Origin of the sequence: Oceanobacillus locisalsi, from assembly GCF_042675985.1 — a bacterium.
GTDB lineage: Bacteria > Bacillota > Bacilli > Bacillales > Amphibacillaceae > Oceanobacillus > Oceanobacillus locisalsi.
This window is the reverse complement of record NZ_JBHTKK010000003.1, coordinates 173,014-218,886: the sequence shown is the minus strand read 5'-3', so window position 1 is coordinate 218,886 and position 45,873 is coordinate 173,014. Positions and strand designations below refer to the sequence as shown.

The window sequence follows — 45,873 nt, the reverse complement described above, 5'->3', positions numbered from 1 at the left end:
TATCCGGCGTAAAATGATTCATTAATCACTTTATCAGATTATTTTGTATTGCATTCGCTGTAGAACGCTATATGAGCGAAGGAAAAACATGGAGACTCCTAGTCGGCTAAGACCGGTCACGTCCTGTTGCAACGTCTGCACTAGTACGTCCTGGGACTGCGGTTACTCGCCCCATCAAAAACCGTTGTACGTCGGAAAGCGGAATGTTTTTCCGTAGCGGTCATTACCCTCTAAATTTAGTTGATTTTGATGAGGAGCTCTGATGAAGCCAAATAAGTTGGCTGTGAATAGTAACATCTGTTATTCAACTTTCGTACTTTAAAAAGTAGCTTCCTTTCCATACATCTGTTGCTGAAGCCGTGCCCATGGAGACTAAGAACGCAACGTCCTGGAGTTGGGGCTGTGCTTACTCGCCCCATCAAAAACCGTTGTATGTCGGAAAGCGGAGGGCTTGGCCGGAGTGGAAGCTAAACACCATATCTTGTTCAAAAATAAAAGAATGATTAAACGAAAAGCAAGCATGATAATAGAGTTCGTGTTTATTCTGGAACAGTTAGGTTAACTTGTCCTAAGGTGTGAAAGTTGAGTTTATTAGAAAAATGCATGTGTCTGATAGAATTATATCACCATTTCCTGCTGATAAGATATTTTTGAAGAGAAACTTTTCTTCTTTCTTAAATAAGGTAGTTGGGAATTCTTGACGCTTTAGGTTGTAAGAAGTACAATAATAGATGTTATTGGCTGTACTATGAAAATAAATATTTACTCGTTTTTGTAAAGGCTTTATTTTTGTAGTATACATATTATGGGATTACGTTTCAAAAGGGGGGTAAACATGGCAGATCAACGCGATTTCTTCATTAGAAGATTACACTCGTTACTGGGAGTAGTACCGATTGGTATTTTCTTAGTACAACATTTATTTATCAACCACCTTGCTGTGTATGGAGAAGAAACATTTAACACAGCGGCTGGCTTTATGCATGAATTACCATTTGTATTGCTGATAGAGACATTAGTAATCTATCTACCAATCTTATTCCATGCGGTTCTAGGTATTTATATTGTACTCACATCAAAATACAGTACACGCCGCTACGGATTTTTCCGTAATTGGATGTTCGCATTCCAGCGCTTCACCGGTATTTTTCTTGTTATTTTCATCGCATGGCATGTGTGGGAAACACGCGTTCAGGTTGGTTTAGGGAATGTCGATGTAAACTATAGTCTGATGGAAGGTATTTTGACGAGCACACCAATGTTTATATTTTATTTACTTGGTGTCATTTCGGCTGTATTCCATTTTGCAAATGGTTTATGGAGTTTCCTGGTTACATGGGGAATTACACAAACACCAAAATCACAGCGTATCTCAACGTATGTGTGCCTGATTGTTTTTCTAGCAGTCAGCTATCTAGGGGTAAGATCATTACTGACATTCGCATATGGTGTTTAAATAGTAATGAAATGAAAGAAGGAGTGAGTTAACGAATGAGTAAAAAAGTTGCTGTAGTCGGCGGCGGTTTAGCCGGTTTGATGGCTACAATCAAAGCTGCTGAGGCAGGAGTAAATGTAGATCTATTTTCCATCGTACCTGTAAAACGTTCTCACTCTGTATGTGCACAAGGCGGTATTAATGGAGCTGTAAATACAAAAGGAGAAGGAGACTCTCCGGATCTGCATTTTGACGATACAGTTTATGGCGGAGATTTTCTCGCTAATCAACCGCAAGTAAAAGCAATGTGTGATGCTGCACCAGGTATTATACATATGTTTGATCGTATGGGTGTTATGTTTAACCGCACACCGGAAGGACTATTGGATTTCCGGCGTTTTGGCGGTACGCAGATGCACCGTACAGCATATGCAGGGGCAACAACAGGACAGCAGTTATTGTATGCATTAGATGAGCAGGTTCGCCGCTATGAAGTGGAAGGACTTGTTACGAAATATGAAGGCTGGGAATTCCTTGAAGTTGTTATCGATGAGAACGGTGTAGGAAAAGGAATTGTGGCGCAAGATGTAAAAACGCATGAAATTAAGGCATTTCGTTCCGATGCAACCATTTTTGCTACAGGAGGACCTGGCATCATTTTTGGTAAATCAACCAACTCTATGATTAACACAGGTTCAGCGGCAAGTAAACTTTACTTGCAGGGAGCAAAATATGCAAACGGGGAATTTATCCAAATTCATCCGACTGCTATCCCTGGTGATGATAAGCTCCGGTTAATGAGTGAATCAGCTCGTGGAGAAGGCGGCCGTATCTGGACGTATAAAGACGGCGAACCGTGGTATTTCCTTGAAGAAAAATATCCGGCATATGGTAACCTTGTCCCTCGTGATATTGCAACACGGGAAATTTTTGATGTGTGTGTCAATCAAAAACTTGGCATTAATGGAGAAAACATGGTTTATCTTGATTTATCTCATAAAGACCCGAAAGAACTAGATGTAAAACTAGGCGGAATTATTGAAATTTACGAGAAGTTTGTCGGGGAAGATCCGCGTAAAGTGCCAATGAAAATTTTCCCTGCAGTTCATTATTCTATGGGCGGTCTATGGGTTGACCAAAAGCAGATGACAAGTATTCCCGGAATCTTTGCTGCCGGTGAGTGTGACTATTCACAACACGGCGGAAATCGTCTCGGTGCAAATTCTTTATTATCAGCAATTTACGGAGGTACTGTGGCTGGACCAAGTGCAATTGAATATATTGACAGCTTGGACGTGCATGTGGAAGAACTTCCGGATGAACTCTATCAATCTCGTGAAGAAGCAGAACAAAAAGATTTTGATAAACTGATGAATTTACAAGGTACCGAGAATGCATACCAAATTCATAAAGAACTTGGTGATTGGATGACGGACTATGTAACCGTTGTTCGTGATAATGATAAATTATTGAAAACGGATGCGAAAATTGTCGAATTGATGGAACGCTGGGAAAATATCAATATCAATGATACTTCCCGCTGGCATAACCAAGGCGTTATGTTTACACGTCAATTAAAGCATATGCTTCAATTAGCCCGTGTTATTACGAATGGCGCGTACAATCGAAATGAAAGCCGGGGAGCCCACTACAAACCGGAATTTCCGGATCGTAATGATGAAGACTGGTTAAAGACTACCATCGCGGAATATGACGCGCAAAACGATAAACCGGTATTTAGTTATGAAGATGTGGATGTTTCTCTGATTCCTCCTCGTAAACGGGATTATACAACTAAACACTAGAAAGGAGTAAACAAAATGGCTGAACAAAGTAAAGTTACTTTTATTATAACAAGACAAGACGGCCCGGATACTGCTCCTTATGAGGAAACGTTTGAGATACCATATAGACAGAATATGAATGTTATTTCTGCCTTAATGGAAATCCGGCAAAACCCAGTAAATAAGAATGGGGAACAAACTTCGCCAGTTATGTGGGATATGAACTGCTTAGAAGAAGTGTGCGGTGCATGTTCGATGGTAATTAATGGTACTGCAAGACAATCTTGTGCAGCGCTGGTTGACCAGCTGGAGCAGCCGATTCGACTTGAACCAATGGCAACCTTCCCGGTTGTCCGTGACCTTATCGTAGATCGGGAGAGCATGTTTGACGCATTAAAACAGGTGAAAGCTTGGATTCCGATTGATGGAACACATGATTTAGGTCCTGGACCACGCATGCCAGAAAATAAACGTCAATGGGCATATGAATTATCAAAATGTATGACATGCGGCGTTTGCTTGGAAGCTTGTCCAAATGTGAATGACAATTCAAACTTTATTGGTCCTGCTGCTATTTCCCAAGCGCGTTTATTTAACGCTCATCCAACTGGAGAAATGAATGCAAGTGATCGTTTGAATGGTCTAATGGAAGAGGGCGGCATTGAGGGTTGCGGAAACTCTCAAAACTGTGTGGAAGTTTGTCCAAAAGGAATTCCTTTGACAACATCTATTGCAGCGATGAACCGTGCTACCAATATTCAAGCTTTTAAAAACTTCTTTGGAAGCGACGCAGCTCTTTAATAGAGAAAGAGAAAAACCCTGACCAGATCCAGGTGAGGGTTTTTCTCAAATGAATAATGTAAGCGTTTTATATTAGTTGATTTCTGCAATAAAATGAGATAGAGGGAGGAAAAGGGCGTATGAGTCGTATTCCTTACATTGAGGATTTTTCAACGTGGGAAAAAGAATTTACTTTCTATATTCCCGTATCAGTGCGATTTTCCGAAACAGATATGTATGGTCATGTGAATAATGTGTCCCCATTTATTTACTTTGAAGAAGCTCGTATTGCTTATTTAAATAAAATAGGCTTTTTGTCAAAGGATATGCGTCAAAAAGATGGAATCATTGTTGCTGATTTACAATGTAATTACCTGAAGGAACTATATTTTGGTGATCATATACGGGTTTATGTGAAAACAGCATCTGTTGGCAATACTTCTTTTGATATCCATTATAAAGTGGTTAGAGAAGAGGAAGTCATACTGACAGCCCGGGGCAGGCTAGTGTATATTGATACAGAAAAGAAAGAACCGCAAAAACTGTCCGAAGCTTTAAAAAAGAAATTAATAGAGACGTAGTGTGTTAAAAACTTAGAAGCGCGTGTTATTCCCATTTGCCATGTGATTACATTTTATAAGTCTATAAATTACACTCCCCAGGTAAAATAGAAAGAAAAAGTCATCCTTTATGCAGGATGACTTTTATCATGGGGAGCCGCCTGTAATATTTCCGCGTGCGAGCAACTGCTCCTGTTGAATAAAATGTTTTATTATATCGGTATAGTTTATTTATAAGCCTGCTTGTTCCGCAGCATACGTTGCATGTTCATTACTGAAACCTTCAAATACAAGTTGTTCAATCAAACCACTTTTCGAAAAGCTGGAATAAGCTAAATAGTCTTCTGCTGTTAAAACAGCTTGTTCCTGCCAATCAACGTGCAGTTGACTTACCGCTTGAGAAGCGTGTTCATTGCTGAAACCTTCAAATACGAGTTGTTCAATCAAACCGCTTTCGGAAAAACTGGAATAAGCTAAATAATCTTCGGCTGTTAAGACAGCTTGTTCTTGCCAATCAACATCCAGTTGATTCACTGCATTGGCAGCTTCTTCATGAGTAAATCCTTCAAATTCCAATTGCTCAATCAGACCGGTTTCGGAAAAAGAAGAATAATTTATGTAATCTCTGGCTGTACTTACAGCATTTTGTTGTGACAGTGTTTCTTCCGCTTCTTCCACTTCGATGATATCTTCTTCCTCTTCACTGAGTTCTTCCATTTCATCAAACGTTTCTATTTCAGCATCTTCTTCTGCTTCATCAAGTGTTTCTGTTTCAGTAACATCTTCCTCAACCTCTTCAACTTCTTGTTCTTCAGCAGATTCTTCTTCCAATCCATCAAGTTCTTCTGCTTCAACTATATCTTCTTCGTCTTTTTCTTCTGATTCGGCAGGTTCTTTTTCCGCTTCTTCTTCCTCTTCTAATTCGACAGGTTCTTCTTCTGCTTCTTCCGACTCATCCGTTTTAACAGGTTCTTCCTCGACTTCTTCTGCTTCTTCATCCCTTATTTCTTCTTGCTCCGATTCTTCTGCTGCCTCATCTTCCTCTCCGCAGCTGCTTAAAATTGCAGCAGCTGTGATAAGTGCAATCAGTAACAACTGCCATTTCTTAAGAAGAGATATTTTTCCTTTTTCCTAATTTCATCCTTAACAGTATGAAAACAAAAAAGCCTGAGCTCCTTTTCCCGAAACTCAGACTTACAGAGCACCTTCATATATTGTAGATGATACCTGTGAGGAATGACGATAAAGCATACAATGAAATGGCAAGAACCGTTCCCGGTAACCTTACCTTCCAATGCATATATTGGCAGGAGATCAAAATAATAATCAAATAAAATAAGAATATAAATGTATTTTGATCTCGAATAGCATCTTGATTTATCGTTTTCTCTTATCTTTGTGATTATAGTTTTAATTCGCCCATGCGAAGCAATTCAACTACAGCCTGTGAACGGCCTTTTACCCCCAGTTTTTGCATCGCGTTTGAAATATGGTTCCTCACAGTTTTTTCTGAGATGAATAGCTCTTGGGCAATTTCTTTTGTTGTTTTATCTTGTACTAATAGTTCAAACACTTCTTTCTCGCGTTTGGTCAGCAGCTGCTTCGGTTTATACCCATTATCCTTCAAATGTTACCCCCTCCTTGCTTTATAGAACTGCATCGTGAAGGGAAATTATTTAGTCGATATAGCTTATGAAGGGTGAAAGAAAAGAGTGCGTATATTTTTGAAGGGATTTTGCCAGCTTTGCTTTAAAAAAGTTTTCAAGAAGGTATTTTTAGGTTACTATGTATTACAAGTATATAAAGTGAAAAATGAGTTAGGCAGGGGTTATGCCCGCTGCTTAAGAGATGGATAAAGGGAACGATCGCGACAATGTGGTTGACATATTGCCGGCCGAAATGAAGCGGAATGGGTCGTTACTGGCCGCCTCGCTCCTGTTTAAATGCAAGCTTTCTATTCTTGAAACGGGAAGTTTTACAGACGGCTATATCCCGTTGAAATTATTTCACAACAAATGCTAAACGTTTAGTGTTAAAATAATCAGAAGTGGATTTTACATTTAGGGGGTACTGGATTGGAAAAAAATCAAGAAATCGAAGCAGTTCATAAAATGGAAAAACAATTACGATATATTTCCGGTATGATTAAACAAAATGGACGAAAAATATTACATCATTATCCAATAACGTCTCCGCAGTTTATTGCATTGCAATGGCTTTTGGAGGAAGGAGATCTGACAGTTGGTGAGTTATCCAACCGAATCAGCCATGCGTTCAGCACGACGACAGACTTGGTGGATCGGCTGGAGAAAAATGAATTGGTAGAACGTGTCCGTGATACAAATGACCGTCGTGTGGTGCGAATCCATCTGCTGGAAAAAGGGAAGCATATTATCGAAGAAGTTATTCAAAAACGGCAGGAATATTTACAGGATGTTTTATCCCCGTTTTCAGATGAGCAAAAAGACACGTTAAATGAATTATTAAGCTTTTTGCATGATGAAATGAAGCAGGTAAATGAAAAGTAAAGAAATAAAAGGGAGAGAGAACGTTGAAAAAGCCGATTGGTGTCATTGACTCCGGTGTAGGCGGTTTGACAGTTGTTCATGAATTAATGAGGCAACTGCCAAAAGAACCACTTATTTACTTAGGAGATACAGAAAGATGTCCATATGGACCAAGGACGGAAGAAGAAGTCAAACAATTCACTTGGGAAATGGTTCATTTTTTGCTGAAAAAAAACATAAAAATGCTTGTAATAGCGTGCAATACAGCAACTGCATTTGCAATAAACGATTTGCATGAAAAATTGGATATTCCTGTTATCGGTGTAATCAAACCCGGTGCAAGAGCTGCAATTAAGTCGACGGAAAATGATTACATCGGCATTATTGGGACAGAAGGAACTATACGCAGTGAAGCTTACAACGATGCACTTCGTCAAATTAAGTCGGAAATTGAAGTACTTTCTTTAGCTTGTCCGGCATTTGCGCCTATGGTGGAAAAAGGTCTGCTGGAGGGACCGGAAGCCAGAAGGGTGGTAGAAAAGTCATTAGTGCCTATTTCAAAGCATGATAAAATGGATACATTAATTCTGGGCTGTACACATTATCCCTTGTTAAAAGATACCATCCAAGAGGTTGTTGGCGAGGATATAAAAGTTATTTCTTCCAGTGAAGAAACTGCGAGAGAGACAAGCACGACGTTAGATATTCATCAAATTGCGGATGATGATGACCAGTCGCCGCTGCATCAATTTTATGCAACGGGAGATTTGGAGATTTTTATTGATATTACACAAAGAATTTTTAAAGATAGTCAATTTGAGGTGCTTACGATTAAACATGCTGATCTGTAAAGCGTACAATGACAGCAAATGTATCTATCAATAAACCGTAAAAAAACGCCTGAGCTGTAGTGAAATATATTTACAACTCAGGCGTTTTTACGATCATTCTGGACGCCCGATGATTCAATTATATAACAGTCTTCTGTTTGCGTGACAGATTCCATGGACATTTTTTCGATGAGTTACAAAGAAAAAGTTACTCTGCCGCTGATAGAAATGTGATGGATATCTCTTTTGTTCCATTTTTGTTTTGCAAAACTATCTAATTTATGGTCTATTTCTGCGGGCAAGCTCGTATGATGAATAGTACAAACCATCTTGGGAGGTAGTTGCATGGGTAAAATAATCATCCGATTAATTGTGGCGTTTGGAATATTAGTCTTGTTAGCAGGTTGCTTTAAAGGAGAACAGTCATCAAAAGAGGTGGACCCTCCGCAAAATGCAGAAGCAGTGAATGGGGAAGAAGCAGCGGATGAAGAGGCGACGGACGAAGAAGATGCTGCAGCTGCTCCTGAAGAGGATACCGTTTCCAGAGAGCTCTATTTAATTGATTCAAATGGCATGGTTGCTTCACAAATGATAGATCTTCCTGTTCCAGAAGAAAATCAAGTAGCGCAGCAGGTGGTTGAATATATGGTGAAAGGCGGACCGGTAACACCGATGCTGCCAAATGGATTCCAGGCTGTACTTTCGGAAGATACAGAAGTCCTGGGGATTGACTTGCAAGAGGACGGCACGATTGTCGTAGATTTATCCGGAGACTTTTCAGAGTATGAAGCATCCTCAGAGCTTCCTATTTTAGAAGCTGTTACGCATACGTTAACCCAATTTGACAATGTTCATAAAGTCAAACTTCGGGTAGATGGTGTCGATTTAAAAGAAATGCCTGTGAATGGGACACCAATCAATAATGGATATACGCGGGCGAATGGAATTAACCTTACAAACAATGATACATTGGACTATTTTAACAGCAGCCCGGTAACCATGTATTATCCGGCGGAACAGGAAAATAATCGTTATTATGTTCCTGTTACACAGTATGTAGAGATGGAAGATGAAAAGGATATAACGGGCGTTATTAATGAGCTGATTAATGGTCCTGGTTATCAAAATCAAGTAGTCAATGTATTTAGTCCGGAGGCTGCTTTAACAGAAGATCCGGTTATAGAAGAAGGTGTAGCGAATCTGACATTTAACGAAGGGATTCTGATGGATGCAGAGCAGCATATTATTTCCGATGAAGTCATGGAGACTGTTGTAAGGACTTTAACAGAGCGTCCGGAGATTGATGCGGTGAATGTACAGGTTGAAAATGTGGATGAAGTCTTTAATGAAAATGGAGAGCCTTATTCTGCGCCGGTATCTGCGCAATTATTTACTCCAAGTGAAGAACTGTAACCATCTATACCAAGGTATCCGGAGAGTGATTTCACTGCTCTTCGGGTGCTTTTTTATTTAGACGGGATATTTGCTTGTCCTTCTTTCTACAGCATTCTCATGTTTCTTTTTTAGAAAATATGATAAGCTATGTAATGTGAAATAAGGAGGAAAACAGATGGAAAGACATGATAATAGAACAGCAAATGAGTTACGGACAATCGCCATTACGACCGGTTATATCACCCATCCGGAAGGGTCGGTGCTAATGGAAATGGGGCAGACGAAGGTTATTTGCAACGCAAGTATTGAAGATAGAGTGCCGCCGTTTATGAGAGGTCAGGGAAAGGGCTGGATTACAGCGGAATATGCGATGCTTCCCCGTGCTACAGAGCAGCGTAATATCCGGGAATCTTCCAAAGGAAAAGTAAGCGGAAGAACCATGGAGATTCAACGATTGATCGGCCGTGCATTACGTTCTGTCGTTGACCTTTCAAAAATTGGAGAACGGACAATTTGGATTGATTGTGATGTTATTCAAGCAGATGGCGGAACAAGAACAGCATCCATCACAGGTGCGTACATAGCTATGGTAACCGCACTCCATCAACTTGTCGAAAATAAAGTGATTAAAGAACTGCCGGTATCCGATTTCTTAGCAGCCATTTCTGTCGGCGTATTACCGGATGGTCAAGAAGTACTTGATTTAAATTATATGGAAGATAGTACGGCTGACGTTGATATGAATATTGTTATGACAGGGAAAGGCGAATTTGTTGAATTGCAGGGAACAGGAGAGGAAGCCACCTTTAGTGCAAAGCAATTGCAAGCAATGTTACAATTGGGTGAACAAGGTATTCAAGCATTGATTGATAAGCAGAAAGAAATGCTGGGCTCGATTACTGATTTAGTGAATTAAAACGGATTTTATTGGAGGATAAACAGTGAAAAAAATTATCATTGCAACCAAAAATAAAGGGAAAGCGAAAGAATTCAGAGCATTTTTTGATCCTTATGATATTGAGGCTGTTTCTTTACTGGATTTGGAAGAAGAAATTCCAGATATTGAAGAAACCGGGGAAAGTTTTGTAGAAAATGCAGCTATCAAAGCAGAACAGATTGCCAATCATTTTCAACAACCGGCGCTCGCAGATGATTCCGGCCTTATTATCGACAGCTTGGAAGGGAGACCTGGTATCTATTCGGCAAGGTATGCCGGGGAACCTACAGATGACCAGGCTAATATAGATAAGATTTTGGAGGAAATGAAAGAAGTTCCTGAAAATGAACGCACCGCCCGTTTTATTTGTGTTTTGGCCATTGCCCGCCCTGGTGAAGAAACCATGTTTGTGACAGGTTATTGTGAAGGACATATTCAGTTAACACAAAGCGGGGAAAATGGTTTTGGTTATGATCCTGTATTTGTACCAGAAGGATATGAACAAACAATGGCAGAACTTGATCCAGATGAGAAGAATCAAATAAGCCACCGGAAAATGGCAATAAATCAATTAGAAAGTAAAATAGACTTGCTGTAAAATTGAACTGCATTCCACAGGTTTCTGCGGACAGGCGCCAGTGTAAAGAATGGAGAGGAGGAGTATAATGACAAGCGTATTGATTGCGAGTGACAGTCATGGTTTAACGAAAGAATTGGAAGAAATTACGGAAAAGCATACTGCAGATTTATACATCCACTGTGGTGATTCTGAGCTGGACTTCGATGCCGGGCAACTGAGTGCTTTTTATAAAGTAGCCGGAAATTGTGATTTTGACTCGCTCTATCCGGAACAGGAAATCATCAATTTAAATGGCCTTCGATTTTTTGTAACACATGGACATCACCATCAAGTGAAAAGAAGTTTAACCAATTTATCTTATGCAGCTGAAGAACATGGAGCAAATGTGGTATGTTTTGGACATACGCATATTGCCGGCGCTGAAAAGATAGGGAATCAATTATTTATTAATCCGGGCAGTATCCGCATGCCTCGTAACCGTGTTGAGAAAACGTATGCGATATTGAGCTGGGAAAAAGAAAGTGATATCCAGGTTGACTTTTATACTTTAGAAGATGGAAAAATAGAAGATATGACATATCAAACTTCATTATAAAAGCAGGCTCCCCACCAAAATCTATGGTGCTACTATCAAAAATGCAGCATTTATTAACCATAGATTTTGGTGAAGAGCCTAAAAATAGAAAAGAAGTATATTCTAAAAAAGAGAATTGAAACTGCTATTCTCCAGTTTTAACCATAGATAATTAAAATTGGAAAATAAAATTTAAAAATCTGTTGACAAATACTTCTCTCGCACATATAATATTATTTGTCCGTTAAAAACGGTGTACATAAGATAAGGCGTAAGCATACAGTCATTGCGGGTGTAGTTTAATGGTAAAACCTCAGCCTTCCAAGCTGATGACGAGGGTTCGATTCCCTTCACCCGCTCCATTCAAGTCCCAGTAGCTCAGCAGGATAGAGCAATAGCCTTCTAAGCTATGGGTCGCAGGTTCGAATCCTGCCTGGGACATCATTAAGAAGTCGTACAGCGCTATGCGTTGTAGGGCTTTTCTTTTTGTACTAAATACAACTATACGAACGGATTCCCTAATTATCATACTTACTTTTCGTTCAATCATCCGTCTATTTTTTGAATAGGATAGGCTGTATAGCGACCGCTCCGGCCAAGCCCTCCACTTTCCGACGTACAATGGTCCGCCGCAGCGGTAGCCTTACATTTCACCTTCTCATCTATAACGACAGCTGTTATGGAGAAACAACCAACCCCTGTTCCTATGATAAGGAAATTACTTTTAAAGCGCGTAAGTTGAGCCATTACAATTACAAAATAAGCAGATAGGGTGTTCTGACAGTTAAAAGATTCTTTCATAATATAAAGTTTAAAGAATGCAGGATATGGGTATAACAGATTTGATAAACATTTTTAGTAATCTAGAAGGGAGGTGAGCAAATGAAAGATAGCACAAAAGTAATCTTATTTCCTAATACGAAAAAGCAACTGGAAGAAGAAGGTTTACATGCGCTGCAGGAAAAAAGGTATAAAGAGGCGCTGGAAAAACTGAATTGCCTTATTGACTATCATGAAGGAAGCCATGAAATATATATCGGTAAAATAATGTGCTTAATGGAATTAGGAAAATATAAAGAAGCCGAACAGCTCAGTGAACATTTACTAGCCAGAAAAGATGCTCATTACTATCATTACTTCCATATCTATTTAACCATTCTGTTTCAAACAAGTCAGTACCAGCATTTGATGGATCTGTTAGAAATTGAGTTTGAACATAATATGATTCCAGATATGCTGCAGGAACCTTTTGAACAACTGTATGAAATGAGCGGAAATATGAAAATTGGAATTGATGAAGATAATGCCAGAAGTTTTCAGAAGGAACTGAAGGATGCTGTACAGCAGGACGATTATATGAAACAATGGAACTTGGTTGATCATCTCAGGCGATTACATGCGGAACCGGAAGCGGAAAATTTCAAACTGCTTGAAAACCCCGGCATTCATCCTGTTATTAAAACAGCAGTATTAAAGTGGCTCAGAGATGCCGGTGTAGATAGATCAGTCCATATACATAAGTTTGAGACGAATATGATTATGCAGCCATCTAAACTGACCAAGATATCGAATGAAAAAAGTTACATAATGATAATGGAGGAATTGGAAGAAAAAGTAAAAGACAATCCTACTTTATACAATCTGATTGGACAACTTGTCTACCGTTATTTTTATGTGTCCTATCCGTTCACACCTGACAAAAAGGATGTACATGCTTTTACAGAGGCAGTTCATACGCTTGGACAAACCTATTTGCAAATGGGTGTACAGCAAGAGGATTTGCATAGTGAGGCCGCATCCTGGGTGGAATCTATAAAAATTTGTAACTCTCTTTATTTAAGTATTATTGATGAATAGCTAAATGCTTGAAACACGAAAGATATGTGTTATAATGAGGTGGTTGTAAATTAGGGAAAAAATGAATTAATCAAATGAATAATGAAATGTAAATGATAGATTTGATTTTGGAGGGAATAATAATGACAACAAAATGGGAAAAACAAGAAGATAACAAAGGAGTATTAACGTTTGAAGTTTCTGCTGAAGAATTTGATCAAGCGTTAGACCAGGCATTTAAAAAAGTATCAAAGGACGTCCAAATTCCTGGATTCCGTAAAGGAAAAATACCTCGCAGTATTTTCGAAAAACGCTTTGGGGTAGAATCTCTTTATCAAGACGCAGTAGATATCGTACTTCCGGGCGCTTATTCTGCAGCCGTTGATGAAGCAAACATTTTCCCGATTGCGCAACCGTCTGTTGATATTGAACAGATTGAAAAAGGACAGCCGCTTGTTTTCACTGCTGAAGTAGAGGTGAAACCAGAAGCGAAACTTGGTGAATATAAAGGACTGGAAGTTGAAGAACAATCTGTAGAAGTAACAGATGAAGAAGTAGAACAAGAAATCGAAAATCTTCGTGAACGCCATGCGGAATTAGTGGTTAAAGAAGATGAAGCAATTGAAAACGGCGATACAGCTGTTATTGATTTTGAAGGATTCAAAGATGGCGTGCCATTCGAAGGCGGCAAAGATGAAAATCATTCATTAGAAATTGGTTCCGGACAATTTATTCCTGGATTTGAAGAGCAGCTAATCGGTAAAAAAGCCGGCGATGAAACAGAAGTTAAAATTACTTTCCCTGAAGAGTACCATGCAGAGGACTTAGCCGGTCAAGAAGCTGTATTTGAAGTAAAAATTCATGAAGTAAAATCGAAAGAACTTCCTGAACTGGATGATGAATTTGCGAAAGATGCAGATGAAGATGTAGAAACACTTGATGAATTAAAAACGAAAAAACGTGAAGAGCTTGAAGCAAATAAACAACAACAAGCTGAAAACGAAAAACGTGAAGCGTTGGTTCAACAAGTAACAGAAGACGTGGAAGTAGAAGTTCCAGAAGCAATGGTAGATTCAGAAGTGGATCAAATGTATCGTGAGTTTGAACAACAGCTTCAAATGCAAGGAATGACTATGGAAATGTATAGCCAGTTCTCCGGACAAGATGAGAATGCATTGAAAGAACAAATGCGTGAGGACGCTGAAAAGCGCGTGAAAACAAACCTTGCTTTAGAAGCAATTGTTGAAGCGGAAAATCTGGAAGCTAGTCAAGAAGACATTGATGCTGAACTTGAAAAAATGAGTTCTACGTACGGTATTGAAAAAGATCAGCTTGTACAAATGCTCGGCGGTTCCACAGAAATGTTGGAAAAAGACTTAAAAACACGTGCTGCGATTGATTTCTTAGAAGAACACAGCAAAACAAAATAAATCATCATCAAGGAATAAATGAAAAAAAGAGGATAAAAAGACAAGGTGCGCTAAACGACGTGCCTTGTCTTTCCTGTTAGTAAGGGTAATGTCGAAAAACAGTTTTTTTTGACGAAACAAGAAAGAGAATTTCTCTCTTGTTCTTTATACAGGAATCCATCAAGGTATTCGCTTTTTGAACTTGAAAAAGATATTCAAAACACGCTGTATAGACATAATGGCAAATAGTTGACATTTAAAAGAAATAATGCATACTGGAATGACAGACTTATTATATAACTGATCTGTAAGACTGTATAAAGTATATTGTTTTGTGTTTCCATATGTATCTGATATGATGAGTTATAAAGCTGACTGCTGACCTGTCATCACTCATGAGAAAGCGGGTGGAGTTATTTCAAGGATGAATGTCTGAATGATTGTTTCCAATGCTTTTTTGCGACAGGAACAAGAAAAGATTCAAAAGTTAGCGGCAGGCTCAGACATTAATATATGTAACAAAAGTGTTGAGAAAGTCTCAGAGATTGTTTAGGAAGGCGGCGAAAAGTAATGTTTAAATTTAATGAAGAAAAAGGACAGCTAAAATGTTCTTTTTGTGGCAAAAGTCAAGAACAGGTACGTAAGCTGGTAGCTGGTCCAGGCGTTTATATATGTGATGAATGTATTGAATTATGTACAGAAATTGTAGAAGAGGAGCTTGGCACAGAGGAAGGCATGGAAATGAACGAAATTCCAAAGCCGCAAGAAATCTGTGATACCCTGGATGATTATGTTATTGGACAGGATAAAGCGAAAAAGAACCTCTCTGTAGCAGTGTATAATCACTACAAACGTGTGAACTCCGGTATGAATAACGGAGATGTCGAAATATCGAAAAGTAATATTGCGATGATTGGGCCTACGGGCAGTGGTAAAACGCTTTTAGCTCAAACATTGGCAAGAATTATTAATGTACCATTTGCAATGGCGGATGCGACATCGTTAACAGAAGCAGGTTATGTAGGGGAAGATGTTGAAAATATTCTTCTGAAATTGATTCAATCTGCAGATTATGATGTGGAGAAAGCTGAAAAAGGCATTATCTATATTGATGAAATTGATAAAGTGGCCAGAAAATCAGAAAACCCGTCTATCACAAGAGACGTTTCCGGTGAAGGTGTACAGCAGGCTCTTTTGAAAATTCTTGAAGGCACGGTAGCAAGCGTTCCTCCTCAAGGCGGAAGAAAACATCCGCATCAAGAATTTATTCAAATCGATACAACCAATATCCTCTTTATCGTCGGCGGAGCATTTGACGGAATCGATCAAGTGGTAAAACGCCGTATCGGTAAGAAAGTGATTGGTTTCGGAGCCAACGATGAACAGGAAGAAATGACTACTGCAGAACTGTTAACGAAAGTTCTTCCAGAAGATTTACTTCGCTATGGTCTTATTCCTGAATTTATCGGACGTGTTCCGGTAATTGGCAGCCTTACACCATTGGATGAAGAGGCGCTTATCGACATTCTTACCAAGCCAAAAAATGCATTGGTCAAGCAATATCAAAAGCTATTTGAAATCGACAATGTCGAGCTGGATTTTGAAAAAGAGGCACTTAATGAAATTGCTAAAAAAGCAATTGAACGAAAAACAGGTGCCAGGGGATTACGTTCTATCATTGAAGGAATTATTGTAGACGTAATGTTCGACCTTCCTTCTAGGGAAGATGTAGAAAAATGCATCATTACCAAAGATACAGTAATCCAGGAGAATGGCAGTCCTAAACTTATTTTCCGGGATGGCACGATTCAAGAAGGAAATGAAAAGTTTCCAAAAGAAAGTGCTTAAAAGAAACGTAAAAATAAAAGGGTAGGTGGTAAAATGCAGGTTCTGGTTGGAATCTGCATTTTTCCGCTTTATTAAATCTTGCTTGTCTTTGTTATCTGTCTATTTGTTCAAACGAAAAGAAGATATACAGTGTTTACTTTTTGATAAAAATTTTTTACACTGAGAAAGAGACTTACAGAGAATAGAATAAAACAAAATAAGGGGTGAATGTATGGCAGCAAACTATTTTGAAATGCCGCTGTTGCCTGTGCGAGGGTTAGTCATATTTCCATCGATGGTATTACACCTTGATGTCGGAAGGGATAAGTCAATTGCTTCTTTGGAAAAAGCTATGCAAGCGGATCAATACATATTTTTAGCTTCACAAAAGAAAATGAAGTCTGATGAACCTTCTTCTTCTGATATTTACAGCATTGGTACAGTTGCAAAGATTAAGGAAATTACAGAGTTACCGAATGAAACCCGAAGAGTACTGGTGGAAGGTTTTTATCGGGCTGAGATAGTTCGTTATTTAGAAGAAGATGCTCACTTTATTGTTGAAGTGGAAGAAAAAGAAGATATTGTCGGAGATACGTATGAAACAGAAGCATTAATGCGTACACTACTTGAACAATTTCAGCAATACATAAAAGTTTCCCGGAAATTAACAGAAGAAACATTTAAAACTGTTGGAGATATTGACCACCCGGGTCGATTAGCAGATATGATTACATCCCATCTTTCTTTGAATTTAGAGGACAAACAGGAGATACTGGAATGTTTCGATGTGACGGAAAGAATACATAAACTCTTAGATGTTATCACAGACGAGCAAAAAATATTATCTCTGGAGAAGAAAATCGGTCAAAAGATTAAAACCTCTATGGAAAAAACACAAAAAGAATATTATTTAAGAGAACAATTGAAAGTGATTCAGAAAGAATTGGGAGATCGGGACGGCAGGACAGGCGAGTTAGAACAGCTCCGCACAAAAATTGAACAATCCGATATGCCTGAAAGAATCACAAATGTTGCGATGAAAGAACTGGGGCGTTACGAAAAAGTGCCGCAGTCATCGGCAGAAAGCTCGGTAATCCGAAATTATCTGGAATGGCTTATTGCGCTTCCGTGGCAAACCAAAACGGAAGATAATATTCAAATGAAAAAAGCAGAAAAAGTATTGAATGCAGATCACTATGGTTTGGAAAAGGTGAAAGAACGGATTCTGGAATATTTAGCTGTTCAAAAATTAACCAATACCATTAAAGGTCCTATTTTGTGTTTAGTCGGCCCGCCTGGTGTCGGAAAAACTTCTCTTGCTAAATCGATAGCCAGAGCAATTGACCGAAATTTTGTCCGAATTTCTCTGGGAGGTGTCCGGGATGAAGCAGAAATCCGCGGTCATCGACGAACATATATTGGCGCGATGCCGGGAAGAATTATGCAGGGGATGCGTCGAGCAGAAACGGTTAATCCAGTCTTTTTGCTAGATGAGATTGAGAAGATGACCAATGACTTTAGGGGGGATCCATCTTCTGCTATGCTGGAAGTTTTAGATCCGGAGCAAAACCATACCTTCAGTGATCATTATATTGAAGAAACCTATGATTTATCGAATGTTTTATTCATTGCTACAGCAAATAATGTTAATAGCATTCCGGAACCGTTGTTGGACCGGATGGAGTTAATATCCATTCCAGGTTATACAGAAGTTGAAAAATTGCATATTGCCAAACGCCATCTCTTGCCGAAACAACTTAAAGAAAATGGACTGACTAAGAGTAAGGTTCAAATTCGAGAAGCCGCGATTATGAAGTTAATTCGGACTTATACAAGGGAAGCCGGTGTACGGGGGTTGGAAAGACAAATTGCTACCCTTTGCCGAAAAGCAGCTAAGGAACTTGTGACAGAAGAAAAAGACCGTATTATTATTACGGACCGGATCGTAGAAGTATATTTAGGGAAGCCGGCGTTCCGCTATGGAATGATTGAAGAAGAAAATCAGATTGGAGCGGCAACAGGTCTTGCTTATACAACGGCAGGCGGTGATATCTTATCTATTGAAGTGACGCATTATCCCGGCAAAGGAAACTTAAAACTTACCGGTAAACTTGGTGGCGTGATGCAGGAATCGGCACAAGCAGCTTTTAGTTATGTCCGTTCCCGTGCTGATCAGTTGCATATTGAGCCTGACTTTTATGAAAAATATGATATTCATATTCATGTTCCTGCAGGGGCGACGCCAAAGGATGGACCTTCAGCAGGAATTACCATCGCAACAGCACTTGTCTCTTCATTAACAGGTCGTGCAATTAAAAAAGAAGTAGGCATGACCGGGGAGATTACACTCCGGGGGCGCGTTCTGCCGATTGGCGGACTGAAAGAGAAATCATTAAGTGCTCATAGAGCCGGACTTACAACAATTATCTTACCTGAGGAAAACAAAAAAGATATAGAAGATATACCTGAAAGCATTCGCAATAACCTTGATTTTATTCCTGTAAAATCGTTGGATGAAGTATTAGAAATTGCATTGGTAAAGGAGGACGAACAACATGAAAATTAATCAAGCAGAAATTGTTATCAGTGCTGTTAGTGAGAAGCAATATCCAGAGGAGCAATATCCGGAATTTGCACTTGCGGGCCGTTCTAATGTCGGTAAGTCTTCCTTAATTAATAAACTGATTAATCGTAAAAACTTGGCAAGAACGTCTTCCAAGCCAGGAAAAACACAAACGTTAAATTTCTATCTGATTAATGAATCCCTTTATTTTGTGGATGTTCCCGGATACGGTTATGCGCAGGTATCCAAGCAGGAACGAGCAAAATGGGGCGGTATGATGGAAGAGTATTTTAAAAACAGAGAACCGCTCCGGGCAGTTATTTTAATTACGGATTTACGTCATGAGCCGACAGATGATGATGTCCAAATGTATGATTATTTGAAATTCTTTGAGCTTCCGGTAATCGTTATCGGAACAAAGAAGGATAAAATTCCAAAAACAAAACAGGATAAGCATATCAAACGCTCGAAAAAAGTTCTGGACATGGATCCCGACGACATTTTTATTCCGTTTTCTGCAGAGACTGGAGACGGGAAAGACGCGGTCTGGTCAGCCATAAAATCTTTCATCTAAACAAAAAATAAAGGATACGTGCAGAAGCAACAACTTCTGCGCGTATCCTTTATTTGCGTTTGAGCATAATAAAACCTAACAGTATGAGCAAAGCAGGCCAAAAACGTTCTAAAAATGATACAATCGGTTCCAGCCAGCTGGTATAGATGGAAAGCTGTTCCGAAAATAAAAAAAGTAAACCTGCAAGAATAAAAACAGCGCCTGAGAAAAAACCTTTTTTCGTTTTGGTATATCGAATGATAAAGGCCAGTCCAATAATAATGAGGTAGACAGACCAATCATCTACCCAAAAGGAATAGTTGTTGATGCCATGCAGGTGAATTCCGATTCCGAAAAGCAATGTACCTATAAACAAATTCTGATATGTTTTTGTTGTATAACTGTGAATAATAATGCCAATTCCGATGACAATCAGAAATGATTGCCATGAATAAAGGTCTACAAAGAATGGAATACGCAATTCCCGGAATAAAAGGAAAATCCCGATTCCAATACATAAATAAGCAAGCAATGAATGCTTTCTTTTCACAAAAAGCCCCTCCTCCCATATCCACATTATCTAATGTATCAAACTGTTGTGTAATAAATAAAGTCTTAACTGCAGGAAGCTGTATAAGAAAGCGTGTTCCTTGCTATAAAGTTTCAGTTATGTTACATTACAGTCGGAATGAGTACTTGCGGTGCAGGCAATTGTATTTAAAACGGAATGAATCATCTAACGATACATATTCTTATATTACGTGCTAATTGTTTCAGATTATGTTCACATTTTAGCACGTAAAGCATTTTATGACATGTTATAATAATTATTAGTTAATAATAATAAGTATAATCATTTTATTGTAGTGGGGGTAGTACTGTGCATATTTTAAAGGTTGGTTTTAATTACAAAACAACCCCTGTAGAAATTAGGGAGAAATTCACATTTGATGAGAATAAATTGTCAGAAGCGATGATTGCATTGAAGAATCAAAAGAGTATTCTTGAAGATGTAATTGTTTCAACATGCAATCGGACGGAAGTGTACGCCGTAGCCGATCAGCTTCATACTGGCAGATACTATATTAAACAATTTTTAGCAGACTGGTTTAAAGAAGAAAAAGAAACTTTTTCAACATATCTGCAAATAACAGAAGATGATGGTGCCATAGAACATTTATTTCGGGTGACCACCGGACTTGATTCAATGGTGCTTGGAGAAACGCAAATTCTAGGTCAGCTGAAACAAGCCTTTTTACAAGCGCAGCAGGCAAATACAACAGGCACTGTTTTTAATGAACTGTTTAAACAAGCAATTACGTTCGGGAAACGAATGCATAAAGAAACCGGAATCGGTGAACATGCGGTATCCATCAGTTATGCCGCGGTAGAATTAGCAAAAGCGGAATTCGGTGATTTGAGCAATAAGCATATTGCTATTTTAGGTGCCGGCAAAATGGGTGAATTGGCAGCCAAAAATATTCAGGGCGCCGGAGCAGGAGAAATTACAGTCATTAACCGTACGCAAGAAAAAGCGGAGATGATGGCTGCTAAATTTGACGCAAAGGTAGCAGGAATGGATGAACTGCCATCCGTATTGGAAAAAGCAGATATTTTAATCAGTTCCACCGGTTCAGCATCCATTGTTTTATCCAGAGAAGATATTGAAAAAGTACAAGAAAAACGCCGGGATAAAGCATTATTCTTAGTAGATATAGCTGTTCCTCGGGATATTGACCCGGATATTTCAGCAGTCAACCAGGTTGCTTTATATGATATTGATCATCTGCAGCATATTGTCGATGATAATTTAGAGTCCAGAAAAGCTGCAGCGGAGCAAATAGAAATATCTCTTGAAGAAGAAATTGTGCAATTTAAAGAATGGATGAAAACCCTTGGTGTTATCCCGGTTATATCTGCTCTCCGACAAAAAGCATTATCTATTCAATCTGAAACGATGGATAGTATTGAACGGAAAATTCCAAGCTTAACAGATCGTGAGAAAAAAGTGCTGAATAAGCATACGAAAAGTATTATTAATCAGTTACTGAAAGAGCCGATTACGCAAGCCAAAGAATTGGCAGGGACAGAACAGCCAGATGAAGCATTGCAATTATTTATTGATATTTTTGGAATTGAAGATGAGGTAAGAGAAGAATTTGAGAAGCAAATGCAAAAGAATGAAGCATTAACCGGATTTACTCAAGAGGAATCTCCCTCTTTTAAAGTCGTTGAACGAGTACCTACTGCTTAATCAGCGTAATTCAGCGGCACACCATTTATATCCAACCAGAAGGTTCATGGAGTTACTTTCTGGTTGCTTTTTATTGTTGAAGAAACTTGGTAAACTTGAGGAGGAAAAGACATCATGCGAAAAATAATTGTTGGTTCCAGAAAAAGTAATTTAGCAATGACACAAACGAAATGGGTTATTGACCAGTTAAAAAAAGCTGGTATCCAAAATGAATTTGAGATTAAACAAATTGTTACAAAAGGCGATCAGATTCTGGATGTAACATTATCAAAAGTGGGCGGAAAAGGGCTTTTTGTGAAAGAAATTGAAAAAGCAATATTTGATCAAGAAATTGATTTTGCTGTACACAGCATGAAGGATATGCCTTCTGCTATTCCGGAAGGGCTGGAGATTTCCTCCATACCAGACAGAGAAGACCACCGCGATGCGTATATTGCTACAAATCATATGAAATTAGAAGATTTGAAAGCTGGAGCAATTGTAGGAACAAGCAGTTTACGCCGTAAAGCACAAATTATGGCAGCTAGACCGGATTTGGAGATTAAATGGATTCGGGGCAATATAGAAACACGTATCCGTAAATTGAATGAAGAAGATTATGATGCGATTATTTTAGCTGTCTCCGGCTTAAAACGTGTCGGTTTGAGTGAGGAACTGATTACCGAATACTTGGATCCAGAAATTTGTGTACCGGCAGTAGGCCAAGGAGCATTGGCCATTGAAAGCCGTGCAGATGACATGGAATTAACGGAAATCATTCAAAAGATTCACGATGATTATACGGCAAAAACTGTATTAGCAGAGCGTACTTTCCTGCATTTATTAGAAGGAGGCTGTCAAGTTCCGATTGGCGGCTACGCTTATTTAGACGGGGAAGAAGTTATATTGGTTGCTTTAGTCGGTACGCCTGACGGAAAAACCATCTTAAAAGAAGAAGTACGAGGAAACGATCCGGAACAAGTAGGGCAGGAAGCTGCAGAGCTATTAATAAAACAAGGTGCGAAAGAAATTGTGGATCGTGTGAAAGAGGAGATGGAGTAATCATGGGGAAGCCGCTTCATGGGGAGCGCATTTTAATAACGAGAGAAGTGACCAAAGCTGATGGAATGGCAGAAAAAGTCACGAAACTGGGTGGAAATCCGGTCGTTGTCCCGATGATTGAAATAAAATATAATCAAAATCCTGCGAATCACACGATACTCCATCGTCTTGCTGATTTCAGCTGGGTGCTTCTTACAAGTGCAAATGGCGTGCACGGTTTTTTTCAGCTGCTCCGACAGCAAAATATTGTACTCCCGCAAACAGTAAAAATCGGCGTTGTCGGAAAAAGAACAGAGGACGTTTTGAAAACATATGGTTACAACGCTTCCTTTGTTCCGGAAACATTTGATGCCCTGGCGATGGCTGAAGTATTTATGTCACATTATAAGAAAAAGGATAAGCCTGTGCTGCTTATTCGCGGAAATTTATCTCGAAAAACACTTCCAGAAAAATTATATGAAGCACAGATTCCTTTTGAAACACTGGAAGTATATGAGACAATGTATGCAAGAGAATCAAAACAGGCGCTTAATCGGGTACTTTCGTCCGTGGATTACGTTACTTTTACAAGTCCATCGACTGTTGAAGCATTTGCTGCATTAGCAGCATACATTCCCGAAAAAGCAACGTATATTTGCATTGGTCAGACAACAGAAGAGAAAGCGGAAGAGGAAGGCATACCTAATTTGCATACTTCCTCTCCGTATACAGCCGATGCAATGCTGTGTTTAATTGGCAAGTTAGCAAATGAAAGGAAGATGAATGATGAGTGAATTTACTTTTGACAGACATAGACGTTTGCGTTCTTCCGCTTCCATGCGTGCACTCGTCCAGGAAACCCATTTACGGGCAACGGATTTTATTTATCCGATATTTGTGATTGAAGGAGAAGATATTCGCAATGAAGTGCCTTCTATGCCTGGTGTTTACCAGGTTTCTTTTGATCATTTATTAGAAGAAGTGAAAGAAGCTTATCAACTGGGAATCCGTTCCCTGATTTTATTCGGAGTTGTTGCAGAAAAAGATGAAATTGGCTCCGAGGCTTTCCATGATCATGGTATTATTCAGGAAGCAACAAACATCGTGAAAAACGCTTATCCGGGAATGCTCGTTGTTGCAGATACCTGCTTATGTGAATACACGTCTCATGGACATTGCGGCGTCATTGAAAATGGAGACGTAGCTAATGATGCTTCGCTGGAGCTGCTAGCAAAAACAGCTGTTTCTCAAGCAAAAGCAGGCGCGGATATTATTGCTCCTTCCAATATGATGGACGGTTTTGTAACAGTTATTCGTCATGCTTTGGATGAGGCTGGTTTCCATCATATTCCGATTATGTCCTATGCGGTAAAATATGCATCTGCTTATTACGGTCCGTTCCGTGATGCAGCTGACAGCACTCCGCAATTCGGCGATCGGAAAACGTATCAGATGAATCCGGCCAACCGTCTGGAGGCTATTCGTGAAGCGAAGTCTGATATCAAAGAAGGCGCTGATTTCTTAATTGTCAAACCGAGTCTTTCTTTTATGGATGTAATGCGGGAAGTAAGAAATAACTTCGATGTTCCAGTTGTTGCTTACAATGTAAGCGGAGAGTATTCTATGATTAAAGCAGCGGCTTTAAACGGCTGGATTGATGAGAAACAACTGGTGACGGAAACATTGTTATCCATGAAGCGTGCAGGAGCAGACTTAATTATTACCTATTTTGCAAAAGATGTGGCAAAATGGTTGCAGGAAGAGAATTAAAGGAGGATTTGCATGGTAAATACAAATTCAGTAGATGCTTATAAGGAAGCTGTTGATTTAATGCCAGGCGGAGTGAACTCCCCTGTCCGCGCATTTAAATCAGTAGGCTTGGATCCGATTTTTATGGACAAAGGAAAAGGTTCTAAAATCACCGATGTTGACGGCAATACCTACATTGATTATGTATTAAGCTGGGGTCCGTTAATTTTAGGACATGCAGATGAACGTGTTACAGAACGCTTAAAAGAAGTTGTAGAAAAAGGGACAAGTTTGGGGACTGGATCCCTGACGGAAAACCAGCTGGCAAAAATGGTTATCGACCGTGTGCCCTCTATTGAAATGGTAAGAATGGTCAATTCCGGAACAGAAGCTACGATGAGCGCGATTCGTCTGGCAAGAGGCTATACCAAAAGAGATTTAATTGTTAAATTCGAAGGAAGCTACCATGGCCATGGTGACTCTCTGTTGATTAAAGCCGGTTCTGGTGTCGCAACACTCGGACTTCCAGACAGTCCAGGAGTTCCGGCGAATATCGCAAAAAATACCATTACCGTTCCTTATAACGATACAGAAAGTCTGAAGCTTGCTTTTGAACAGTTTGGCGATCAAATTGCGGCAGTGATTATGGAGCCTGTATGCGGAAATATGGGCGTGGTACCTCCAAAAGAAGGTTTCTTACAAAATGTGCGCGATATTACAGAACAGCATGGCTCTTTACTTATTTTTGATGAAGTCATGTCCGGATTCCGCGTGGGCTATTACAGTGCGCAGGGACATTTTGATGTAATACCTGATTTAACTTGTCTGGGCAAAGTTATCGGCGGCGGTCTTCCTGTTGGCGCTTATGGCGGAAAACGTGAAATTATCGAACAAATTGCACCAACTGGACCGATTTATCAAGCTGGTACATTATCCGGCAACCCGTTAGCAATGACAGCAGGATATGAATCTTTAGCTGCATTAACAGAAGCTTCTTATGAAGAGATTAATAAGAAGGTAGACCGGCTTACTGAAGGATTCCGCGAGGCAGCCGATAAATATAATATTCCGCTTCATATCAATCGTGCCGGTTCCATGGTCGGCGTCTTCTTCACAGATCAGGAAGTCGTTGATTTTGAAACCGCGCAGTCTTCTAATTTGGATTACTTTGCGCAATATTATCGTGCCATGATTGAAGAAGGCATCTTCCTGCCGCCATCTCAATTTGAGGGATTATTCTTATCTACGGCACACTCCGATGAAGATATTGAAAAAACAATAGAAGCAGTGCATACAGCATTTTCTAAGATTGAAAAATAGATAATAAGTTCATTTAGAAAAAGAAATCCAAACACCACCGTTTGGATTTCTTTTTTAATGGCTCAACTTTCGGTTACTATTCACAGCCACCAAATAAAAATAATATATTTTCAGAGCTCTTCACCAAAATTTATGGTAGACAAATTAAGTTTTAAGGGTAGCCACCGCTAGGGCGGAAAGCGGAATGTTTTTCCGTAGCGGTCATTATCCTCTAAATTTAGTTGATTTTGATGAGGAGCTCTGATGAAGCCAAATAAGTTGGCTGTGAATAGTAACAACTTTCGTACCTTAAAAAGTAATTTCCTTTCCATACAATTGAAGAAGAGAAGGTGAAGTGTAAGCCTGCCGCTGCGGCGGACCGTTGTACGTCGGAAAGCGGAGGGCTTGGCCGGAGTGGGAGCTATACACCATACCCTGCTCAAAAATTGAAGGTCGCTTTAACGAAAAGCAAGTGTGATAATAGGGAGTCTGTTTAACCTGAAACAGCAAGGTTTATATACTTATTCTTTAGTGGTCAAGTTGAGTTAATGCAGAAAAGTTTATTGATATGTATTCCAAGCTGTCTTTTTCTTCTTGGCATATTCCGCTTCTTCCAATCATATAAATGATAACGAATGATTCGCATCTGGACTGTTTGCGAGAGGAGGAATACATTTGTCCGCAGATTCTAATTCATTTATTTTTGAACTGGAAGAATCGCTTTTTTTTGAAAAAGGACAGGAAGTAGAAGAAATCAGAGGCATTTCCATTGAGCCGGAAATTACTATCGAATCATTAGATAACTATATTTCTATTCGCGGCAATATTGAACTTCTAGGAGAATACCAAAAGGTGGATGCAGGAGGTGAAGAAGAAGAAATTTTTGATTTTGATCAGATTCAAGCAAAACGGTATGTGGAAAGTATTCGAGAGGTGAATGGGCTCTATGTATTTACACATAAATTTCCGGTAGATATATCCGTTCCCCCTCAACGAGTTCAAAATATTGAGGACGTCACGGTACAAATTGAGTCCTTTGATTATCATTTATCCGATTCGGACAATTTAAAAATAACTGCCGAGATAGCAATTCAGGGAATTTTGGAAGATGAGGTCTACCGTCCGGAAGAAGAGGAGCCAGAGTCACAAGAAGCTGATACAGAACAAGTGGGAGAAACATTTTCATTTGAAATAGAACATCCGGAAGAAATAGTAACACGTCATGAACAAACAACGTCAACAGAGCAGGAAACGACAGAAGAGGATCTGACATCAGCGGAACAGATAACAACAGAAGAGGAACCGGTATCCGAACAACAGGATGAAAATGATCCGGATCGGTGGAAAATAAAATCACAGCCGCTTTCTGATTATTTTCAATCCCTTTCCGAAGCAACCATTTCCGAGGAAGAAACGGAAGAGGAAAAGCCGGAAGAAGAGAATTTGGAAATGGATGATACGGCAGAGTCGGTGCTGATCGAAGAAGTGGAAGGAATAGAGGAAGAAACAGGGTGGAGCGGGACGGATGAGTCTGAGCTCATTGATTATATAGAAGATGCAGTCTATTCAGACACATCTCGGGAAGAAGAAATCACAGAGGTTGTCACACAGGAAAAAGAAGAAGCACGATCCGAAAGTGATTCCATATTAACAGAGATTTTCCGGGAAGCGGAGGAGAATCATTATAGCAAAATGCGGTTATGTATTGTTCAGGAAAACGATACGATTGATACAATAGCCGAACGTTTTGCCGTCAGCCCGCTGCAATTAATCAAACATAATCAGTTAGACGCTGATTATGAAGTCAATGAAGGACAGCTGCTTTATATTCCATAAAGTAAAATTACCTTCTTACTCACTATATTAAGGCGGGAATTTACAGACTGTTCTCCTTGATAAATAATCATCATAAATAAAAAACACTGCGCAAATAATGGATAAGATTATTTGTGCAGCAGTTTTACATAGGCTTATTTTGACTTATTCGGGGAAAAAAAGACTTCAACTGGAGGTGACACGTGATGAATATATGGAAGAAAGTGCTGGAAGCATATCATATCTATCCTGTCAGTATCGAAAAACAGACCGAACGAGTTGTAAAAGTATTTGATGGTATGCAGGAATATGCATTGAAGCGGAGTTTTTTAACCGAGCAGACAATAGAAGACTGGCAGCATGTCTATCACATTGCCCGTGAAAAAAATGTGACGGAGATTTTACCTGTTTATTTAACCCGGGATAATACATTTTTCCATAAAGAAGAGAACTTTTATTATTATTTAACACCCTGGATTGATTCTCCTGAAATGACGGATTCTGCGTATCATATAGAGCGGACGCTGCAGACACTGGCACAAATCCATAAAAAAACGAGGCAGACCAGCCGTATTAAATCAGAACATCTGAAAGCGTCTTTTCAAGGTTTTTCCAACTTTTGCGAACAGTCTTTGGAACAATTTCAGGTACGTGTCACAGATTATGAAAGCAGAAAATACATGTCTCCGTTTGAACTTTTATATTGCACCCACTATAAAGGGCTATGCCATGCTGTAAGTTTATTGCAGGAAAAGCTGGAACAAATTTATGGGGAGGAAGAAACGGAGATTTTATGGTCTGCAAGTTTATGTCATCAGCGGGTCGATGATACCCATTCCAAAGGCGGTTATTTAATTAATTGGGAAGCGGGTAGTTTGGAGCATCCGGCCCGCGATTTATCCCATTATTTCCGGACATTGACAGGTGCCTATAATCAGCCGGAGAAAACCATACAACAAGCATTTACGGTTTATCAAAAAACCAATCACCTTACTGTAAAGGAAATGCAGCTTATTTCGGTTTATTTATTAAATCCTTCCTCATATTTAAGTGTATTAAAAAATTATACAGAACGCCGTACCAAGAAATCGATGGTAACGCAGGTGAAAGAGCTGCAGCAGCAATTCCGCCGTTTGGAGTTTGCGATGAATTGGGTAGAATTTATTCAAGAAACGTATGAGTCAAAAGAGGAACAGCCGGACTAAATCCACTGCAGGTAAAAGGCAATCACCAGACCAATCAATATAGCAAGTATTAAAATATCCAGTGTAGTGGGTAAAAAAAGTGTGCGGATAAGTTGAAAAATCATAATTGGCGTCACAACTGTTTCCGCAACGAAAATACATTTTCTAGCCCATGGCGGGATCCGATAACGATAAAAACGGGACATTTTCCTCTCCTCCTGTTTATTTGCATGAAGTTAAACTTCTGGAATGTGATATATTATGGTATGTATAAACTTCTAAAAAGTGTGTCAATAATATAGATATACTTTTTTATATGGACTGGACGAACGCCTATTTATCGGTACATGCAAAAGAATGTAGTTGACGTTCTTTAGAGGAACAGATAAAATAAATATTACTAGGAAAACATACGGATACGTTGAAGAGAAGTAGTAAAGAATAAACGCTCTTAAGAGAGGGAAATCACGTGGTGGAAATTTCCCGGGAAGGTTGTTCTTGAAGTCGTCTCGGATGTAGAATCTCTGAAAAGGCAGTAGGAGATTCCGGTTGTCAGCCGATATCCATGACCTTGAGTGTGCTTACTTAAGCTGTAAAGCTTTTTCATAAGCAAACAAAGGTGGTACCACGGAAATATACCTTTTCGTCCTTTATTATAAGGATGAAAAGGTTTTTTTACGTTTTCCGGGAAAGTTTTGTTACATGAACCAAGGAGGTTTTTAACATGTCAGATGAACAAAATCAGCTTCCTCCTAAATACAACCCGCAAGAAGTGGAAGCAGGAAGATATCAATTTTGGTTAGATGGTAAATTTTTTGAAGCGAAAGATGATCCTGAAAAGGAACCGTATTCGATTGTTATTCCGCCGCCAAATGTTACAGGCCGTTTGCATTTAGGGCATGCATGGGATACAACCATGCAGGATACGATTACGCGTATGAAGCGCATGCAGGGCTATGATGTTTTGTGGTTGCCTGGAATGGACCATGCAGGAATTGCCACGCAGGCAAAAGTAGAGGCAAAGTTGAAAGAACAGGGAACGAGCCGTTATGAGCTTGGACGCGAAAAATTCCTAGAAACTGCATGGGAATGGAAAGAAGAATATGCTGACTTCATCCGTTCGCAGTGGGAAAAGCTCGGACTTGGTTTGGATTATTCCCGTGAACGTTTTACGTTAGACGACGGTTTATCGGATGCAGTTCGTGAGGTGTTTGTCCGTCTTTACGAAAAAGGTTTGATCTATCGCGGGGAATATATTATTAACTGGGACCCTTCCACGCAAACAGCACTATCCGATATAGAGGTAATTTACGAGGAAATCCCGGGGAAATTTTATCATATGCGTTATCCTATCAAAGATAGTGAAGAGACTATTGAAATTGCGACAACCCGTCCGGAAACCATGCTCGGGGATACTGCAGTAGCTGTTCATCCCAAAGATGAGCGCTATCAGCATTTGATCGGTAAAACGGTTATCCTGCCGATTGTAGGAAGAGAAATGGAAATAGTTGCCGATGATTATGTAGATATGGAACTTGGTTCTGGTGCAGTAAAAATAACACCTGCCCATGACCCGAATGACTTTGAAATCGGCAACCGTCATGATTTAGAGCGTGTGCTGGTGATGCATGAAGACGGCACGATGAACGAAAATGCCGGCAAGTATCAGGGGTTAGACCGTTTTGAATGCCGGAAGCAGCTGGTTAAAGACCTGCAAGAGCAGGATGTGCTGTTTGAAATCGAAGAACGTCCGCATCAAGTTGGGCATTCGGAGAGAAGCGGCGCCGTTGTTGAACCTTACTTATCCACCCAATGGTTTGTCAAAATGGAGCCACTGGCATCTTCCGCTTTAAGCATGCAGGAATCACCGGAGGAAAAAGTAAATTTTGTTCCGGACCGATTTGAAAAAACATATTTCAACTGGATGGATAATATTCGTGACTGGTGTATTTCCAGACAATTATGGTGGGGGCACCGGATTCCGGCCTGGTATCATAAAGAAACAGGAGAAATCTATGTAGGTAAAGAAGCTCCTGCTGATATAGAAAACTGGGCGCAGGATGAGGATGTATTGGATACATGGTTTTCCTCTGCGTTATGGCCGTTTTCTACGATGGGCTGGCCCAATGAAGAATCTGCGGACCTGAAACGTTATTTTCCTACGAATGTATTAGTAACAGGCTACGATATTATTTTCTTCTGGGTATCCCGGATGATTTTCCAATCGAAAGAATTTATGGATGAACGCCCGTTTGAAGATACGTTGCTGCACGGTTTAATTCGTGATGCAGAAGGAAGAAAAATGAGTAAATCCTTAGGTAACGGGGTAGACCCGATGGATGTCATTGACCAATATGGCGCTGATTCCCTGCGTTATTTCTTAATGACGGGATCCACACCTGGCCAGGACCTGCGTTTTCATTGGGAAAGAATTGAGTCTACCTGGAATTTTGCCAATAAAGTATGGAATGCTTCCCGTTTTTCTCTGATGAATATGGAAGGTTTTACGTATGAGGATATTGATTTAACAGGAGATTTAACCGTTGCAGACAGATGGATTTTATCCCGTTTGAATGAAACGATTGATCACGTAACACGAAATGCGGATAAATATGAATTTGGAGAAGCAGGACGACATCTCTATAACTTTATTTGGGATGAATTTTGTGATTGGTATATTGAAATGGCAAAACTGACGTTATATGGCGAGGATGAGACAAAGAAAAAAACAACACGTTCTGTTTTGGCGCATGTTTTAGATCAGACAATGCGTATGCTGCATCCATTTATGCCGTTTATCACTGAGGAGATCTGGCAGCAGCTTCCGCATGAAGGAGCTTCTATTACCGTCAGTGAATGGCCAGAAGTAAATCCGGCATTTGATGATAAAAAAGCCGTATCGGAAATGCAGCGCTTAGTTGCCATTATCAAATCGGTACGTAACAGCCGTGCAGAGGTGGATACGCCGATGTCGAAGCAGATTGAGATGCTTATTTCTGCTGAAAATGAAGCACTTGTGCAGGAATTAGAGAAGAACCGGGAGTATTTAGAACGTTTCTGTAATCCAAGTTCCCTGCAGATCGCCACAGGCATCGAAGCGCCGGACAAAGCAATGACATCTGTTGTCACCGGAGCGGAAATCTTCTTGCCTTTAGAAGGTTTAATTGATTTTGATAAAGAAATTGCCCGCTTGGAAAATGAACTCGCAAAATGGGATAAAGAAGTGGAAAGAGTGCAGAAGAAACTTTCGAATCAAGGCTTTATCAGCAAAGCACCGGAATCATTGGTGGAGGAGGAAAAGCAGAAAGAAAAAGATTATCTGGATAAACAGGCGAAAGTAAAAGCCCGTTTGGCAGAGTTGAAGCAGTAATTAAAAATAGCTATGCGGATATTTTCGCATAGCTATTTTAGGTTTGACCGCAAGTTTTCTTTTATAAAATGAACATATTTTTCCAAAAGATTAATATTACTAAGCATGCTCAACGTACGTGAGCCAACTGCATCTTCAATTTCATTAAAAATGAATTCTCCGTCATGAGAGAACATGAAATCAATCCCGACCAGTCCGAAATCATAAGCATCTATTATCTTTTGAACCGTTCTTTTTTCAGTTTGATTTAATGTATATAATGATGCCTTCCCTCCCAGGGAGTAATTAGCCCGAAAATCATTTGTGTTTTCACGTAAAACTGCTGCGATGATGTCTTTACCAATCACGAAGACCCGTAAATCCTTGCCTGGCTGTATGTTTTTCGGAGATTGTACTACAAAGGTTTCTGTGGTGTTTTGACAGTACGCTTTCCATTCTTTTAGATGATGAAGCATGACCACCTGACTTCCCCCTTTTCCTGCCGCTGTTTTAACAACAAAAGGGAAATCCAGCGGCGAGGAAGAAGGAGTCAAATTTCCCGGGAAGTAATATGTTTCCGGAACAGGGATGCCTAGCTGCTGGATGGCTAAGTAACCATAGGCTTTGTGGTTAAATGTTTCTGAGATAAGAGGTTTATTAAATACGGCTATCCCCATTTGCTCCAGCTGTTTATTCAAAAGTGGATCGACCGTCCGCACGACAGCGAAATCAGCAGTTATTTCTTTTCCATTTGCATAGATAACCGGTTTATTATGATAAATGCCGATTGAAATTTCTTCTCTGTGTAATAAGACCAGCTCGATAGATTGTTTTTGCGCTTCATCGATAAACCAGTCAATATAACTTTTATTTCGGATAGAATCAGATATTGTATAAATCAGCCAGCCTTTCATCAGGAAAGCTCCTTTTTTATATAGGATATCATGTCATCGGCAACGTTGATTCCGGTACATTCGTATAGATTGCGGATATGTGCATTGGCATTTATTTCACAAACCAGCAGCTCCTCATTTGGGCCATATAATAAATCCACACCGGCAAAATCAGCTCCAATTGCTTTTGCTGCCCTGACAGCCAACTTTTCTGTTTTATCATCAAGCGCAAACGGAAGCATTTTTCCTCCATTTGTTACATTTGCACGGAAATCTTTGTTATTTTGTCGTTCTACAGCAGTTACAGCTTTCTCACCAACAACTTGCACACGGATATCCCGTCCTTTGCTCTCCGCTATATAACGCTGGAATACAAACGGACGTTGTTCCATCATCGGAATAATATTTGTTAATTCTTCGTAGGTGGAAATAAAATGAACCTGTTCTCCAAAGGAACCGAACGCTTCTTTAACAATCAGAGGGATTCCGAGAAACTCCGTGACTTTTTGTATATAAGCAGAAGGGAGGTTTCCTCCATGGTACTTTTTCGGAGCGATGATTGTTTCAGGGAAAGGAATCTGTTGCTGGCTGAGCAATTGATACGTGTAAATTTTATCATCGCTGATTTCAATCGTACGTGATGCATTAAATACACGAACACCGAGCTGCTCCAGTTGTCTTGCTATGTATATATCTTTATCGATAAAAAAAGCAAAATCAGGCAGTTTAACATCATTTGCGATAGATGACACCATGCCATTTTTCGGGCATAATAAAGTTAAAACCGCATCATTTTTTAAACAGATTGTCTGAATATGTTGTTTTTCTGCAGCTTCTGCAATCATATTTGCATAGTCCAGAAATTTATCTGTTGCGATACTTCCATTAATAATAATCCAACCTGTATAATTCAAATTAGAACATCCTTTCTCTTTACGGTGAAATGAGATTTAACGGACATGACAAATCCGATGAAACCAACCAGGAGATGAAGTAGCCGTTTTTCACTTTATTTCCATAAAATGATTCTTTTGTATGTAAGAGGGATTACGGACAATCATACTGTGATAATCAGTATACGACGAATAGATGAAGGAGGAAAGAGAGATGAATACAAACATCCATGATTTTTTTGAAAAACGTCAGCAACTTGGCGTGCAGCCGGGATTAGATCGGGTCGATTCATTATTAGATGCTTTCGATCATCCAGAGAAAAAATTTACATCTATTCATATTGCCGGCACGAATGGAAAAGGATCTACAGGAGCCTTTCTGCAAGCTGCATTAAGAGCAAACCGTTACCGGGTAGGAACATTTACATCCCCGACACTGCATGGACTGACCGGATTTATTCTTCATAACGGAGAACCTGTTTCAGAGAATGTGTTTACAGAATTATTTCATGAAATGGAGCCGGTGATTGAACGCATGGATCAAGAAGGGCATTCACCGAGCCATTTTGAAATTATTACTGCGATGGCATTTTTGTATTTTTCCCGAAACGTGGATATAGCTATTATAGAAGCCGGTATGGGAGGGAGAGAAGATACGACAAATGTCATTAACCCCATTTTATCAATTATTACGACGGTTTCCAAAGATCATACGGCTTTTTTGGGTGACACGATAAAAGAGATTGCTTCGCATAAAGCGGGTATTATTAAGCCAAAGACACCAATTATAACAGGTGTAGAAGGAGAAGGACTGACGCCGATTATTCATGAAGCAAATAAAAAGCGTGCTGTTGTATACCGGTACGGAATGGACTTTATGGTAAATGACCTGCAAATTGATGAATTTGAATGGAAGAATATCGCTTCCAGCTACCGTATAAAATTACAAAGTATTGGTTTACATCAGCACCATAACGCGTCGATAGCTATACAAGCTATAAAAGTGTTAAAAAATAGATTTGGTCATTTGGATATGCGTGTTGGGATTGAAGCGATTGAAAAAACGACGATACCTGGCAGAATGGAAAAAATACATGATATTCCCTTTATTTTAGTGGATGCTGCGCATAATGAAGCAGGTGTAAAAGCTTTTATTAAAACAGTGAGAGCGATTTACCCAAGAAGAAAAGTACATGTATTGTTTGCTGCTTTTAAAGACAAAGATGTACAAGCAATGCAGCAATTGCTTACAGATGTGTTTCCGAATTTATATATAACAACTTTTGAACATCCCCGGGCTGCTTCTCTTACGGACTACCCGATTCAAGATAAAGGTGAACAGGTTGCGGACTGGAAAGCGTGGCTGGAAGATAAGATAAGAACTTCCATGGAACCCGTTCTGGTTACCGGTTCATTCCAATTTACAAGCCTGGTCCGTTCGTTTGTCAAATCAATGGAAGATTCGGAATAGATCCAGAGGGATAGGATAAGAAATTTGTAGAACGATTATCAAAGGAAGTGCCATGATTCGCCTTACTTTTTACAAAAGCTGTGCTAGAGTGAAACAAAACTAGCATCGGAGGGCGAATGGATGGCAAAACACAAACCGAAAATAATCAAAGATACGAAAGGCAATTGGACGTATAAAGTCCATACCTCCTCCAAAGAAGATGATGCAGAAAGAGAGTCGGCAGCAGCGGAGGAAAGAGAACAGACAAAAGCGGATTTGCAGCCACTGGTACCAGTGGAGCGTCCGGTGAAAGGACATCGAAAAAGAAATAGTGTATGGAAAACCATTTTAATCAGTGCAGGAAGTGCTATTTTTGTCGGATCAATCATCGGCTTTTTTCTTATCCGGATGTTTGGACAAGTAGATACTCCGTCAAATGCTGAGAGTCCTTCGCAAACAACGACGGCCGTCACACAAGCAGAACAAGAGGAAGCGAACCTGGGTACAGACACTGTGACCACCTCTCTCGATCCATTAGAATCGTATATCTTGCAGGCTGGTGTTTTTTCGGAACAAGAAAATGCAGAACCATTAATTTCCAGCTTGACAGATTTAAATATACAGCCTGTGTTTTTTGAAAGAGATGGAGAATTTTTTCTGATGGCAGGTATCACACCGTCAGAAGATGCAGCTCAATCGCTTGCTGCCTCTCTTTCTGATAATCAGACAGATCTTTATGTGAAGGAATGGAATACGCAGCCAAAAGAAATAGAAATGACAGAAGCGGAAAGAGAATGGATTACTGCATTTCAAACTTTTTTTGATGAACAGCTTCAACAAGCAGATGTCACCCAGCCGATTGCAGATGAAACAATCACCGCTTTAGCGGACAAAGCCCCGGAAGAAGGAGCCACCATTGATGAGTTAGTAACAAGCTTAACGGAAATGCAGGGTGAACCTTCCTTTTATCAATTATTAAGCTGGATGAAAGCATATGATGAATTATAGATAACAATCCCCTTGGAAAACTTACATTCCAAGGGGATTGTTATTTTAAAATGAAGGACTGTCATCATGGATAAACTTATCACAGTGTAACTGGCTGGGGCTGGGAGGCTGCGGTTACTCGCCCCACCGAAGACATTTGCGCTTTCCCATAGGAGTCTACGTGGTTGGCCTGCGCTCTAAAAGGACGCTACAATGTTTGGAAGAAATAACATCCTGATGAAGTGAGATGAAATAATCGCTTTCATGCACAGAAAAAATGATTGCGGAACATTTTTACCACGCACCACGAAAAATGTGTTCTGTCTGATCTACGTTTATTTGTTCAGCTATTTCATATTTAGAACATCCCACCAGCGGAGGCGGACCGTTTTGACTCCTGAGGGATCAGCACCCTCTGAAGATCCACTTTTGCCAAGCGACCTTCTTGGCAAAAGTTAGCTGAAGAGCGTGCCCCTAGGAAAGCAAAACGGTCCGCCGCAGGGAGCAGTTCAGCGGTCGCCTTACACTTCACCTTCTGCCCTTTGGCAACAGCTGTATGGAAGAAACTCCCTCTATTTCTATGGAATGAAAGTTACTTTTTAAAGTGCCAAAATTGAGTGAAATGTATTTTTATGCTGAAAAACCAAGCACAAAACCGTTATTTCCTCGTAGAAAAAATCCTTTTTGATGTGCTATACGCTGATAGAAATGCTGAATTATCGAGTGGAAATCCATACCTGGTATCGATATGATGTAATTAAAAAGAAAGGCGGGATACCATGGGAAAACCAATTTTCATCCGGGATTTACCAACGGAAGACAGACCGAGAGAACGACTGCTCAAATATGGTGCAGACAAGCTGAGTAATCAAGAAATACTTTCTATTTTAATAGGAAGCGGCTCAAAGGATGAACCTGTACAACTGCTGGCAGATCGTATTCTCATGCATTTTGAGGGGATCAAATTATTAAGAGATGCTACTGTAGAAGAATTAACAGCGATAAAAGGAATAGGTATTGCAAAAAGTATGAACATATTGGCAGCAATTGAACTCGGGAAAAGAATCAGCAGTTATAAGTCTTTAGATGCCTATATTATCCGTTCCCCTGAAGACGGAGCCAATTATGTTATGGAAGAGATGCGTAATTTAGCACAGGAGCATTTTGTAGCACTTTTTTTAAATACCAAAAACCAAATCATTCATCGGCAAACCCTCTTTATCGGCTCGCTTAATGCCAGTATTGTACATCCACGCGAGTTGTTCCGTGAAGCTGTGAAACGCTCCGCTGCTACGATATTAGTGTGTCATAATCACCCCTCTGGTGACCCGACTCCATCACAGGAAGATATCCTTATTACGAAACGGCTGATGGAATCCGGAAAAATAATTGGAATTGAAGTCATTGACCATTTAGTAATTGGTAACGAGTGTTTTGTTTCATTAAAACAAAAAGGGTACTTATAAATACTATCTATTTTTAGTATTTTTTCGTATAATTGTATAGGGTATTAATTTTCAGCGCCATTTTTCTTATTAATACAGAAGTGGCGCTTCTTCAAATTGTATAATCAAGCTATTCGCTCCATCATGCGTGTTTATATACATGAAAACAGAAATAAAAACGATTGATATGAGAATGAGAAAGGATGAAAATAATGGGGATATTTAATTTTTCGCAGGATTTGGGGATTGATTTAGGAACAGCAAATACATTAGTCTATGTAAAAGGAAAAGGCGTTATTGTCCGGGAACCTTCTGTTGTTGCTAAAAATATGGAAACAGGTGAGGTCGAGGCTGTTGGAAGTGACGCAAGAATGATGATTGGACGTACACCTGGGAATATTTCTGTTATCCGCCCGATGAAAGACGGGGTTATTGCTGATTACGATACAACTTCCGTGATGATGAATTATTATATGAAAAAAGCAATGAAGAACCGGTCGCTTTTTGCGAAGAAACCAAATGTCATGATATGTGTTCCTTCCGGTATTACGATGGTGGAAGAGCGGGCGGTTATCGATGCAACAAAACAGGCAGGCGCAAAAGAAGCCTATCCGATTGCAGAGCCTTTTGCGGCAGCGATTGGAGCAGGATTGCCTGTTTGGGAACCGACAGGAAGTATGATTGTTGATATTGGAGGCGGAACAACGGAAATAGCGGTAATTTCATTGGGAGGCATTGTAACAAGTAATTCCATTCGAATCGCAGGAGATGACCTGGATGAAGCTATTATCTCTTACATACGAAAAAATTATAACCTAATGATTGGAGAAAGATCCGCCGAATCGATTAAAATGGATATAGCAGCAGCGAAAAAAGGCATCATTGGAGAAGAAAGGGATATCAGAGGACGTGATTTGTTGACGGGATTGCCAAAAACAATTACAGTTACATCTGAAGAAATTTCTGGAGCTTTGGATGATAATGTCGATGCTATTGTCAATGCAGTCAAAACAACGCTGGAAAATACCCCGCCGGAATTATCCGCTGATATCATGGATCGGGGGATTGTGTTATCCGGAGGCGGAGCACTTCTAGAAAATCTGGATAAAGTAATAAGTGATGAAACAAAAATCCCGGTATTTGTTACAGACGAACCATTGGAGAGTGTCGCCATCGGAACAGGAAAATCACTTGATTATATTGATCAATTTCGTTCAGCTCCAAGTGTGTCTTCACGCGTGTTAAATTATTAAGTAGGTGTTTGTATGAATTTTTTTCGAAGCAAGAAATTATTTATAATCCTAGTCGGATTCATTGTACTCGTTGTTTTAATCGGATACTCCCTGAACAACCGGGGACAGTTAAACTTTGCAGAAAAGGCTGTCAGTGATGCAGTAGGCTGGGTGCAGAATGTTGCACAAGCTCCAGTAACATTTGTTACGGATATTGCTTCTAATATCAGTGATTTCAAAACAACATTTGAAGAGAACCAAGTATTAAGAGAACAGCTTTCGCAGCAAAAAGGGGTAGCATATGATTTGCAGCGGCTGGAAGAGGAGAATGAAGAATTACGCTCTATGATCGATATGACGGAAACCTCCCGGGATTATGAGCCGATCTATGCAACGGTTATTGCCCGTTCACCGGAACAATGGGTAGACCAAGTGACCATTAACCGGGGAGAGAATGACGGAATAACGGAAAATATGGTTGTCCGCACAGCAGAAGGAATGATTGGAAAAGTCCTGCGTACATCAGAAGGAACGTCTACAGTGCAATTATTGACAGGATTTGATGAATTTAATCGTGTTTCTGCGACGGTATTAAGAGAAGACGACAGTGATATTTTTGGCATGATTGAAGGATTTGATGAAGAAACAGAGATGCTGTTATTCCGTATTATTGAAGAATCGGATTCAGATATCGAAGAAGGAGATACCGTTTATTCTTCCGAACTGGGCGGTGAATTTCCGGCAGGTATTACGATCGGCGAAGTAAGTGAAGTGGTCGCTGACCAGTATGGCCTAACTAGAATTGCAATGGTTGAACCGGCGGCAGATTTATTTGATATACGGAATGTGATTGTTGTGAACCGTTCGATTGATCAGCCGGAAGAAGAGGAAGAGGTAGAAGCAGAAGGGAATGACGAGTCTTGACTAGACGTGTGATATTCCCTGTCATTCTTTTCGTAGTAATGGTATTGAGTGGAGTGGCCTTAGAGCTGTTACCCCATCAGTTGTTAATGGGTTCCTATATGATTGTGCCGCACTGGCTGTTTGTAATGCTGATTTATATTGCGATTTTTTATGACCGTAATGATACTTATTATGCTGTGTTATATGCTCTGATTTTTGGATTGCTTTTTGATATCGTGTATACAGGTATTTTAGGTGTTTATATGATTTCATATGCACTGGTTATATATATTGTCCGCGGTCTAAAGAAAATGCTGCAAGGAAATTTTTATGTGTTGTTAATCCTCTCCGCTTTTGGAATTGCTTTAGCTGATGTGAGTATTTATACCATTTTTACGGTGATTGGATTAGCAGACATGCCGATAGAAGTCTACTTATTGAATCGGTTGGTGCCTACTATTCTTATGAATCTTTTATTCTTAGTAGTCATCTATCCAATAATCATCAAGCCAATGCGCAAATGGGGCAGAGAATTAAGCTGAGCTGACCGTTTGAAATGCTTCTTTTTAGACGTATATTTATGGAAGGACAGCAGACTCTGCTCAGTCAGCTTCTCAGGTTGGAGCTGGCTGCTGAAAAAAGAGGTGAATAGATCGTGCAAGAAACCAAACCAACCATCACGATTAAAGGGACAAGAGATGGTTTAATTTTATTTATAGATGAAGATGCTTCTTTTGAAGAAATTGTACAAGATTTAGTCAAAAAACTAGAAGCCAGCAGCCCGAAAAAAGAAGAGCCAGTCGTTTCCGTTAAAGTAAAATTAGGTCATCGTTATTTAAAAGATGAACAGCGCCAGCAATTAAAAGAAATTATTGAAGAAAAGAACCGTTTCCAAATAGAGGCCATGGAATCCGAAGTTATACCGATTAAAGATGCTAAAACATGGCTGGATCAGAGTAAATTAAAAGTAGTTAATCAGATTGTCAGATCAGGACAAGTACTGGAAACAGAAGGTGATTTACTTTTGGTTGGTGATGTGAATCCCGGGGGCAGAGTAAGAGCTCGAGGAAACATCTACATTATGGGTAATTTACTGGGGATTGCCCATGCCGGAACAGAGGGAGATAAGGAGGCTTTTATAGCTGCTTCTTATATGAAACCGGCGCAGCTTCGAATTGCCGGATATATCAGCCGGGCACCTGATTATGAAGCTGATGGAGTATACATGGAATGCGGAATCATTGATCCGGATCAGGATAAGATTGTGATTGACTCAATCAAAATCCTTTCGAAACAGAAAAAGGTGATTAGCGCATTTGAGAGGAGAATGAATAATGGGTGAAGCGATTGTCATCACATCGGGGAAAGGCGGCGTTGGTAAAACAACCACATCTGCAAATATTGGTACAGCTCTGGCTTTAATGGACAAGAAAGTTTGTTTAATTGATACAGATATCGGCCTTCGTAACCTCGACGTCATAATGGGACTCGAAAATCGGATTATTTATGATATTGTTGATGTCATTCAAGGACGTTGCAAATTGCAGCAAGCTTTAATAAAAGATAAACGTTTTGATTATCTTTCTGTGCTTCCTGCTGCGCAAACTAGTGATAAGACATCCGTAACCTCTGATGGCATGAAGGAAATTATAACAGAATTAAAACAAGAATATGATTATATCATTATTGATTGTCCAGCCGGTATAGAACAAGGTTTTCAAAATGCTGTTGCTGGTGCCGACAGAGCAATAGTTGTGACAACACCTGAAAATTCAAGCGTACGGGATGCGGACCGGATTATTGGACTGATTGAAAATGAAGATATGGTGGAAGCGCCAAGACTCGTTATAAACAGAATTCGCAATCATATGATGAAAAACGGGGATATGCTTGATGTCGATGATATTGTCCAACTGCTGGCAATTGATTTGATTGGTATTGTAGCGGATGATGAAGAGATGATTAAAGCTTCTAATAAGGGAGAGCCGATTGCGCTGCATCCGAATTTTAAAGCATCGATCAGCTACCGTAATATAGCAAGAAGAATTTTAGGTGAAACTGTTCCGCTGCAGCCGCTCGAGGAAGAAAAAAGTTTTATGCAAAAGGTCAAAGCATTCTTTAAAATATAATATTAGCTGTTCAACGCAAAAGGATTGATATTGGTAAAAAAACATCCGGCAAATCAAATGATTTGCCGGATGTTTTTGATTAATATCCAATAAAAGATTCTCCAATTGTTTTTCGATAGGGTCTTTCATTGAAGTAAAATGCTAAACACTCGTTATCTTCCACAGAAACCCGTTCTTTATCCGGGTATTCGATATAAATCGTATGTTTTTTTTCACGATGAAATCGGGCTAATACATCTAAAAAACTGTCATGAGAAGATGCATAGATTGGTTGGATAGCACGTACAAAATGGCCGCCTTCGTATCTCTTTAAAAGAAAACGGATAAAAACATAAAAGCGATATTTCCACTCTTTCCGGTTTTCATGTATTAAAAATAGCCAGATAAGAAAACTGCTCAGTGTAAATGGGAAGAAAAAAAGCTGTGCTAAAATAATGATGGCGCATATAGCTAATGAAGCAATAATCGTTGTGTAATAAGCTTTTTTAAAGGTTAAGAATGTCGTTAAAATCAGAAAAATAAGTTTTCCGCCATCCAATGGCCAAATCGGCAGCAAGTTAAAAAGAAGAATAATGGTATTATAGTATAAAATCAATTCATAATAGTATTCCGGGATTATTCCAAAGGGTGACATGGCATAAAGCAGTCCATATATTAAAACTTGAACAAATGGGCCTGCCATAATGACGATGGCTTCTTCACGGACAGGACGAGTTCCGTGCTCATCTGTTTTCATAACGCCGCCGAACGCCCAAAGCATTATAGCGGAAATTCTCCATCTGAAAGAAGAAGCAGCAATATAATGTCCTAATTCATGAAGGAACACAATACTAAAAATAATGGTCAATTCCGTAAAGGATCCTGTTAAAAAAGATATAACTATAAATATCCATAGAATAGGATGAAAATGAATCAGTTGGAATGCATTTTTAAGGCTGTTGATCAACAAGAATCACCTGCTCGGGATCAATATATTGGTTTTCCTGTTCAATGGCGAAAAAAACAGAAGTGCTGTCATTTCCCGTTCCTGGGGTTCCAAGGACTTGACCATCAGAAATATGCTGATATAAATGGACATCAATAGAATCTAAAAAGCCATACTGCGTTGTTGTACCATCCGCATGCTGGATTTTAACCGTTTTATCAGTAGAACGGTCATTACCGGCGAATACGACAATTCCTTCCTGCACGGCTGCCACATTCTTATCTCCTTCTGCATCGATATAAATACCTTGGCCATTTTCATGGAAAGGCTCTGAAATAGCTCCATTGACTGGCAGAAAAGCTCCTTCTGTAACTGCCTCTTCTGTAACTGGATCAGGCCGGAAAGATAATGGCGTGCCAAATGATTCTGAATACCATGCATTTACTTTTGCAAAAGGGAACTGATTTGTTAAAGTGGTATTTATCCATTCTTTGGGCTGGTCCATGAAAGGTCTGTCCATTTCAGTAACAAATGCTGTCCCGAGAAAAAGGGAAACAGACAATAGAGCTTTCACAGCAATACTGGTTATGCGAGCATTGTTTTCAGGAACGGCTGTATTTGTATGATTGGCAGATACGGAAGGGTAGAATCCATGCGATTCTTCCATATCCGGTAAAGCATTATTTTGCAGATAATTTTCTTGCTGGTATTGTTTTTTTTGGTTTAACCCTTTTGTTTTCTGACGCATTTCAATGGTTTTCCGGATTTTTTTAATGTTTTTATCCATCCATCTCACTATCCTTTACAGCGTGGTGTAATTCATTTTATGTGGAACAAGCAGTTTGTATGATTAAATACTGCAAAGACAAAGAGATACTTTATCAGAACTGAAGTAGCGTTGATTTTTGTAAGGAAGCGTGTAAATGAAAAACAATGGTTGACAATGGAGCCTATAAAGTGGTAAGATTTATCTGTTATTCTAAGTAGCACCCGTGCTACAACCGCGCAGAACAGGTTTTTAAACTTGCTAGATGCAGTACCTGAATGGCGAGTCTGAGTTTAATGAGGAGGTGCATATAAATGTACGCAATTATTGAAACTGGTGGTAAACAAGTTAAAGTAACGGAAGGACAAGAAATCTATGTCGAGAAAGTGGACAGCGGTGTAGAAGACACTGTAACTTTCGAGAAAGTCCTATTCGTTGGCGGAGACGATGTGAAAGTTGGTGCTCCATACGTTGATGGTGCATCTGTAACTGCAAAGGTTGAAAAACATGGCCGTCAAAAGAAAATTGATGTTGTGAAGTTCAAAGCGAAAAAGAACTACCATCGTAAGCAAGGTCATCGTCAACCTTATACGAAGCTTGTTATCGACAAAATCAGTCTATAAGGTCTCTGTTGATCATCATGATTCAAATAACTGTTTTTCAATCAGATAATCAGGTTACAGCGTTTGAAGTTACCGGACATGCAGAGAGCGGTCCTTATGGATACGATCTTGTCTGTGCTGGTGTTTCTGCTGTGACATTTGGTTCTGTGAATGCAATGATGAAGCTGTGTGATACAGACCTCGATATTGATCAGGGAGCTGATGACGGTGGTTATTTAGCTGTGCAGCTTCCAGCGAATATAAGCTCTGAAAAACTGGAAAAGCTTCAGTGGCTGGTAAAAGGAATGATTGTTTCTTTGGAAACCATTGAAGCGAGTTATGACGAGCATGTTCAACTGAAATTTTTATAAGGAGGTGCATTTTCATGTTACGTCTAGATTTGCAATATTTTGCAACGAAAAAAGGAACAGGTAGCTCTAAAAACGGTCGTGATTCTGAATCAAAACGTCTTGGTTCCAAACGTGCGGATGGTCAGTTTGTAACTGGCGGTTCTATCCTTTACCGTCAACGCGGTACAAAAATTTACCCAGGTGAGAACGTTGGCCGCGGCGGAGATGATACACTTTTCTCTAAAATTGATGGTATTGTGAGATTCGAACGCTTTGGCAGAGACCGTAAAAAAGTGAGTGTTTACCCAGAAGCTAAAGAAGCTTAATGCTTACTGCGGTTTATTTCAAAAACCAGAAGGCTGTCGAGATTATATCTCGGCGGCCTTCTTTCTTTTTGCCTGTGTAAGGTGGTATTCTTCCGTTTCCGACTTTTGATTTCCGCTTTTTTCTGCTATACTCAACTTTAATGAGGTGAAGACATGGGGGAAGAGGAAACAGTTCGTTTAATACAGAAATACCGGCATGATTTAATGAATCGATTACAAATTGTTTCCGGCTATTTGAGTATGGGAAGCGCCGATAAAGCAAAATATCATTTAGACAATACGCTTCAGTTTTATGAAGAGGAACGGAAATTGATGCGCTTAAATGCAGATACCTTTATAATTTGGGTTTTACAATTTCAGGATGTATATCCTTCTTTTACACTTACATATCATGTAGATTTGCTGGAATCAGCTGAAACATCCATTAATGAGCAAAAGCTTCTCTTGACCTGTGAAAAACTTTTGGCTGTTTTATCAGAGGCTGCAGAAGAATTTCATGTGTATGACCTTTTTCTTTATATAGAAGAAAGAGAATCTGATTGGATTATTCGAATGAACATAAAAGACATCGCAGTTGAAAATGCATCAGCAATAGAACAACGATATGGAATTTCTGTCACTATAGAAAAAGAACAAACAAGTTTTGAATGGAGTATTGCAAAAGATGAAAGAGGTGAATAGCAATGTTTGTCGACCAGGTCAGTGTCTATGTAAAAGCCGGTGACGGCGGAA

44 protein-coding genes, 2 tRNA genes and 2 other annotated features (1 of these 48 only partly in view) are annotated in these 45,873 nt (G+C 39.6%); of the genes, 38 read left to right on the top strand and 8 right to left on the bottom strand.

Annotated elements, in window-relative coordinates; all coding sequences use genetic code 11:
* Positions 1–835 precede the first annotated feature (835 nt).
* The 4 genes from ACFQ19_RS05225 (at position 836) to ACFQ19_RS05210 (ending at position 4,580) form a co-directional block, all read left to right on the top strand.
* Complete coding sequence (locus ACFQ19_RS05225; protein ID WP_379591070.1) at positions 836–1,456, top strand: succinate dehydrogenase cytochrome b558 subunit; 621 nt, start codon at positions 836–838, stop codon at positions 1,454–1,456.
* 35 nt (positions 1,457–1,491) lie between these two features.
* A complete protein-coding gene (sdhA, locus tag ACFQ19_RS05220; protein WP_379591069.1) occupies positions 1,492–3,240 on the top strand; it encodes a succinate dehydrogenase flavoprotein subunit in 1,749 nt (582 codons plus the stop codon).
* A 15-nt stretch (positions 3,241–3,255) separates the two neighbouring features.
* Positions 3,256–4,020 (top strand): succinate dehydrogenase iron-sulfur subunit, encoded by a 765-nt coding sequence (sdhB, locus tag ACFQ19_RS05215; RefSeq protein WP_379591068.1) that lies wholly within the window; start codon positions 3,256–3,258, stop codon positions 4,018–4,020.
* 119 nt (positions 4,021–4,139) lie between these two features.
* A complete protein-coding gene (locus tag ACFQ19_RS05210) occupies positions 4,140–4,580 on the top strand; it encodes an acyl-CoA thioesterase (RefSeq protein ID WP_379591067.1) in 441 nt (146 codons plus the stop codon).
* A gap of 210 nt (positions 4,581–4,790) precedes the next feature.
* Here the strand turns inward: ACFQ19_RS05210 and ACFQ19_RS05205 are convergent, their stop codons facing one another.
* Entirely contained in the window at positions 4,791–5,654 is an 864-nt protein-coding gene (locus ACFQ19_RS05205; protein WP_379591066.1) for an Ltp family lipoprotein, read from the bottom strand.
* 307 nt (positions 5,655–5,961) lie between these two features.
* Entirely contained in the window at positions 5,962–6,186 is a 225-nt protein-coding gene (locus tag ACFQ19_RS05200; protein ID WP_040981732.1) for a helix-turn-helix domain-containing protein, read from the bottom strand.
* A gap of 484 nt (positions 6,187–6,670) precedes the next feature.
* On the opposite strand from ACFQ19_RS05200, the gene ACFQ19_RS05195 reads away from it, so the two are divergent.
* From ACFQ19_RS05195 to yihA, 13 genes are all read left to right on the top strand, one after another.
* Positions 6,671–7,087 (top strand): MarR family winged helix-turn-helix transcriptional regulator, encoded by a 417-nt coding sequence (locus ACFQ19_RS05195; RefSeq protein WP_379591074.1) that lies wholly within the window; start codon positions 6,671–6,673, stop codon positions 7,085–7,087.
* Between the two features lie 23 nt (positions 7,088–7,110).
* The gene (gene racE, locus ACFQ19_RS05190) at positions 7,111–7,917 is read left to right on the top strand and encodes a glutamate racemase (RefSeq protein ID WP_379591065.1); all 807 of its coding nucleotides are present in this window, start codon (positions 7,111–7,113) and stop codon (positions 7,915–7,917) included.
* A gap of 324 nt (positions 7,918–8,241) precedes the next feature.
* Positions 8,242–9,309 carry a GerMN domain-containing protein gene (locus tag ACFQ19_RS05185; protein ID WP_379591064.1) on the top strand — a complete coding sequence of 356 codons (1,068 nt, stop codon included), beginning with the start codon at positions 8,242–8,244 and terminating at the stop codon, positions 9,307–9,309.
* A gap of 157 nt (positions 9,310–9,466) precedes the next feature.
* The gene (gene rph / locus ACFQ19_RS05180; RefSeq protein WP_379591063.1) at positions 9,467–10,207 is read left to right on the top strand and encodes a ribonuclease PH; all 741 of its coding nucleotides are present in this window, start codon (positions 9,467–9,469) and stop codon (positions 10,205–10,207) included.
* A 25-nt stretch (positions 10,208–10,232) separates the two neighbouring features.
* Positions 10,233–10,826 carry an XTP/dITP diphosphatase gene (locus tag ACFQ19_RS05175; RefSeq protein ID WP_379591062.1) on the top strand — a complete coding sequence of 198 codons (594 nt, stop codon included), beginning with the start codon at positions 10,233–10,235 and terminating at the stop codon, positions 10,824–10,826.
* A gap of 67 nt (positions 10,827–10,893) precedes the next feature.
* Positions 10,894–11,403, top strand: coding sequence for a metallophosphoesterase (locus ACFQ19_RS05170; RefSeq protein WP_379591061.1), 510 nt, complete (start codon positions 10,894–10,896; stop codon positions 11,401–11,403).
* Positions 11,404–11,670: 267 nt separating this feature from the next.
* A tRNA-Gly gene (locus ACFQ19_RS05165) sits at positions 11,671–11,744 on the top strand.
* Positions 11,745–11,749: 5 nt separating this feature from the next.
* A tRNA-Arg gene (locus tag ACFQ19_RS05160) sits at positions 11,750–11,823 on the top strand.
* Positions 11,824–12,264: 441 nt separating this feature from the next.
* Positions 12,265–13,239, top strand: coding sequence for a tetratricopeptide repeat protein (locus ACFQ19_RS05155; protein ID WP_379591060.1), 975 nt, complete (start codon positions 12,265–12,267; stop codon positions 13,237–13,239).
* Positions 13,240–13,361: 122 nt separating this feature from the next.
* Positions 13,362–14,648 (top strand): trigger factor, encoded by a 1,287-nt coding sequence (tig, locus tag ACFQ19_RS05150; RefSeq protein ID WP_379591059.1) that lies wholly within the window; start codon positions 13,362–13,364, stop codon positions 14,646–14,648.
* Between the two features lie 549 nt (positions 14,649–15,197).
* Positions 15,198–16,475, top strand: a complete 1,278-nt coding sequence (gene clpX, locus ACFQ19_RS05145) for an ATP-dependent protease ATP-binding subunit ClpX (protein ID WP_379591058.1) — start codon at positions 15,198–15,200, stop codon at positions 16,473–16,475.
* Positions 16,476–16,686: 211 nt separating this feature from the next.
* On the top strand, positions 16,687–19,020 hold the full coding sequence (gene lon, locus ACFQ19_RS05140; RefSeq protein WP_379591056.1) for an endopeptidase La: 2,334 nt from the start codon (positions 16,687–16,689) through the stop codon (positions 19,018–19,020).
* Entirely contained in the window at positions 19,010–19,591 is a 582-nt protein-coding gene (gene yihA, locus ACFQ19_RS05135; protein ID WP_379591054.1) for a ribosome biogenesis GTP-binding protein YihA/YsxC, read from the top strand. Before lon ends, yihA begins: the two co-directional genes overlap by 11 nt.
* 49 nt (positions 19,592–19,640) lie before the next feature.
* On the opposite strand, the gene ACFQ19_RS05130 is transcribed toward yihA, so the two are convergent.
* Complete coding sequence (locus ACFQ19_RS05130; protein WP_379591052.1) at positions 19,641–20,120, bottom strand: LiaI-LiaF-like domain-containing protein; 480 nt, start codon at positions 20,118–20,120, stop codon at positions 19,641–19,643.
* 330 nt (positions 20,121–20,450) lie between these two features.
* Between ACFQ19_RS05130 and hemA the strand changes: the two genes are divergently transcribed.
* The 7 genes from hemA to ysxE all read left to right on the top strand — a co-directional run bounded on the left by hemA (position 20,451) and on the right by ysxE (position 28,912).
* On the top strand, positions 20,451–21,824 hold the full coding sequence (hemA, locus tag ACFQ19_RS05125) for a glutamyl-tRNA reductase (protein WP_379591050.1): 1,374 nt from the start codon (positions 20,451–20,453) through the stop codon (positions 21,822–21,824).
* 114 nt (positions 21,825–21,938) lie between these two features.
* Positions 21,939–22,865 carry a hydroxymethylbilane synthase gene (hemC, locus tag ACFQ19_RS05120; RefSeq protein WP_379591048.1) on the top strand — a complete coding sequence of 309 codons (927 nt, stop codon included), beginning with the start codon at positions 21,939–21,941 and terminating at the stop codon, positions 22,863–22,865.
* Between the two features lie 2 nt (positions 22,866–22,867).
* Positions 22,868–23,638 (top strand): uroporphyrinogen-III synthase, encoded by a 771-nt coding sequence (locus ACFQ19_RS05115; RefSeq protein WP_379591046.1) that lies wholly within the window; start codon positions 22,868–22,870, stop codon positions 23,636–23,638.
* Complete coding sequence (gene hemB, locus ACFQ19_RS05110) at positions 23,631–24,614, top strand: porphobilinogen synthase (protein WP_379591044.1); 984 nt, start codon at positions 23,631–23,633, stop codon at positions 24,612–24,614. Before ACFQ19_RS05115 ends, hemB begins: the two co-directional genes overlap by 8 nt.
* A gap of 12 nt (positions 24,615–24,626) precedes the next feature.
* Positions 24,627–25,913 (top strand): glutamate-1-semialdehyde 2,1-aminomutase, encoded by a 1,287-nt coding sequence (gene hemL, locus ACFQ19_RS05105; RefSeq protein ID WP_379591042.1) that lies wholly within the window; start codon positions 24,627–24,629, stop codon positions 25,911–25,913.
* A gap of 654 nt (positions 25,914–26,567) precedes the next feature.
* A complete protein-coding gene (gene spoVID, locus ACFQ19_RS05100) occupies positions 26,568–27,728 on the top strand; it encodes a stage VI sporulation protein D (RefSeq protein WP_379591040.1) in 1,161 nt (386 codons plus the stop codon).
* A 185-nt stretch (positions 27,729–27,913) separates the two neighbouring features.
* Entirely contained in the window at positions 27,914–28,912 is a 999-nt protein-coding gene (gene ysxE, locus ACFQ19_RS05095; protein ID WP_379591038.1) for a spore coat protein YsxE, read from the top strand.
* Here ysxE and ACFQ19_RS05090 read toward each other — a convergent pair.
* On the bottom strand, positions 28,909–29,097 hold the full coding sequence (locus ACFQ19_RS05090; protein ID WP_379591036.1) for a hypothetical protein: 189 nt from the start codon (positions 29,095–29,097) through the stop codon (positions 28,909–28,911). The genes ysxE and ACFQ19_RS05090 overlap by 4 nt on opposite strands.
* 206 nt (positions 29,098–29,303) lie before the next feature.
* Positions 29,304–29,545 (top strand) — a binding site (T-box leader).
* A 70-nt stretch (positions 29,546–29,615) separates the two neighbouring features.
* Here ACFQ19_RS05090 and ACFQ19_RS05085 point away from each other — a divergent pair.
* Entirely contained in the window at positions 29,616–32,261 is a 2,646-nt protein-coding gene (locus ACFQ19_RS05085) for a valine--tRNA ligase (protein ID WP_379591034.1), read from the top strand.
* A gap of 32 nt (positions 32,262–32,293) precedes the next feature.
* Here the strand turns inward: ACFQ19_RS05085 and ACFQ19_RS05080 are convergent, their stop codons facing one another.
* On the bottom strand, positions 32,294–33,154 hold the full coding sequence (locus ACFQ19_RS05080; protein ID WP_379591032.1) for an ATP-grasp domain-containing protein: 861 nt from the start codon (positions 33,152–33,154) through the stop codon (positions 32,294–32,296).
* Positions 33,154–34,047 (bottom strand): ATP-grasp domain-containing protein, encoded by an 894-nt coding sequence (locus ACFQ19_RS05075; protein ID WP_379591030.1) that lies wholly within the window; start codon positions 34,045–34,047, stop codon positions 33,154–33,156. The genes ACFQ19_RS05080 and ACFQ19_RS05075 overlap by 1 nt, the downstream gene beginning before the upstream one ends.
* Positions 34,048–34,240: 193 nt before the next feature.
* On the opposite strand from ACFQ19_RS05075, the gene ACFQ19_RS05070 reads away from it, so the two are divergent.
* The 8 genes from ACFQ19_RS05070 (at position 34,241) to minD (ending at position 42,172) form a co-directional block, all read left to right on the top strand.
* Positions 34,241–35,497, top strand: a complete 1,257-nt coding sequence (locus tag ACFQ19_RS05070) for a bifunctional folylpolyglutamate synthase/dihydrofolate synthase (RefSeq protein ID WP_379591028.1) — start codon at positions 34,241–34,243, stop codon at positions 35,495–35,497.
* 120 nt (positions 35,498–35,617) lie between these two features.
* Complete coding sequence (locus ACFQ19_RS05065; RefSeq protein ID WP_379591026.1) at positions 35,618–36,484, top strand: SPOR domain-containing protein; 867 nt, start codon at positions 35,618–35,620, stop codon at positions 36,482–36,484.
* A 758-nt stretch (positions 36,485–37,242) separates the two neighbouring features.
* A complete protein-coding gene (radC, locus tag ACFQ19_RS05060; protein WP_379591024.1) occupies positions 37,243–37,929 on the top strand; it encodes a RadC family protein in 687 nt (228 codons plus the stop codon).
* Between the two features lie 191 nt (positions 37,930–38,120).
* The gene (locus ACFQ19_RS05055) at positions 38,121–39,161 is read left to right on the top strand and encodes a rod shape-determining protein (protein ID WP_379591022.1); all 1,041 of its coding nucleotides are present in this window, start codon (positions 38,121–38,123) and stop codon (positions 39,159–39,161) included.
* A gap of 12 nt (positions 39,162–39,173) precedes the next feature.
* Complete coding sequence (gene mreC / locus ACFQ19_RS05050; RefSeq protein ID WP_379591020.1) at positions 39,174–40,064, top strand: rod shape-determining protein MreC; 891 nt, start codon at positions 39,174–39,176, stop codon at positions 40,062–40,064.
* Positions 40,061–40,585 (top strand): rod shape-determining protein MreD, encoded by a 525-nt coding sequence (gene mreD, locus ACFQ19_RS05045; RefSeq protein WP_379591018.1) that lies wholly within the window; start codon positions 40,061–40,063, stop codon positions 40,583–40,585. The genes mreC and mreD overlap by 4 nt, the downstream gene beginning before the upstream one ends.
* Before the next feature lie 113 nt (positions 40,586–40,698).
* On the top strand, positions 40,699–41,385 hold the full coding sequence (gene minC, locus ACFQ19_RS05040) for a septum site-determining protein MinC (RefSeq protein ID WP_379591016.1): 687 nt from the start codon (positions 40,699–40,701) through the stop codon (positions 41,383–41,385).
* A complete protein-coding gene (gene minD, locus ACFQ19_RS05035) occupies positions 41,378–42,172 on the top strand; it encodes a septum site-determining protein MinD (protein ID WP_379591014.1) in 795 nt (264 codons plus the stop codon). The genes minC and minD overlap by 8 nt, the downstream gene beginning before the upstream one ends.
* 79 nt (positions 42,173–42,251) lie before the next feature.
* Here minD and ACFQ19_RS05030 read toward each other — a convergent pair whose 3' ends face one another.
* Together ACFQ19_RS05030 and ACFQ19_RS05025 are read right to left on the bottom strand one after the other, a co-directional pair.
* Complete coding sequence (locus ACFQ19_RS05030) at positions 42,252–43,118, bottom strand: site-2 protease family protein (protein WP_379591013.1); 867 nt, start codon at positions 43,116–43,118, stop codon at positions 42,252–42,254.
* Positions 43,102–43,884 carry a peptidoglycan DD-metalloendopeptidase family protein gene (locus tag ACFQ19_RS05025; RefSeq protein WP_379591012.1) on the bottom strand — a complete coding sequence of 261 codons (783 nt, stop codon included), beginning with the start codon at positions 43,882–43,884 and terminating at the stop codon, positions 43,102–43,104. Before ACFQ19_RS05025 ends, ACFQ19_RS05030 begins: the two co-directional genes overlap by 17 nt.
* Before the next feature lie 202 nt (positions 43,885–44,086).
* Positions 44,087–44,162 (top strand) — a sequence feature (ribosomal protein L21 leader region).
* A gap of 15 nt (positions 44,163–44,177) precedes the next feature.
* On the opposite strand from ACFQ19_RS05025, the gene rplU reads away from it, so the two are divergent.
* From rplU to obgE, 5 genes are all read left to right on the top strand, one after another.
* The gene (rplU, locus tag ACFQ19_RS05020; protein WP_379591011.1) at positions 44,178–44,486 is read left to right on the top strand and encodes a 50S ribosomal protein L21; all 309 of its coding nucleotides are present in this window, start codon (positions 44,178–44,180) and stop codon (positions 44,484–44,486) included.
* Positions 44,487–44,503: 17 nt separating this feature from the next.
* Positions 44,504–44,836, top strand: a complete 333-nt coding sequence (locus tag ACFQ19_RS05015) for a ribosomal-processing cysteine protease Prp (RefSeq protein ID WP_379591073.1) — start codon at positions 44,504–44,506, stop codon at positions 44,834–44,836.
* 14 nt (positions 44,837–44,850) lie between these two features.
* The gene (gene rpmA / locus ACFQ19_RS05010; protein ID WP_379591009.1) at positions 44,851–45,141 is read left to right on the top strand and encodes a 50S ribosomal protein L27; all 291 of its coding nucleotides are present in this window, start codon (positions 44,851–44,853) and stop codon (positions 45,139–45,141) included.
* A 153-nt stretch (positions 45,142–45,294) separates the two neighbouring features.
* Entirely contained in the window at positions 45,295–45,822 is a 528-nt protein-coding gene (locus ACFQ19_RS05005; protein WP_379591007.1) for a Spo0B domain-containing protein, read from the top strand.
* 2 nt (positions 45,823–45,824) lie between these two features.
* Positions 45,825–45,873 carry the 5' end (the start) of a GTPase ObgE gene (gene obgE, locus ACFQ19_RS05000; RefSeq protein ID WP_379591005.1) on the top strand. 1,232 nt of this gene lie beyond the right edge of the window, so the window shows 49 of its 1,281 coding nt (coding positions 1–49); the start codon lies at positions 45,825–45,827; its stop codon lies off the right edge, out of view.

Bases quoted from the DNA above. Each gene is read 5' to 3' on its own strand.
- ACFQ19_RS05225 (WP_379591070.1), top strand. From the start codon at position 836: ATGGCAGATCAACGCGATTTCTTCATTAGAAGATTACACTCGTTACTG.
- sdhA (WP_379591069.1), top strand. From the start codon at position 1,492: ATGAGTAAAAAAGTTGCTGTAGTCGGCGGCGGTTTAGCCGGTTTGATG.
- sdhB (WP_379591068.1), top strand. From the start codon at position 3,256: ATGGCTGAACAAAGTAAAGTTACTTTTATTATAACAAGACAAGACGGC.
- ACFQ19_RS05210 (WP_379591067.1), top strand. From the start codon at position 4,140: ATGAGTCGTATTCCTTACATTGAGGATTTTTCAACGTGGGAAAAAGAA.
- ACFQ19_RS05195 (WP_379591074.1), top strand. From the start codon at position 6,671: ATGGAAAAACAATTACGATATATTTCCGGTATGATTAAACAAAATGGA.
- ACFQ19_RS05185 (WP_379591064.1), top strand. From the start codon at position 8,242: ATGGGTAAAATAATCATCCGATTAATTGTGGCGTTTGGAATATTAGTC.
- rph (WP_379591063.1), top strand. From the start codon at position 9,467: ATGGAAAGACATGATAATAGAACAGCAAATGAGTTACGGACAATCGCC.
- ACFQ19_RS05170 (WP_379591061.1), top strand. From the start codon at position 10,894: ATGACAAGCGTATTGATTGCGAGTGACAGTCATGGTTTAACGAAAGAA.
- ACFQ19_RS05155 (WP_379591060.1), top strand. From the start codon at position 12,265: ATGAAAGATAGCACAAAAGTAATCTTATTTCCTAATACGAAAAAGCAA.
- tig (WP_379591059.1), top strand. From the start codon at position 13,362: ATGACAACAAAATGGGAAAAACAAGAAGATAACAAAGGAGTATTAACG.
- clpX (WP_379591058.1), top strand. From the start codon at position 15,198: ATGTTTAAATTTAATGAAGAAAAAGGACAGCTAAAATGTTCTTTTTGT.
- lon (WP_379591056.1), top strand. From the start codon at position 16,687: ATGGCAGCAAACTATTTTGAAATGCCGCTGTTGCCTGTGCGAGGGTTA.
- yihA (WP_379591054.1), top strand. From the start codon at position 19,010: ATGAAAATTAATCAAGCAGAAATTGTTATCAGTGCTGTTAGTGAGAAG.
- hemC (WP_379591048.1), top strand. From the start codon at position 21,939: ATGCGAAAAATAATTGTTGGTTCCAGAAAAAGTAATTTAGCAATGACA.
- ACFQ19_RS05115 (WP_379591046.1), top strand. From the start codon at position 22,868: ATGGGGAAGCCGCTTCATGGGGAGCGCATTTTAATAACGAGAGAAGTG.
- hemB (WP_379591044.1), top strand. From the start codon at position 23,631: ATGAGTGAATTTACTTTTGACAGACATAGACGTTTGCGTTCTTCCGCT.
- hemL (WP_379591042.1), top strand. From the start codon at position 24,627: ATGGTAAATACAAATTCAGTAGATGCTTATAAGGAAGCTGTTGATTTA.
- ysxE (WP_379591038.1), top strand. From the start codon at position 27,914: ATGAATATATGGAAGAAAGTGCTGGAAGCATATCATATCTATCCTGTC.
- ACFQ19_RS05090 (WP_379591036.1), bottom strand. From the start codon at position 29,097: ATGTCCCGTTTTTATCGTTATCGGATCCCGCCATGGGCTAGAAAATGT.
- ACFQ19_RS05085 (WP_379591034.1), top strand. From the start codon at position 29,616: ATGTCAGATGAACAAAATCAGCTTCCTCCTAAATACAACCCGCAAGAA.
- ACFQ19_RS05080 (WP_379591032.1), bottom strand. From the start codon at position 33,154: ATGAAAGGCTGGCTGATTTATACAATATCTGATTCTATCCGAAATAAA.
- ACFQ19_RS05070 (WP_379591028.1), top strand. From the start codon at position 34,241: ATGAATACAAACATCCATGATTTTTTTGAAAAACGTCAGCAACTTGGC.
- ACFQ19_RS05065 (WP_379591026.1), top strand. From the start codon at position 35,618: ATGGCAAAACACAAACCGAAAATAATCAAAGATACGAAAGGCAATTGG.
- radC (WP_379591024.1), top strand. From the start codon at position 37,243: ATGGGAAAACCAATTTTCATCCGGGATTTACCAACGGAAGACAGACCG.
- ACFQ19_RS05055 (WP_379591022.1), top strand. From the start codon at position 38,121: ATGGGGATATTTAATTTTTCGCAGGATTTGGGGATTGATTTAGGAACA.
- mreC (WP_379591020.1), top strand. From the start codon at position 39,174: ATGAATTTTTTTCGAAGCAAGAAATTATTTATAATCCTAGTCGGATTC.
- minD (WP_379591014.1), top strand. From the start codon at position 41,378: ATGGGTGAAGCGATTGTCATCACATCGGGGAAAGGCGGCGTTGGTAAA.
- ACFQ19_RS05025 (WP_379591012.1), bottom strand. From the start codon at position 43,884: ATGGATAAAAACATTAAAAAAATCCGGAAAACCATTGAAATGCGTCAG.
- rplU (WP_379591011.1), top strand. From the start codon at position 44,178: ATGTACGCAATTATTGAAACTGGTGGTAAACAAGTTAAAGTAACGGAA.
- ACFQ19_RS05015 (WP_379591073.1), top strand. From the start codon at position 44,504: ATGATTCAAATAACTGTTTTTCAATCAGATAATCAGGTTACAGCGTTT.
- rpmA (WP_379591009.1), top strand. From the start codon at position 44,851: ATGTTACGTCTAGATTTGCAATATTTTGCAACGAAAAAAGGAACAGGT.
- ACFQ19_RS05005 (WP_379591007.1), top strand. From the start codon at position 45,295: ATGGGGGAAGAGGAAACAGTTCGTTTAATACAGAAATACCGGCATGAT.